The 43,183-nt window shown below is 40.0% G+C and carries 38 protein-coding genes, 13 tRNA genes, 2 rRNA genes and 3 pseudogenes; 21 read left to right on the top strand and 35 right to left on the bottom strand.

All coding sequences use genetic code 11. The features are described from left to right. Positions 1 to 183: 183 nt before the first annotated feature. Entirely contained in the window at positions 184 to 1,296 is a 1,113-nt protein-coding gene (locus L3V42_RS16265; RefSeq protein WP_235763795.1) for a GntR family transcriptional regulator, read from the bottom strand. A 155-nt stretch (positions 1,297 to 1,451) separates the two neighbouring features. Further along, positions 1,452 to 2,147, bottom strand: coding sequence for an L-ribulose-5-phosphate 4-epimerase (locus L3V42_RS16260; protein ID WP_305082627.1), 696 nt, complete (start codon positions 2,145 to 2,147; stop codon positions 1,452 to 1,454). A gap of 141 nt (positions 2,148 to 2,288) precedes the next feature. On the opposite strand from L3V42_RS16260, the gene L3V42_RS16255 reads away from it, so the two are divergent. Then, positions 2,289 to 3,329, top strand: a complete 1,041-nt coding sequence (locus L3V42_RS16255) for an aldose epimerase family protein (protein WP_238472472.1) — start codon at positions 2,289 to 2,291, stop codon at positions 3,327 to 3,329. 61 nt (positions 3,330 to 3,390) lie between these two features. On the opposite strand, the gene rnhA is transcribed toward L3V42_RS16255, so the two are convergent. The 3 genes from rnhA to L3V42_RS16240 all read right to left on the bottom strand — a co-directional run bounded on the left by rnhA (position 3,391) and on the right by L3V42_RS16240 (position 6,810). Then, positions 3,391 to 4,044 (bottom strand): ribonuclease H, encoded by a 654-nt coding sequence (gene rnhA / locus L3V42_RS16250; RefSeq protein WP_238472471.1) that lies wholly within the window; start codon positions 4,042 to 4,044, stop codon positions 3,391 to 3,393. Between the two features lie 39 nt (positions 4,045 to 4,083). Next, positions 4,084 to 5,241, bottom strand: coding sequence for an MFS transporter (locus L3V42_RS16245; RefSeq protein WP_238472470.1), 1,158 nt, complete (start codon positions 5,239 to 5,241; stop codon positions 4,084 to 4,086). 423 nt (positions 5,242 to 5,664) lie between these two features. After that, the gene (locus tag L3V42_RS16240) at positions 5,665 to 6,810 is read right to left on the bottom strand and encodes an MFS transporter (protein ID WP_238472469.1); all 1,146 of its coding nucleotides are present in this window, start codon (positions 6,808 to 6,810) and stop codon (positions 5,665 to 5,667) included. A gap of 162 nt (positions 6,811 to 6,972) precedes the next feature. On the opposite strand from L3V42_RS16240, the gene L3V42_RS16235 reads away from it, so the two are divergent. After that, positions 6,973 to 7,545: a Maf family protein gene (locus L3V42_RS16235; protein WP_238472468.1), complete on the top strand. Its 573-nt coding sequence runs from the start codon at positions 6,973 to 6,975 to the stop codon at positions 7,543 to 7,545. Between the two features lie 14 nt (positions 7,546 to 7,559). On the opposite strand, the pseudogene L3V42_RS16230 reads toward L3V42_RS16235, so the two are convergent. After that, a pseudogene (locus L3V42_RS16230) lies at positions 7,560 to 7,832 on the bottom strand (sugar phosphate isomerase/epimerase); the annotation flags it as partial. A 185-nt stretch (positions 7,833 to 8,017) separates the two neighbouring features. Here L3V42_RS16230 and L3V42_RS16225 point away from each other — a divergent pair. The 6 genes from L3V42_RS16225 (at position 8,018) to L3V42_RS16200 (ending at position 14,814) form a co-directional block, all read left to right on the top strand. Beyond that, a complete protein-coding gene (locus L3V42_RS16225; RefSeq protein ID WP_235763801.1) occupies positions 8,018 to 9,001 on the top strand; it encodes a LacI family DNA-binding transcriptional regulator in 984 nt (327 codons plus the stop codon). Positions 9,002 to 9,164: 163 nt separating this feature from the next. Continuing rightward, positions 9,165 to 9,968: a sugar phosphate isomerase/epimerase family protein gene (locus L3V42_RS16220; RefSeq protein WP_238472467.1), complete on the top strand. Its 804-nt coding sequence runs from the start codon at positions 9,165 to 9,167 to the stop codon at positions 9,966 to 9,968. A gap of 10 nt (positions 9,969 to 9,978) precedes the next feature. After that, entirely contained in the window at positions 9,979 to 10,965 is a 987-nt protein-coding gene (locus tag L3V42_RS16215; RefSeq protein ID WP_238472466.1) for a Gfo/Idh/MocA family protein, read from the top strand. Between the two features lie 191 nt (positions 10,966 to 11,156). Beyond that, on the top strand, positions 11,157 to 12,149 hold the full coding sequence (locus L3V42_RS16210) for an ABC transporter substrate-binding protein (protein ID WP_235763804.1): 993 nt from the start codon (positions 11,157 to 11,159) through the stop codon (positions 12,147 to 12,149). Positions 12,150 to 12,229: 80 nt separating this feature from the next. Then, positions 12,230 to 13,750: a sugar ABC transporter ATP-binding protein gene (locus L3V42_RS16205; protein ID WP_235763805.1), complete on the top strand. Its 1,521-nt coding sequence runs from the start codon at positions 12,230 to 12,232 to the stop codon at positions 13,748 to 13,750. Beyond that, the gene (locus L3V42_RS16200; RefSeq protein WP_235763806.1) at positions 13,747 to 14,814 is read left to right on the top strand and encodes an ABC transporter permease; all 1,068 of its coding nucleotides are present in this window, start codon (positions 13,747 to 13,749) and stop codon (positions 14,812 to 14,814) included. The genes L3V42_RS16205 and L3V42_RS16200 overlap by 4 nt, the downstream gene beginning before the upstream one ends. A gap of 57 nt (positions 14,815 to 14,871) precedes the next feature. Here L3V42_RS16200 and L3V42_RS16195 read toward each other — a convergent pair whose 3' ends face one another. The 6 genes from L3V42_RS16195 to L3V42_RS16165 form a co-directional block, all read right to left on the bottom strand. Next, complete coding sequence (locus tag L3V42_RS16195; protein WP_235763807.1) at positions 14,872 to 15,264, bottom strand: hypothetical protein; 393 nt, start codon at positions 15,262 to 15,264, stop codon at positions 14,872 to 14,874. Between the two features lie 96 nt (positions 15,265 to 15,360). Then, entirely contained in the window at positions 15,361 to 16,743 is a 1,383-nt protein-coding gene (locus tag L3V42_RS16190; protein WP_238472465.1) for a sensor histidine kinase, read from the bottom strand. After that, entirely contained in the window at positions 16,740 to 17,420 is a 681-nt protein-coding gene (locus L3V42_RS16185) for a response regulator transcription factor (protein WP_235763809.1), read from the bottom strand. The genes L3V42_RS16190 and L3V42_RS16185 overlap by 4 nt, the downstream gene beginning before the upstream one ends. 105 nt (positions 17,421 to 17,525) lie before the next feature. Further along, positions 17,526 to 18,197 carry an ABC transporter ATP-binding protein gene (locus tag L3V42_RS16180; RefSeq protein WP_235763810.1) on the bottom strand — a complete coding sequence of 224 codons (672 nt, stop codon included), beginning with the start codon at positions 18,195 to 18,197 and terminating at the stop codon, positions 17,526 to 17,528. Position 18,198: 1 nt separating this feature from the next. After that, entirely contained in the window at positions 18,199 to 19,233 is a 1,035-nt protein-coding gene (locus L3V42_RS16175) for an ABC transporter permease (protein WP_238472464.1), read from the bottom strand. A 604-nt stretch (positions 19,234 to 19,837) separates the two neighbouring features. Then, positions 19,838 to 20,173, bottom strand: coding sequence for a DUF4363 family protein (locus L3V42_RS16165; protein ID WP_235763812.1), 336 nt, complete (start codon positions 20,171 to 20,173; stop codon positions 19,838 to 19,840). A gap of 49 nt (positions 20,174 to 20,222) precedes the next feature. On the opposite strand from L3V42_RS16165, the gene L3V42_RS16160 reads away from it, so the two are divergent. The 6 genes from L3V42_RS16160 (at position 20,223) to L3V42_RS16135 (ending at position 25,626) form a co-directional block, all read left to right on the top strand. Beyond that, positions 20,223 to 20,891, top strand: a complete 669-nt coding sequence (locus L3V42_RS16160) for a YetF domain-containing protein (protein ID WP_238472463.1) — start codon at positions 20,223 to 20,225, stop codon at positions 20,889 to 20,891. A gap of 173 nt (positions 20,892 to 21,064) precedes the next feature. Further along, positions 21,065 to 21,622 carry a DoxX family protein gene (locus tag L3V42_RS16155; RefSeq protein WP_235763814.1) on the top strand — a complete coding sequence of 186 codons (558 nt, stop codon included), beginning with the start codon at positions 21,065 to 21,067 and terminating at the stop codon, positions 21,620 to 21,622. A gap of 197 nt (positions 21,623 to 21,819) precedes the next feature. Further along, the gene (locus L3V42_RS16150; protein WP_235763815.1) at positions 21,820 to 22,881 is read left to right on the top strand and encodes a FecCD family ABC transporter permease; all 1,062 of its coding nucleotides are present in this window, start codon (positions 21,820 to 21,822) and stop codon (positions 22,879 to 22,881) included. Continuing rightward, entirely contained in the window at positions 22,878 to 23,639 is a 762-nt protein-coding gene (locus tag L3V42_RS16145) for an ABC transporter ATP-binding protein (protein WP_238472462.1), read from the top strand. The genes L3V42_RS16150 and L3V42_RS16145 overlap by 4 nt, the downstream gene beginning before the upstream one ends. Before the next feature lie 27 nt (positions 23,640 to 23,666). Continuing rightward, positions 23,667 to 24,674, top strand: coding sequence for an ABC transporter substrate-binding protein (locus tag L3V42_RS16140; protein ID WP_235763817.1), 1,008 nt, complete (start codon positions 23,667 to 23,669; stop codon positions 24,672 to 24,674). Between the two features lie 4 nt (positions 24,675 to 24,678). Next, the gene (locus tag L3V42_RS16135) at positions 24,679 to 25,626 is read left to right on the top strand and encodes a ferrochelatase (protein WP_238472461.1); all 948 of its coding nucleotides are present in this window, start codon (positions 24,679 to 24,681) and stop codon (positions 25,624 to 25,626) included. Between the two features lie 425 nt (positions 25,627 to 26,051). Here the strand turns inward: L3V42_RS16135 and L3V42_RS16130 are convergent, their stop codons facing one another. Both L3V42_RS16130 and nhaC read right to left on the bottom strand, forming a co-directional pair. Continuing rightward, a complete protein-coding gene (locus L3V42_RS16130; protein ID WP_238472460.1) occupies positions 26,052 to 26,918 on the bottom strand; it encodes an MBL fold metallo-hydrolase in 867 nt (288 codons plus the stop codon). Continuing rightward, positions 26,915 to 28,330, bottom strand: a complete 1,416-nt coding sequence (gene nhaC / locus L3V42_RS16125; protein WP_235763820.1) for a Na+/H+ antiporter NhaC — start codon at positions 28,328 to 28,330, stop codon at positions 26,915 to 26,917. Before nhaC ends, L3V42_RS16130 begins: the two co-directional genes overlap by 4 nt. 283 nt (positions 28,331 to 28,613) lie before the next feature. Here nhaC and L3V42_RS16120 point away from each other — a divergent pair, with 283 nt between their 5' ends. After that, a complete protein-coding gene (locus tag L3V42_RS16120) occupies positions 28,614 to 28,790 on the top strand; it encodes a hypothetical protein (RefSeq protein ID WP_235763821.1) in 177 nt (58 codons plus the stop codon). Positions 28,791 to 29,023: 233 nt separating this feature from the next. Here the strand turns inward: L3V42_RS16120 and L3V42_RS16115 are convergent, their stop codons facing one another. From L3V42_RS16115 to L3V42_RS16105, 3 genes and pseudogenes are all read right to left on the bottom strand, one after another. Continuing rightward, positions 29,024 to 29,635, bottom strand: a complete 612-nt coding sequence (locus L3V42_RS16115) for an L-lactate permease (protein WP_255783486.1) — start codon at positions 29,633 to 29,635, stop codon at positions 29,024 to 29,026. Between the two features lie 517 nt (positions 29,636 to 30,152). Then, a pseudogene (locus L3V42_RS16110) lies at positions 30,153 to 31,563 on the bottom strand (FAD-linked oxidase C-terminal domain-containing protein). 250 nt (positions 31,564 to 31,813) lie between these two features. Beyond that, positions 31,814 to 32,263: a hypothetical protein gene (locus L3V42_RS16105; protein ID WP_238472458.1), complete on the bottom strand. Its 450-nt coding sequence runs from the start codon at positions 32,261 to 32,263 to the stop codon at positions 31,814 to 31,816. Positions 32,264 to 32,485: 222 nt separating this feature from the next. On the opposite strand from L3V42_RS16105, the gene L3V42_RS16100 reads away from it, so the two are divergent. From L3V42_RS16100 to L3V42_RS16080, 5 genes are all read left to right on the top strand, one after another. Next, entirely contained in the window at positions 32,486 to 32,857 is a 372-nt protein-coding gene (locus L3V42_RS16100; RefSeq protein ID WP_235763824.1) for a GntR family transcriptional regulator, read from the top strand. Between the two features lie 4 nt (positions 32,858 to 32,861). Beyond that, complete coding sequence (locus L3V42_RS16095; protein ID WP_235763825.1) at positions 32,862 to 33,728, top strand: ABC transporter ATP-binding protein; 867 nt, start codon at positions 32,862 to 32,864, stop codon at positions 33,726 to 33,728. Positions 33,729 to 33,874: 146 nt separating this feature from the next. Further along, positions 33,875 to 34,744 (top strand): ABC transporter ATP-binding protein, encoded by an 870-nt coding sequence (locus L3V42_RS16090; RefSeq protein WP_238472473.1) that lies wholly within the window; start codon positions 33,875 to 33,877, stop codon positions 34,742 to 34,744. After that, the gene (locus L3V42_RS16085) at positions 34,737 to 35,348 is read left to right on the top strand and encodes an ABC-2 transporter permease (RefSeq protein ID WP_235763826.1); all 612 of its coding nucleotides are present in this window, start codon (positions 34,737 to 34,739) and stop codon (positions 35,346 to 35,348) included. Before L3V42_RS16090 ends, L3V42_RS16085 begins: the two co-directional genes overlap by 8 nt. Positions 35,349 to 35,823: 475 nt before the next feature. Then, positions 35,824 to 36,408 carry a hypothetical protein gene (locus tag L3V42_RS16080; RefSeq protein WP_238472457.1) on the top strand — a complete coding sequence of 195 codons (585 nt, stop codon included), beginning with the start codon at positions 35,824 to 35,826 and terminating at the stop codon, positions 36,406 to 36,408. A gap of 184 nt (positions 36,409 to 36,592) precedes the next feature. Here the strand turns inward: L3V42_RS16080 and L3V42_RS16075 are convergent. The 3 genes and pseudogenes from L3V42_RS16075 to ku all read right to left on the bottom strand — a co-directional run. Continuing rightward, positions 36,593 to 37,045: pseudogene (locus L3V42_RS16075) on the bottom strand (MFS transporter); the annotation flags it as partial. Between the two features lie 55 nt (positions 37,046 to 37,100). Then, positions 37,101 to 38,144: an ArsR/SmtB family transcription factor gene (locus L3V42_RS16070; RefSeq protein WP_238472456.1), complete on the bottom strand. Its 1,044-nt coding sequence runs from the start codon at positions 38,142 to 38,144 to the stop codon at positions 37,101 to 37,103. 341 nt (positions 38,145 to 38,485) lie between these two features. Beyond that, complete coding sequence (ku, locus tag L3V42_RS16065) at positions 38,486 to 39,349, bottom strand: non-homologous end joining protein Ku (RefSeq protein WP_238472455.1); 864 nt, start codon at positions 39,347 to 39,349, stop codon at positions 38,486 to 38,488. 89 nt (positions 39,350 to 39,438) lie between these two features. Between ku and L3V42_RS16060 the strand changes: the two genes are divergently transcribed. After that, on the top strand, positions 39,439 to 41,223 hold the full coding sequence (locus tag L3V42_RS16060; protein ID WP_238472454.1) for a DNA ligase D: 1,785 nt from the start codon (positions 39,439 to 39,441) through the stop codon (positions 41,221 to 41,223). Between the two features lie 82 nt (positions 41,224 to 41,305). Here L3V42_RS16060 and L3V42_RS16055 read toward each other — a convergent pair. From L3V42_RS16055 to L3V42_RS15985, 15 genes are all read right to left on the bottom strand, one after another. Further along, positions 41,306 to 41,389: transfer RNA gene (locus tag L3V42_RS16055), tRNA-Leu, on the bottom strand. A gap of 6 nt (positions 41,390 to 41,395) precedes the next feature. Continuing rightward, positions 41,396 to 41,469, bottom strand: a tRNA-Cys gene (locus tag L3V42_RS16050). Positions 41,470 to 41,480: 11 nt separating this feature from the next. Next, positions 41,481 to 41,555, bottom strand: a tRNA-Gly gene (locus tag L3V42_RS16045). A gap of 7 nt (positions 41,556 to 41,562) precedes the next feature. Continuing rightward, positions 41,563 to 41,634: transfer RNA gene (locus L3V42_RS16040), tRNA-Gln, on the bottom strand. Positions 41,635 to 41,650: 16 nt separating this feature from the next. After that, positions 41,651 to 41,726: transfer RNA gene (locus L3V42_RS16035), tRNA-His, on the bottom strand. A 22-nt stretch (positions 41,727 to 41,748) separates the two neighbouring features. Continuing rightward, a tRNA-Trp gene (locus L3V42_RS16030) sits at positions 41,749 to 41,822 on the bottom strand. A gap of 8 nt (positions 41,823 to 41,830) precedes the next feature. Next, a tRNA-Tyr gene (locus L3V42_RS16025) sits at positions 41,831 to 41,915 on the bottom strand. 13 nt (positions 41,916 to 41,928) lie between these two features. Beyond that, positions 41,929 to 42,004, bottom strand: a tRNA-Phe gene (locus tag L3V42_RS16020). A 22-nt stretch (positions 42,005 to 42,026) separates the two neighbouring features. Next, positions 42,027 to 42,103: transfer RNA gene (locus L3V42_RS16015), tRNA-Asp, on the bottom strand. Position 42,104: 1 nt separating this feature from the next. After that, positions 42,105 to 42,181 (bottom strand) — tRNA-Met (locus tag L3V42_RS16010). 171 nt (positions 42,182 to 42,352) lie between these two features. After that, positions 42,353 to 42,428, bottom strand: a tRNA-Val gene (locus L3V42_RS16005). A gap of 70 nt (positions 42,429 to 42,498) precedes the next feature. Beyond that, positions 42,499 to 42,573: transfer RNA gene (locus tag L3V42_RS16000), tRNA-Glu, on the bottom strand. Positions 42,574 to 42,592: 19 nt separating this feature from the next. Continuing rightward, positions 42,593 to 42,685 (bottom strand) — tRNA-Ser (locus L3V42_RS15995). A 97-nt stretch (positions 42,686 to 42,782) separates the two neighbouring features. Then, positions 42,783 to 42,898 (bottom strand): 5S ribosomal RNA (gene rrf, locus L3V42_RS15990). 169 nt (positions 42,899 to 43,067) lie between these two features. Beyond that, positions 43,068 to 43,183: ribosomal RNA gene (locus L3V42_RS15985) — 23S ribosomal RNA — on the bottom strand; the annotation flags it as partial.

Below are 43,183 nucleotides of genomic sequence, written 5' to 3'. Positions count from 1 at the left end.
TTATAATGTTTAAACATAAGGACACCTCTTTTGTGATGAATTATTGTTGTGGTAACTTTAATTTTATCAAAAGGTGTCCTTTTTGTTGAGTAAAATAAGAGTAAATAGAAAATCGCTTCACGCTTTTGGCGCGAAGCGATTTTCTATTTACTGGGGTTTTGTCCCAGCATCATTCGGATTTAATTATCCCTTCTTTTCCTGAAGAGAATCATGAAGTCTCTTTAAGTCTAGAACCGAATCCCGTTCAATCAACTCCGGCTCATAAACTTTCGAACGGACTTCCTGTTTATTAATCATTTCAATCATCATTTTCCCTGCATCGAATCCCATCTTTTCCTGGGGATGACGAATCGTTGTCAGCCTTGGGTTCGTATAATTGGAAAACGGGTAATCATCCACGCCAATAATTGAAATATCTTCCGGGATTTTCAACCCAATCTCTTTTGCAAAATTCATAATTTGAATCGCCAGCTGGTCATTATAACAAACGATTGCCGTTGGAGCATATTTAGAACGTGTCAGCATCGTATGCAGCTTTTTAAATATGTTATTTATTTTTTCCTCTGTCTGATACATCATCATGTCACCCATATTCGAGATTTCCGGGTGATCCTGATAAGCCTTAATAAAGCCGTTCATCCGGTCAATCCCTTGCTTATCATCTACCTTAAAGATTCCGACAATCTGCTGATGCCCTTTGGAAATCAAATAATTGGTCGCCATCTCCCCTGTCCTAACATCATCCATCACTAAATAGGGGATATCGAGATTATCATACGTCGCATTGATCGACAACATCGGGATACCCATCGCTTTCATATTATCGTACATATTTTTATTCAGATTATTTCTCGCACTCTTTGTTGGCTCGATAATAAATCCTGATAATTGATTGGCTGTCAGATTCGTTAAACTTTTCCGCTCTTTCTCTGGATTGTTCTGCGTATCTGCAATGAGTATCGAGTAACCGTATGTCGAGATATAATTATCGATGCCGCTGATGATATTCGGGAAAATATAATCCGCTATATGGGTTGATATGAGTCCGATCGTCTTATTTTGAATCTGCTGCTTCGGTTTACTTTTCCAATCATTAACAAATATACCAGCACCTTGAATCCGGTAAACGAAATTATCCTTCTCCAGCTCATCAATGGCCCGGCGCACCGTGAAGCGACTTACCTCATATATTTCCATCAACTCTGATTCCGTCGGTAATTTATCACTTATCTGGTACGTACCAGATAAAATCTTCTCACTTATATCTATTTTTATTCGTTCATATTTTTTAACCATGGTGAGGTCCCCTTCTAGCCTATATCACTTTTATGTAAAAGTTTTAAAAATTTCATTTATATCATGACAAACTCATTATAACATAAAGAAAAAACGCTGCCTTGAAGGAGCAATTGATACACGCTTCAAAACAGCAGCATTTTATTCAATCTCATTTACTTTTGCCCATAATAAGCATTTTTTCCATGTTTTCTTAAATAGTGTTTATCTAATAAATAGGAATCCATGTCAATCTGATGGGGGTTCAATTGTAATGTATGATACGTCATTTTGGATACTTCCTCCAGTACGACGGCATTATGAACCGCATCCTCTGCTGATTTCCCCCATGTAAATGGACCATGATCATTGACAAGAACTGCCGGTACTTCAGACGGATTAATTTGTCTTTCTTCAAAAGTCTCCACGATAACATCGCCTGTCTGCTTCTCGTAATCCTGAACTACTTCTGATTCCTTCATTTTTCTCGTAACCGGAACCGAGCCATAAAATGTATCTGCGTGGGTCGTGCCTGCAGCTGGTACATCTAGGCCGGCTTGCGCAAATGTCACCGCCCATGGTGAATGAGTATGAACGACACCTTGGATTTCCGGGAATTGTTTATATAATACAAGATGAGTTGCTGTGTCACTCGATGGATTCAAATCACCTTCAACAACATTCCCGTCCAAATCAAGAACAACCATTTGTTCCGGCATTAATTCCTCATAAGCTACACCACTCGGCTTAATGACGACAAGATGCTTTTCCCGATCAATTCCGCTGACATTTCCCCATGTGAACGTGACAAGATTATATTTCGGCAGTAACATATTCGCTTCATAGACCTCTTGTTTTAACTTTTCCAACATCGGCATTCATCCCCTTACAGAATTATTAACTCTCTTTAGTTTATACCACTTGTCCGTATAAGTCAAAGCGAATTGACTTTCATACGTATAACTGATACAATTATTTTGTAACCGTTTACTCAAACTAGAAAGTTGGTGCCCATGATGGTGACAATTACAAATGAAAGATTAAGCGCTCAAACAGACATCCCCTTAAAGAAATACACCGTAGACAATGGAAATGGTTACGCCTTTTCCTGTCTGAACATCGGTGCTACGTTGACGTCCTTAACGATGCCAGATAAAGACGGCAACATTCATAATGTTTTACTTGGTTTTAATGAACCGCAAGATTTTATAACAGACCAAACGTACTTCTTCGGAAAAGCCATCGGCAGAGTTGGCGGAAGAATTAAAGATGGAGCTTTCCAGTATAATAATGAACATATTCAACTGCCACAAAATGAAGGGAATAACACATTACATGGTGGCAACAATGGATTCCATAGCTTATGGTGGGACGTTTCCGCACTTGGGAATGGTATTATTTTTACAAAAACGATTCAACCCGAGACGGACGGCTTCCCAGCTGAACTCGCCGTGTCCATTTCGTATACTTGGGTTTCCGGAAATCAGTTACAAATTGAATTTACCGGTGAGAATCAATCCGAAGTTGCGACTTTATTCAATCCAACCACCCATAATTACTTTAATTTAAACGATGATAAAACAGCAGGGCTGGGAGGTCATCAATTAAGCATTCGAGCGCGCAAGACGGTAGAGCTTGATGAAAACCAAATCCCGACTGGTAAACTACTAACTATTTCAGACACAGCTTACGACTTTAACAAGGAAAGTAATCTTTTAGAAAAACTGGAATCTGTCAAACAAACTGGTGCTTCTGGCTTTGATGACCCTTATAAGGTGACGGATTCAGAAGTTGCCGTATTAAGGAATTTAGATAACGGACGATGTATCCGCATTCATTCTGATCGAAATGGACTGGTTTTTTATTCTTTAAATGCGACGGAATCAAAAATAACTGTAAATGATGGACATGCCCTTTCCCCTCATATGGCTGTTGCGCTCGAGCCACAAACATTACCTGGTGCGGTACATCATCCGGATTTTGGAAATATTGTGCTTGATGCCGGTGACAAAAAGACATACCGGATTATTTATGAATTATCTGTGGACGAATGATTTGAATAGATAAACTAGAGTGGCTGGGAGCAAAAAGAAATTGCCCTTCCAGTCACTCATTTTATTTCCTCCCGTAATCCGCCTTAATCTCGCCCCACTTTTTCGTATCCCATTTCTTAATTTTATTTTCGTACGTATGGGTATGAAGCCATTCAAGCGCCCGGTCAATCAAATTCCAAATTTCTTCTGTTGATGCATCCCTTTTTAACGTTGTCGAAACCTTTTTTTCCCGCACCCATTTCATCGCATTGACCGAATCGGTATAAATTGTCTTCTCGCTGCCCTGTTTCTGCAAGAATGCGAGGGCATGCACAATTGCCAGGAATTCTCCTAAGTTATTCGTTCCCTTTTTAATCGGACCATAAGAAAAAACGACTTCTCCTGTACGCGTGTCTACCGCTTGATATTCAATCGGACCTGGATTTCCACGGGTACCGACGTCAACAGAAATACTGTCATAATCAATTTTTTCTTCAGGGGAATTTGCGGAAATATTTCCCGCCGGCTTCTTGCGCTGCATGGCACTTGCATTTCCACCACTCCCCCAATTATTCTTCCAGCCCGCTTTATATGCCTTCTCTGCTTCAGCAAGACTAGGATATGATTTGAATTTTGCTTGTTTATAACCGCTCGTCTGTTTCTGGCAGTCTGCCCAGCTCGTATAAATACCAGGATTTCTGCCCTCCCAGACGACATAATATTTTTGCTTTGCCATTATTGTACGACTCCTTTTTTAGGTGCTTACACCAAATAACTAAGCACTTAATCTATCACGAGCTGCCCCTTTAAACAAGGCGAAAGCTGCAACAGATAAAATAATTCCTGAAATATATGGCAGTTCCATTGCAACCGAGTACAGAACTCCCCCAAGCACTGGGCCGATGATTCTTCCAAGAGAATCAACCGAAGATAAATAACCGGTCGTCTTCCCATAACCCGCACGTGATTTTTTCGTTAAGAGAGACGAAATACTCGGCCTAATCACACCATTCCCCACTCCGAATATCGCAAGGAAAATAGCTGCGGTGATGAAGTTCTGTGTAAATAGGATGAGCGCAAATCCAATCGCTGAAATGATAATCCCCGATTGAATAATCCGCACTTCGCCAAACTTTTTCGTCAATTTCCCCATATTCCCTTGAACCGCTGCACTCGCAAGGCCCATGATCATAAAAATATATCCTAGCTTCACTGCGTCAAGCCCGGCTTTAGCTGCTGCGAAATAAGCAAATGTCGCTTCCAGCCCTGCAAGGGATAGTGTAATGAAAAATTGCAAGAAGTAAAGAGTCGCAAACGGTCCCGCAATTGCTTTACGGAAGGGCTGTTTCTTGTCTGCACCCGCTTTTCCAGCTTCTGAATATTGCAAGGACTCTTTTAAGAAAAACATGACGAAAAGGAGTGTCAGAAACGATAAGGTTCCCGCTATGTAAAATGGTGCATGCAGATTAATATTTGTGAATACCCCGCCGATTGCAGGACCGAAAATAAATCCTAGTCCTGTCGCAGCACCGATTATCCCCATTCCTTTACTGCGGTCTTCTTCCGTTGTGATGTCTGCAACGTACGCCATCACGGTCGGCATGTTTGCTGCTGACAATGCCCCGCCGATAACCCTGGCGACAAACAGCATCCATACTTGTGTAGATAGAGACATAAGGAAAAAGGATAGCGATAAGCCAAATATACCTACCATAATAACTGGTTTTCTGCCATACCTGTCCGATATCCTCCCCCACACCGGCGCAAAAAGAAATTGCATGAATGAATATACTGCCATTAATAATCCAAGTTCCGTAGGCGAGGCACCGAGGTCCTCCGCATAGAACGGGAGCACTGGAATGATGATTCCAAAGCCGACCATCACAAGGAACATGATCATAAAGAGAATTGGCAGCACTTTTTTTAGTTTCAAGTTTATACCACCTTTATTCATTAACCTTACTTTTCCACTGTATATGTTGATTTTAAGTTCTTCACTTCTGTAACAGTATAATTTATGCTAGTTTATTCTTCTCCTTAAAGGATGGAATTCACCTTATTTAGCTTCTTTTTTATGCTAGGCCCCTTCTATGAGACAGTTTCACGGAGCTAGAGCAAATTTTGTCTAATAGGCCCCACTTATGAGACAATTTCACAGATTTAGACCTGATTTTGTCTAATAAAACTCTTATACGAGACAGTTTCACGGTTCTAAAGCTGATCTTGTCTAAGAGAACTCTTATATAAATCTATCGCTTTCATTATACGCTAATATAGAAAATATGGCAGGTGTGATGTCTTTTTTCGCAGTGAAAAAAGCAGGCTGTACCAAGGCAGCCTGCTTAGCTTTTCACTATTATTTTCCCTTGACCGGATATTTCCTCGCAATGAATAGCAAGATCACTCCAACCGCCATCATCGTAATCGCACTTGAAAAGAACGGCAGTCCCAACGTCTCTGCAGTCGCTCCAGAAACAAACGAACCGGCAACTGCACCAAAGGAAAAGAATGCATAAAAGATTCCATACGCTTTCCCGCGGTCCACTTTAGATGAAGCCTCTGCAACAATCTTGTTCATCGAAGGGAATACAAAAGCAAAACCGATGCCATAAACGACCATGAGTAGCATATTCAACCAATAAATGGACACGATATTCAGCATAATATGCACAGAACCAATAATCATGATTCCTGTAATGACAAGCGATAAGGAAGAAAGCCGGTCAAATATCCGGTTGATAGGCGTCAAGAAAACAATGAGTGCCACAATGCCATAGGTGCTTAACATCATTCCCGTTGTTTCCGAGGTAAGTCCCATATCGCTCACCTTTAAAGGCAAGGCAAATGCCAATGTTCCGTTACTGATCATCAAAGCAAACGCGGCAAGTGATGCTTGGAGAACTAACGGATGCTTCAGAAGCGGCATGAATTCACTTAAAGAAAATTTCCCTTTCTCCGTAGACACATAGGACTCCTCAATAAACTGATAAATTAAAAACGAACTGATGAAAAATAAAACCGCTACAAAAATGAATACATATTCGATTTGCGATCTTGCTGCCATCGCACCGCCAATTGCTGGACCTGCAATCGCCGCAATCCCGATAGCTGCACCTGTAAATGCCATTGATCTACCGCGAGTTTTTGACTTCGAGATGTCACCAACATACGCAAAAGCTGCCGGGATCAGCACCCCACCAGCAAGTCCGTGGAAGAAGCGAATAAAGAATAGCTGCCAACCGGACTGGGCAAGCGGATAAAAGATAAGGATGACTGCCGCAAAAAACATCCCTGTTAAGAGCATTCTTTTTCTTCCATACCGGTCAATCCAATGCCCGCCGAAAATATTACCGATCATATTGGTCAGCGAATAAATAGCAACAATTGACCCGGCCAAAAGATGAGATGCTCCTAATTCCATCGCATAAGGCGTAATAATCGGCAACTGGATAAATGTATCCAAGAATGATACAACGATAATAATAAATAAAATTCTACTCATACTATAACCTCTTCACAGATTTTTCTATCCATCATTATACCTGAATAGGGTGAAATATACAGTTGGTAGGGGCTAACAGAAAACTTATTTCAGATAAATTGTTACAACCTTGTCAACTCCTATATAATGAAACGATACCCAATACATGCAGGAGGAAATGTGATGGCAAATAAACTAATCTTAGCCTCATCATCACCAAGAAGACAAGAACTGTTGCTTCAAGTAAAGATACCTTTTACGGTTCAAACTGCAAACATTGATGAATCACAGATCACTACAACAGACCCAATCGAGAAGGTAAAGCAACTAGCAATTTGGAAAGGTGAAAATATCCCGGTTCACCATCCCAACACAGTCGTCTTATCAGCTGACACGATCGTTTCTTATGAGCACACGATTTTTGAAAAGCCCCGTAATCAAACTGAAGCAAAGCAAATGATTTCTACTTTAAGCGATCAAGTCCATGATGTGTATACAGGTGTGATGATTCGTTCATTACAAAAGAAAACTGTTTTTGTGGAACGCACGAGTGTGGAGTTTTGGCCACTTAGTGAAGAAGAAATTGACGCGTATGTAGCAACAGAAGATCCTTATGATAAAGCTGGTGCATACGGCATTCAGAGTCTAGGTGCGATGTTTGTAAAACAGATTATCGGCGATTATTATACGGTAGTCGGCTTGCCGCTATCCCGGGTTGTGAGGGAATTACGAGATTTTGGGATCGTTATAGAGTAGAACCCACACAAAAAATCATCTGCCGCTTCCGCTATTTTCTTTTGCGGATGCAAAACATTTTTATGGCAACTTAAGGCGCTTACAATTAGTCCTCTGCTTTCAATCTTATTCCTAAATTCCTGTTGTTTTTGTTTATTGCCAAGCAGCTCATCAACCCTACAATGTGCATCACCGGGATGCCCGCCTGTCCCAAGTTCCACCGCTTCAACACCTTTAGCCGTAACATAATCAAGCATCTCTTCCAAGCCTTTAGCGGAAAACAATACAGTAAAAACACCTAGCTTCATCGAAACGCCTCCCTTTGTAATCCGTTACATTCATTATACATAAAAAGAACAAAGCCAAGCTAAAAGATTATATATTTCGAAAATAAACGTAATTTAGTATTGACAAACAACTCATTCGCCACTAAAATTAATTGTAATCGATTTCAATTCAGGATATTATACCCAAGAATAGAGGTAGAACGAACGTGGCAAACATACAACAAATTGCAAAAAAAGCAGGAGTTTCTGTTGCGACGGTATCAAGGGTTTTAAATAACGCTACCTCAGTCACTCCAAAAACAAGAAGTAAGGTGGAGCACGCAATCAATGAATTGAATTATGAGCCAAGTATGCTCGGGCGAAATTTAAGAAACTCAGAGAGCCGGCAAATACTCGTTTTACTGCCAGGTATCTCCAACCCGTTCTATTCGGAAATTATTAACGGGATTCAAACAACAGCCATTGCCAATAACTACAACATCCTTCTATGTGAAACAGATTCAAAGCCTGAGCGGGAAAATATTTACTTCAATATGGTCAAAAACAAACTGGCTGATGGCGTTATATCCATGGATCCCACCGTCAATATGAAGAAACTCAAAAAATTAGCTGAAAAACATCCCGTCATTCTCTGCAGTGAATATGAAAAAGGCGGCAGCATCCCCTACGTGACAATAGATAGTGAACTGGCAGCCTACCAAGTCGTCAAACACCTTATCCGTCTTGGCAATGAAAAAGTTGCCCTTATCAATTCCGATGAAAAATTTCTGTATGCAAGGTTACGCCGTTCAGGTTATGAACGTGCCTTAAAAGAATTTAATCTGCCTTTAAAAAGTGAATGGATTTATCATACGAAAAACCTCGATTTCCAACAAGGTGTCCAGGCAATGAGAATGCTGCTCCAGCTCGAGGAGAAACCGTCAGCTGTGTTCGCTGTTTCGGATACATTAGCAATCGGGGCGTTAAAAGCAATCAACTTAGAGCCAGGACATCCGAGTATTGCAGTTGTCGGTTTTGATAATATTAGTTTTTCGAATATGACTAATCCAACCTTAACGACCGTTTCCCAACCGATGCATCAAATGGGTTGTCTTGCCGTTGAGATGCTATTGAGCAAAATGAAAAATGAAAAAGTAGACAGCATTGTGTTGGAGCATGAATTGATCATTCGTGAATCAACCATGGGGTAGCAGTGATTCTTTTCATTTTAAGTAAAGGAGGTTTTGCTAATGAAATTCAATGTGGGTATCATTGGCTGCGGTTCCATTGCGCTTGAAACTTCTTTCTCATAACCCAAATTTTCCGAATAAACGCATAATTGGAGCGAAAAATGTATCATTTCAGGAGGATGACATGTTCCATAATCTTGCTATCAATTCAAATACGTATCATGGTTTTTCACTGGAACAAGCAATAAAAGGTGCAAGTAAAGCCGGCTTCAAACAAATCGAGCTAGCGGCAGTTGATCACACTCCCCACCTTTTAGCCGATATGACAGATACAGAACTCCAAGCAAAGAAAACATTGCTGGAAAGCTACGGAATGACCTGTATTGGAATAGGCGCGCACAGCAATCTATTGACCGATGCAGGTATCGAAAATTTACTCAACAGCATGAAGCTTGCAACGTATTTCAATTGCACCTATCTTATCACTTCCACCGGTGAAGCCCACGGAGATACAGACATTACGCATGATGAAAAATTGCTTATAAAAAACCTTGAACCGGTTTTGGATAAGTGCGAGGAACTAGGTCTCACACTGGCAATTGAGACACATGGCACTCATTTTGCAACTGGGAATTCTTTAAAAAAGTTAGCCCAACGGTTAAACAACCGCTTCACGATTAACTATGACACTGCAAATGTGATTTTTTACGGAGATGTGCTGCCGTATGATGATTTGACAACTTGTATAGACAGGGTGGCGTTTATCCATTTAAAAGATAAGCTTGGAAAGAATAAAGAGTGGAACTTCCCCGCAATCGGTGATGGTCATTTGGACTTCAAGCGCATTTTTCACGTTTTAGAATCAGGAAATTTCAACGGGCCAATCAGTGTCGAAATTGAGTTTACACCAGACGATCCAAAAACATTAGAAGAAGTAAATCATGCAGTGGAAAGATCCTTTTATTATCTCAAGCGATTACTAGAGTAGGAGAATCAGTATGTTAAAAATAGGACTTGCAGGTTTCGGTTTTATTGGAAAAACCCACCTGGAAGCTTACAAGAAGATTCCAAATGCTGAAGTGACAGCAATTTGTACGAGTGGCAACAAGGAAGGTCTAAACGATTTTACAGGAGCCATTTTTTCAAATTATGATGCACTTCTTAGACGAGAGGATATCGATGTTATTGATATTTGTGTACCGACGTATTTGCATGAGAGATATATTTTAAAAGCAGCAAAAGCAAAGAAACATATTATTTGTGAAAAGCCTCTCACCCTAAATGTAGAATCTGCCAACAGAATAATACATGCAGTGGAGAAAGCTGGAGTACGATTATTTGTTGGCCATCTCCTCCGCTTTTGGCCCGAATATCAGTGGATAAAAGCATTCAGTGGGACGATTGAACAGCATACAATCGATACGGTTTATGCCAAAAGACTAGGAACGCTGCCGAAATGGAGTGAATGGTTTAAGCACCCTGAAAAAAGTGGTGGGGCTCTTTTCGATCTTCATATTCACGACATTGATTTTATTTATCATTTACTTGGTGAAGCAAAGTCGGTATATGCGGTCGGTAAACAAAATTGTAATGAGGCATGGGATCATATCATGACAACACTAACCTTCAAAAATGGAACGAAGGCGTTTGCAGAAGCCTCCCACCGAATGCCTGCACACTTTCCATTTACGATGTCTCTACGCATGCAAGCGGACCAAAAGATGGTGGATTTTCAGTTGGAGGCTGGAGCAAATATTGAGCATATCAATAATAGCAGACTTATTCTCTACGACGATGAAAAAGCGACAAACGCAGAAGTTGCTGCAGGAGATGCTTTTCAAAATGAATTAGCCTATTTTATCGATTGCCTGGAGAATGACAATGCCAACGAAATCATACCGCTTCAGGATGTACGGTACGTTATCCACCTACTACAAGCAATTGAAACTTCACTGCGAACAGGTCGAGTCATCACTCTCGGATAAGATTAAACTGTCACACGAATCAACCATGGTTTTACGATTCATGAACATATTAATGAATTTCATAATACGTATTTAATGCTTCACCATCACCATATGTAGTTGAGTTGGTTCGTTCCCAACTACATATGGTGATGGGAAAGCCGACTTTGGTAATTATGAAATTCATTCATATATTAAAGGGGGTAATTTCATTGAAAAAGATATTAGGATCCATTGCTCTACTTTTACTCGCTGCCATTCTTGTCGCATGCGGGGTTGATGACACCGATTCAGGTACTACAGGAGAAAGTGATAATGAAAGTAATGAGAATGGAGATTCCGGCGACAAGTATAAAGTCGGAATTCTTGCACCCGCAGTAACCCACGGCTGGGTCGCAGCAGTTGCTTATCATGCCGAAGCGCGGGCAGAGGAATTGTCGGATGAGATTGACTATCAGATTCACACAAGTAATGATGCATCAGAAATGACTTCGCAATTGGATGACTTGAAAACATGGGGAGCAGAAGTAATTGTCGCTTTCCCGCAATGGGAAGGGATGGAAGTCCCGATTCAGCAGGCAATGGATGAGGGGATTGAAATTGTAAACTTCGATATCGTCATTGATGTGGATGGTGTCTACCGGGTTGCTGGTGACAACTATGATATGGGTGTTCAAGGTGCCAATTATATTGCAGATAAAATTGGCACAGAAGGTGAAGTTGTCGTTTTGGAAGTACCTTCTGCCGGGTCTGTTTCGGATTTAAGGACAGCCGGATTCATGGAAACAATTGAAGAAATTGCACCTGATTTAACAATCCACACCTATGCAACGCAGTTTACAAGAGAAGACGGCCTAGCTGACTTTGCCGATATTTTAACAAGTTTAAATAAGATTGATGCTGTGTATTCACTCGATGATGAAACTTCAATCGGTGTCCTCCAAGCAATCGGTGAAGCCGGAAGAGATGATATCCAGGTCGTTACGGGCGGTGGCGGCATGCAAGAATACTTTAATATGATGCCGGATAATGAAGACATTTGGATTCAATCTGCGCTTTACAGTCCAGCAATGGTGAAAGATGCTGTCGACGTCGCCCTTGATCTATTAAAAGGAAATGATGTAGAAGCAGAAACGATTATCCCAACAACTGTTGTAGACAGAGATAACTACGAAGAATTCCTTGATGACGAATCACCTTATTAAACAAGCAATGGACATAAAAAACTGAAGGGTTATAGATTGTTTGTAACCCTTCCTCCCCAACCTGCCCGGAGGTGATGATAATGAAAGTCGAGATGCAAAACATACGAAAATCTTTTGGCAGCAATGATGTGTTAAAAGATGTGAGCTTTTCCATTCAAGGTGGTGAAATATGTGCCCTCCTCGGTGAAAATGGAGCTGGGAAATCAACTTTAATGAATATTCTCGGCGGTGTCATACAGAAAGATTCCGGTTCTATATTAATCGACGGAAAAAGAATAGGTTTTGAAAAACCCGCGGATTCGATTGATGCAGGAATTGCTTTCATCCATCAAGAGCTGAACTTAGTCAATGATTTGCCGATCTATGAAAACATGTTTCTCGGACGCGAACTGAAAACCAAACGCGGAAGTTTGGATTTACAAGAGATGTATCGTAAAACGGCGGAGATCTTTGAGCGGATGAACGTGGATTTAGATCCCCGGAAAATGGTCAGAGATTTGGATGCTTCCTATAAGCAAATCGTTGAAATTTGCCGGGCAATGATGACTAATTCCTCCATCATTATTATGGATGAACCGACCACTTCCTTAACAGACGCAGAGGTTAGTCGAGTTTTTACCATGATGAAAACGATGCAGGATCATCAAGTCGGGATTATTTTCATCTCCCATAAACTGAATGAAGTTATGCAAATTTGTGACCGCTATCTTGTCCTTCGTGATGGTTTATTAGTTTCAGAAGGGAATGTTAGCGGGGTAACAACGAAAGATCTCGCTAGTTATATGGTTGGATTTGATGTACGGACCGAATCCCTGAGAAGAGAAAAGGATCCGGATGATATTGGTGAAGAAGTTTTACGCGTAGAAGGATTAACAGATGAAGAACATTTTCGCGATATAAACTTCACTGTACATGCTGGGGAAATTATTGGCGTTACTGGACTTCTTGGTGACGGACGCAGCGAGCTTTTCCAAGCAATTTTCGGGGCTGATACGTATCGAACCGGAAAACTATATTTATATGGCAATGAAATCAAGATAGCGAATACATATCAAGCTATCAAAGCAGGAATTGCCTACCTCCCCCGCAATCGAAAGGAAAATGCGATTCTCAAGGATATGACTATCTTTGAAAATGCATCCATTTCTACATGGTCGATGTTTTCGAGACGCGGGATTATTAATACGCGCAAGCACCGTGATGTCTTTGAGCAGCAACGCAATACATTACGCTTGAAGATGGGAGAGTTAACGGATAGTATTATGAGCCTTTCCGGCGGGAATCAGCAAAAGGTCGTTTTATCAAAATGGCTCGCTACGAATCCGCGGGTATTGATCTTAGATAATCCTACCCAAGGAGTTGACGTCGGTGCAAAAGAAGATATATACGATATCATTATCAAACTAGCTGAGGAGAATATTGCAATCATTGTACTTTCCAGTGAAGCTCAAGAGATCATCCGAGTCTGTGACCGAGCACTTGTCATGTATCACGGAGTTATTCAAGGGGAAGTAAGTGGCAACGACATGGATGAACAGACAATTATGCGTCTTGCAACTGGTGGCGAGCCCGAGCTAAAAAGGAGTGAACAGCAAATATGATGCCGAATCCAGAAATGACACCTCCTGTTAACAATAACAAGAAACGAAACGTTAAAGAATGGTTCCAGCATAAATGGGCGAATGATCCATTGTTTAGTATCTTAATCGCTCTTATTATCATGGTTATTCTACAGACTTTAACGCTAGGTTTTGATTATGACTCTATTGGCCAGTGGTTCCAGGCCTGGACAAATAACTGGATCAATATTTTAAGAAATAATGCTGGTGTCGGGATTGTTGCATTAGGGATGACGTTTGTCATTATGACTGGAGGAATCGACTTATCTGTAGGCTCCACCCTTGTCATTACAGGTGCATTTGCCATGTATTTACTTGATACGGGCGCAAGTGGAATCTTAGGCGAGATTGGGATTACCGGAACACCTGCAATTTTTCTTACGATTCTGCTCGTACTCGCTTTCGGTTATTTGTTGGGAGCACTTATTGGTGTGTCCATTACGAAAGGGCTCGTCCCTCCTTTTATCGCAACATTAGGAGCAATGATGATTTTCCGGAGTGTAACCCAGCATTTTACACAAGGGTATAATACAACGGTTCCAACGGAGTTTTTACAAATAGCCAGTTTTAAACTTGGCAACCTTATGATTATGCCTATCATTTATTGGGCAGTTATTGCAGCTATCCTCTATTACGTCTCGAAAAGGACTACATTCGGCAGACAAATCATCGCCGTCGGATCGAACGAAAGAGCCGCTCGATTATCCGGGGTGAATGTCAATAAAGTAAAATTACGTGTATATGCGCTAATGGGGCTGCTAGTTTCCATCGCTGCAATTATCCAAGTATCCCGAATTGGTTCCATGGATTTTTCCAATGCGGGGCGTGGAATGGAAATGGACGCGATTGCAGCTGCTGTCGTCGGAGGAACGCATATGCTTGGTGGACGCGGCTTTGTGCTTGGAACAGTATATGGCATGTTGATTATCGCTGTCATGAATAATTTGTTGAACCTGTTTGGTGTCCCTCCCTTCTTACGGGAAGCATTTAAAGGCTTCATTGTTATTGTCGCTGTCCTGCTACAGAGAAAGAGTGAGAGTTCATGAAAAAACAGGAAGATGACCTTTGCCTTGCAGTCAAAGAATCCTCTTCCTGTTTATCGATTAACCTTCTATTCTATTAAAAATCGTCATAAAGAAAAACACAATATAACTGATCAGTAATGTTACTCCGCCGCCAATATAAATAATAAGCAGGACAGCTTCTGGTAATTCAAACGGCTTCACCATGTATAACCACATGCCGATTGAGAGGCCAACTGATCCAATAATTGCACACCAGACATGGACTTTCGCCAATACAGGAGTAGAGGGCTTGAATACCTTATAATATACTGCCCAAGCAAAAAGACTTAACCAGCCAGCGACTAGAATATGAGCGTGGACCGGGCGGAATGCATACGAACCTGCCCCAGCCATATGTGCTCCGAGAATCGCTCCAACTACACCGAAAGCAGCTGCTAATCGCAACAATAATAAACTATACTTATTATACATAGAAAATCCTCTCCAATTCATTCATCATACGTGCTTTTTTCATCTACCTCTTTAATTTACAGCAATAATATGAATAGAAAATGAATTGGATTAAACTTATTTACCATTAGGTAACTTCACCGTGAAAACAGTGCCTTCTCCTTCTCTGCTGTCCACCTGAATCGAGCCATCATGTAATTTAATAATTGTCCACACAATCGATAAGCCGAGTCCCGTTCCTTCGACTGTTCTTGTCCTCGATGTATCAGCCCGGTAAAATCGATCAAAAATCCTCTCTATCTCTGTATGTTCAAGCCCGATTCCCGTATCTTCAAACGTAACGATAACCGCTTCATCTTTTTCTTCAATGGATAGGTTAATGCTCCCATCCGGCTTATTATATTTAATCGCATTTGATAACAGGTTATCCCAAACCGTATTCAATAAAGCTGGGTCCCCGTTCCATTCAATATCCGGTAATGTGTACGCCAGCATGAGTCCTTTTTCATTAATCTGCCACTGATAATTACGGACTAACTCTTTCAACTGCTCCCCGAGGTTGAATGTTTTCCGCTTCACCAGATCATCGCTGCGATCCAATGATGCAAGAAGCAATAATTGATCCGTCATACTGGATAGCCGTTTTATCTCTCCATTAATGATTGAAATATACTCACCCTTCTCTTCGTCACGAATCGATTCGTTTTCCAGCAAGTTCGTATAGCCTTTAATATTAGATAAGGGTGACTGGATATCGTGAGAGATATTGGAAATGAATTCCTTCCGTACATCATCCATTTGTTCTAACTTTTTTGCCATTTGAACAAAGCTTTGTGAAAGCACTCCGAGTTCATCACTCCGTTTTGTCTCGATTTCCACATTAAAGTTCGCCTCCGCGAGCGATTTCGTTGCCGCTGTCAACTCAGATATCGGCTTCACTAAATATTTCGTACTGATTGCAACTAAAATAATACTTAACAGTATCGTCAGCACAAGCAGCCAGGCAAAAAGAAAATGCATTTCATTGAAAAGCAGTTTAATATCCGGTCTTAGGAACAGTGCATAATTTTCCCCGTCATGCGTGATTGGAACACCAATTGTATTCTTTAATTCATTTGCAAAAAAGCCAGTCACAAATGTTTCTTGGGGAAATTCAAGGATACCATGATATACTTCCCCGTTTAAAACTTGTTCCACCGTTTGTTCCGCAAGGCTCTCATCCCTGAATTCCGCTCCGTAAAAATCTCCTTCACGAAAATCATCAACTAAGTACATCTGATAACCGACAGATGCAATACTTTCTAAGTACTCGGTCAGATTGATATTTGGATACTCATCAATATAAGATTTAATCGATTCAGCGATTGTTGTAATTTTTTCATCGTTTTCTGGCTTTAATTTTTGCTGATAATACATATTGGATAGGATAAAAGCTAAAATACTGCTGAAAATCATAATCCCAATGGTAGCAACAACCAGCTTGACATAAAGCGTCCTCATGTGTGTTTCGCCTCGAGTAAATAGCCAACTCCTCTGACTGTTTTTATTTGGAAGTCATCGGTCCATGTTGAAAACCGTTTCCTAAGCCGCTTAATATGCACATCTACTGTGCGATCATCTCCCTCATAATCAAAACCCCAAATCTGCTCAATGAGGTGCTCGCGGGTAAATGCCTGCATTGGATGTGACATAAGGAAATAGAGCAGTTCAAACTCTTTTAAAGGTAAAAGCATGGTTCGGTCTCCCGCCTTTACTTCATATGTCCTTTTATTTATCGTCGTTTCACCGAACCGGATGATAAATTCATCCTGTTCATTATAATAAAGGCGCAACAACGCTTTAATCCGGAATTCCAATTCCTTTGGCTCAAACGGCTTCACGAGATAATCATCTGTTCCCGCCTGGAATCCTTGCTCCTTATCATCGATTTGGCTTTTAGCTGTCAGCAAGATGACAGGAATATTGTACCGTCTCCTAATTTCTTTCGTGAGTTCATATCCATCCATAAACGGCATCATCACGTCAACAACCGCTAAATGACAGTTCTCTTCATGGAGAATTTCTAATGCTTCGATTCCATCCTTTGCTTCCAAGACGTTATATCCTTGTTCTGATAAGTGAATGGAAACAAGATTCAAGATATGTTTATCATCATCTACAATTAAAATAGTTGTCATTGTATTAACTCCCATATAAATAGTTTCTTTAACCAAACTGTACAGAAAAAAACAGCCCTGTGCAATACCAAGGGCTGGATGGAAAATATGAATGAACGGGGATCATTAGATGATCCCATCACTCATTTTAACCACATGATCTACAAATTCAAGCATCTCTTCATCATGCGTCACCATCAAGGTCGTGATCTGCTCACTTTTCGTCAGTTCGCGAATCAGTCCCATAATATCCTTCGACCGCTTGGAATCCAAGCTTGCTGTCGGTTCATCGGCAAACAGGATTTTAGGTTTATGAATCATCGCCCTGGCAATGGCAATCCGCTGCTTCTCTCCGCCTGACATGGAAGCTGGATATGCATTTTTCCGGTGGCTCATTCCTACTAAGTCTACCATTCGATCCACTTCTTTTTTCTGCTGCTGTTTCGTTAATTTCGACTCGGATACCTCGAGCATAAGCAGAAGTTGTTCTTCCGCTGTAAGAAATGGAACAAGATGGGCAAATTGAAACACAAACCCGAATTGACTCGCCCGGATTTTACGGATTTGTTCCTGATTCATTCCGGTTAAATATTCACCGCCCACGATTATTTGACCGTCTGATGCTTCCTGCAGTCCTGCCGCTATCGTGAGCAAGGTGCTTTTGCCAGATCCGGATGCCCCGACCAGTGCTGTCACTTCTCCTTCCTGAAGCGAGAGATTAATCCCTTTTAATATCTCTTCTTCCACTTCACCATTCGTAAACGTTTTTCTTACTTCATCCATTGTCAGTATCGCCATGTTAAATTCCTCCTTGCTGGATTGCCTGTAATGGATTGACCTTTTTTATTTGGATCCCTGATAACGTGGAACCAATAAATCCAATAATAAGGAAAATAATCGATAATTGAATTGTTGTTCCAACCGGTAAGCTAAAAGGCATCCCTTCCGGCGCAATTTGATTAAATAACTGACTCAGTGCAATCGATAATCCAAGGGCCATCAGTGTAATGAAGATCATTTGTGTCCACATCATTTTAAATAGACTACTTGTTTTGTAACCTATTGCTTTCAAGATTCCGTACAGACCAATTTTTTGCACGTTCATCATATAAAAGAAAATGCCAAACAACATCCCGCTAATCACGGCTAGAAACCAGACAATCATATTTAATGACAGCTGCTCCGCACTGAAGCTTGGAATCGTATTTAAAAATTCATCCTTTGTAAAAGCTTGCAGTCCGCTGACTGATTCAGCAGTTTCCCCGTCCGGTACGAAGACTAGCTGCATTTCCTCTATCCGGTACATTTCCTGATAATTTTCCATATGGATAAAAGCAACAGGCGCATGGCTGAATTTCTCTTGATCCACGAAACCTTTTACAGTAAACTCACCACTAAATTGATTATTCGTCAGTGTATCCCCAATCCGAATACCTTTCTCCTCCAGCGAACGGTCCAAGATAACTTCCCCATTCCCTACTTCAGGGAAATTTTCCGTTGGGCTTGAGGTGACAAAGGCTACACTTTGCTGTTTGTCGTCCGCATCATGTAGAAAACCCATCTGAATCGACAATGCAGTAGCATTTTCCTCTTTTTCCAGTAACTCTTCTTGTGTACTCGCGTCAATTCTTGATAAATTATATGTCTCTTCTGCATCTTCACTCATATAAAACTGCCCATCCGGCAAATCTTTAATCAGAGCCGCATTATCCTGCGACAACCCATTTGCTAGCCCCGATATAATAAATGTCAGTAAACTAACGAGAAAAACAATCAAACCCAATATTAGAAACCTTACCTTATTCTTCTTCATCTCTTTCCAAGCAAGATTCATCCTCATTCCTCCAAACTCAAAATCTCATTAACATGAATGAATTTCATAATTACCAAAGTCAGCTTCACCATATGTAGTTGGGAACGAACCAACTCAACTACATATGGTGATGGCGAAGCATTAAATACGTATTATGAAATTCATTAACCTAAGAATACAACCAAAAGATGAATAGAAAATGAACAGACCAGGACACTGGGACATGGGGTCAAAGTTGTAGTCCCGATTGCCAGACATCTGAAAATAATAATTTTTTACGGAATAAGGCATATTATTAAAAAAGGAGGGGCCATGTTGGATTTCCCGAGGATTCATACTAATTTCCAGGGATGGTGTCATTGCTGTTCCAATTGTTGTTATATTAACCCAAAGCTTTAAACTTTTTCCGATTCCCAGGACCTATTTCCCCACGATAACAAGCATTATCGGGTTTATTATTTCCATATTCATCAGTCACCGAGGCAATTTGTGGGCTGGGCTTTTTAAAGGCAGCTTTTACGGAGCTGCAGCTGTTGGAACCTATTCTTCTTTAAAAACAGCTTGGATCGCTCTTAGACAAAAAAGACCAAACGAGGTTTAGGAAAAACCTAAGCCTCGTTCGTCATCATAAGGAATAAATATCCTCGATGTATGTGTGAATAATCGACAATTCCATTCGAATGTTCGCCTCATCTTCCCCTTTTCCTGCAGCAATTAGCTTATTGATCGCTTCATATAAGCTTTCATATTCATCTTCATCTCCCAAAAATTGTAATTTCCATTTATCTTTTTTAAATAATCGCTTCAGTTCCTCCGACTTTATGACAACTTCCTCCCAATCCTGTGCTTCCATCTGCTGCTCTATTTCATTAATCTGGTCATAAAAATTCTGACCACCGATATTAACTTCACAACCGACTAGCAATATAAATAAACAAATAAGGCCGACTATTTTTCCCAAAGGAAAGTCTCTCCTTTTTCTAATGAATTGATATGCATAGCTGGCGGAATTGGTTTTAATATTACTTCGGTCGATTGCAGCATTTTTATTATTATTTCTTATGGCAAGATTAATGGGGAAAAAACAAATTTCTCAGCTGACCTTTTTCGATTACTGTGTCGGAATAACAATCGGTTCGATCGCTGCAACGATGTCTGTCGACCAGAATCTAAAAGCATTAAACTGCCTCATGTCTTTATTTGTTTGGGGACTCTTCCCTATTCTCCTCTCTTATCTCGGAATGAAATCCAATGCATTCTCCAACCTGACCGACGGAAAGCCAACCATTCTAATAGAAAACGGTGAGATTTTGGATAAAAATATGCGGAAAAGCCTCATGAACCTTAATGAATTAATGCTTTTATTAAGGGAGAAAAATGTGTTTAAAATATCCGAGGTGGAAATGGCTGTTTTGGAAACGAATAGGAAGTTAAGCATCCTGTTGAAAACGGATAAACAACCAGTAACTGCATCGATGTTAAATATCCCAGTCATCCGGGAGCACGGGCCGAACATTTTAATTATGGACGGGAAAGTCATGAAAAGAAGCATGGAAAAACTAGGTTTCACCGTGGAATGGTTACAGGAAGAAATAAAAAAGCAAGGTGCTCAACACGTCAGCGATGTATTTTTAGCGCAACTGGACTCAACGGGACAATTGTATATTGACTTGTATTAACCTTCTAACTCCACTCATGTTTAATTCAAACGATAGACAGGGTATGCAGTAATAGGAAAACATTTATTTCGCTTCTTTTTTCATTTTAATTTTCAAATAAATGTTGCTAATCTAGCGAAATCAATGTAGAATGAACTTGTTCATACATTCACAAGACATGAGGAGGAATTCAAATGGTTCAATTAAAAGACCATGGTCGCGGTACAGAAGTCATCATTGAAGAAAATCCGTTATCAAGATGGTTATTCACCAATACGAAATCGGCTTGGATTTGGCTTATATTACGGCTTTATCTTGGTTATTCATGGCTTACTGCAGGATTCGGCAAGGTCACAAACGAAGCTTGGACTGGCGCTGAAGCTGGGACAGCCCTCAGAGGTTATATGGCGGGTGTTATGGCACTGGCAGAAGAAGGTGGAGTAGCTGGCTGGTACGTCTGGTTTCTGGATAACTTTGTCATTCCGAACGCTACGATATTCTCCTACATGGTCGCTTGGGGAGAAGTATTGGTCGGACTCGGATTAATTGTCGGGTTACTAACCGGTATCGCTGCATTTTTCGGAGCACTAATGAATATGTCATTTTTACTTGCAGGAACCGTCAGCGCAAACCCAATCATGCTTTTGATCGCAATCCTCTTAATCCTTGCCTGGAAAGTAGCCGGGTGGTATGGGCTTGACCGCTGGGCATTACCGGCTTTAGGGACACCTTGGAAAGTAAGGAATAAATAAACTTAAAAAATCAAACGGACAGCTTTTTTCTACTAAAGTGGATGAAACGCTGTCCTTTTTGCATCTGTTTCAATTATGAATGATTCCGCACACTCGTAGTAAAAACAAGAAGGATATGCTCCTATTTGCTATAATGGTAATTCAAACAAAATAAAAGGCAACTACCATTCGAGAGGAGTACATATTGAAGGTGTTTTATGAATAAATTAACTGTTAAATGGAAGCGTAGTCGTGTATTTAAAACAACGATCACATTAATAATGATGACCATTATTCTTGCTGTTGCTTTTATCGTTGGTGTGTCGCTCGGACCAATCTCCATTCCGTTTAAAGAAACGATTATGATCTTTTTACATAAGCTGCAGCTCACTAATTATGCCGGATTCACGGAGCAACAATGGGTCGTCATTACGGAAGTACGCCTCCCCCGCGTGCTTGTCGCGAGCTTCGTCGGTGCTGCATTAGCAGTTGCTGGTGTTGCCATGCAAGGGTTATTTCGCAATCCACTCGTCGAACCTGGTTATATCGGGGTCTCCAGTGGTGCTGCACTTGGTGCGGTTTCTGCGATATTCTTTGGCTGGTCTGCAATCAATGAGTGGTTCCTGCCACTGTCCGCATTTATTGGTGCCCTTTTTGCGATGTTCGTCATTTTACTCGTCTGGAGAGCAACGAACCAGCGGAGTATTGCGGTATTACTTTTACTCGGTATCGGCGTCAATTCCTTTTTCTCAGCCGTTATGAACGTACTAGTCGCTACATCAAAAAATGAACAGGAGTTACGGGGCATCGTTTTTTGGCTGCAAGGAGGTCTTGAAGCAAGGACATGGGAACACGTCCTCATCATCTCCATTCCAATTACACTCGGTATCTTTATTTTATTTTTATTTGGCAGCCAGTTAAATATGATGCTGCTTGGTGAAGATCATGCAAAAACTTCTGGGATCAATACACGGGTTACTCGTAATCTTGTACTTACCGTTGCAGCCTTGATTACAGGCGCAGCTGTTGCTGTTAGTGGTATTATCGGTTTTATCGGGCTTGTTGTTCCCCATATTCTAAGACTTGCAGTCGGACCGGATCACCGGCTCCTCTTACCGGCAAGTGCACTTGGCGGGGCAGCATTTCTCATTTTCGCTGACTTGATCTCACGAATGGTCATCCAGCCGATTACATTACAAGTCGGTGTCGTGAGCGCTCTAATCGGAGCACCATTATTTGTCTTTCTCATTATTAGAGCATACAAAGGAGTGTCACTATGATTGATGTTACGAATTTACAAGTTACGCTCGGAGACAAAACAATTTTAAAAAACATCCATTTTCATGTCACAGCCGGGGAATTTATCGGTCTAATCGGTCCAAATGGCAGTGGAAAAACGACATTACTAAAAACAATCGCTCACTTAATCGCTTCTAAAAATGGAAATATAAAAATTGCCGGTAAAGATCAGAAAGCTTTTTCCCACAAGGAGATGGCCCGGCATTTAAGTTATGTTCCCCAAGATACACATATCGATTTCAATTTTAATGTAAAAGAGATTGTTTCAATGGGAAGACATGCTCATCGTGAATTCTTACAACCGAGCCCAGCAGATGATGAGATTATTAAAGAAGTGATGGTTGCAACGAATACATGGCGCTTTCGGAATAATTCCATTTTAAATTTATCCGGCGGCCAGCGCCAGCTCGTCTTCATCGCTAAGGCACTCGCACAAGATGCACCGATTATCTTGCTGGATGAACCTGTATCTGCTCTCGACATCTATTATCAAATGCATATTTTAAAATTGCTCAAAACGCTCACATCTCGTGGTAAAACGGTCGTCACCGTACTACATGACTTAAATCTCGCTGCCCGATTTTGCGAGAAGCTCCTTCTACTGCGGAATGGTCAAGTCGAAGCATATGGGCATTCCAATGAAGTATTAACCGAAGAAAGATTAAAAGAGACATACCATATCGATGCAAAAGTACGACAGGATAAATTAATCCAAGCATTAAATGTAACCCCACTTTAAATAGCAGAACTTACGAGGAGGAAAACAATGAAAAGAAGTCTTTATATGTTAAGTAGTATTTTATTTCTCGCTTTATTTCTGTTCGCTTGCGGGTCGACGGACCGTTCGAATACAGAGGAAGCAGATGACAATACTGGTGAAACAGAAGAAACGAATGAAACGGAAACCGAAGACTTTCCAGTTACGGTGGAGCATGATGGTGAAGATATAACGATTAATGAAAAACCGGAAAGCATTTTACCGCTATCCCTTGATGTTACGGAAATCTTACTTGAGCTTGTCGATCCAAGTAGAGTTGTCGCCATCTCTAGTTCTGCCGAGGACAAGCACTTATCTACACATACGGACAAGGCAGAAGAAATTCCGAATCGCGTTTCTACCGCTGCATATATCGACCCTGAAGAAGTCTTAGCCTATGAAACAGATTTACTTTTACTGACGAAGATGCATGGGCAAGAAGAAGATGCAAGCAGTATTTTAAGTGAAATTGACCTCCCTATTATTACGTTTGATACAATGGGGACGCTCGCCGAGTTCATGGAAAACATCGAAGTAATCGGCCAAGCTGTTGGAGAAACAGACAAAGCAACTGCGCTGGTTGAACAGATGGAAAATGATCTTGACGCAATTCAAAGCAACATACCGGAAGATCAGGAAGCACCATCCGTCTTAGTTCTTTCAGAAGTCGGAGCAGGAACCGGACCATTTATGATGGGACCAGGAAATATTTCGTATGACTTGATCCAATTAGCCGGTGCAACTCCTGCAGTGGATGAAATCGGCTTAGAAGGCTCCAGCCCTGCCTCCATCGAACAAGTGATGAAGATGGATCCTGATTATATTTTCCTGTTAGACTTTTTCGGTAGAGGGGAGGAAGATTTCACTGAATTGAGTGAGAATCCAGGCTGGAGCAGCCTTCAAGCAATTAAAAACGACCAAGTTAAGATGCTTGATGTCAAATACTTGATGAATCCGAACGTGGAAGTATTGGAAGGCCTTGAGATTATGGTCGATTGGATATATGGATTGGAGTGATTCAATGAATATTCTCGTTTTATTTAGTTATGGAAGTCTCACGTCAATTGATGATGTCGCCGGCTTTTACAATGATATTTATCATGGAACGGCTACAGAAGAAAATATCGCTGCAGGAATCCGCACATATGATGCACACGGCATGGCCGATCCGCTAGGCGCTAATACTGCACGCATTGGCCAGGCATTAGTAAAGAAATTAAGGGAAGAATCCGATGAAACGTGGAAGGTCTATGTAGCCAACCATCACACAGAACCATCGATTCAAACCGTTGCGGAGGAGTGTATTAAGCTAAACCCGAAACGAATCGCAACATTCAGTCTGACACCGTTTGATTCCCTTACCGGAAGTAATGCATATGCAAAGCGATTCACTAAATTATTCCGGGAAAAAAATAAACAAACGGACATCATCCATGTGGCACCCTACTGTGACCATGACCAATTTGTCGAAGTCTTATCCGACCGTGCGAAAACGGCTTACGAATGGCTGCCAGAATCGGAACGGAATCAGGCTGAGATTGTGTTCACGGTCCATAGCAAGCCCGGTGTCCCAAAAGCACATCAAACAATGATTTCTCAATATGAAACCTTGGCTAAAAAGGTTGCCGACTCTCTTCCTCTTAAAAATTATCACCTGGCATACAGAAGCGGTAAACCACTCCCCCAGCGCTGGTTAGGACCAGATGTACTTGATGTAATCGATGAGCTACATGCAAAAGAAGTTCCAGCTATTATCTTTATTGAAGCACTGTCCGTTATTGAAAACCTGGAAGCGATCCAGGAGATTACAACGGATGCGATCAATAAAGCGAAGGGGCTGGGAATGAGTGCCGTGCAAAGTGAATATTTGAACGACAGTGCGGATTTTGTTGATGCGTTATTTGAACATCTATCAGCAGAGTTGAAGATTGAGACTGGGGAAAAGTCAGTTTCCATTTCATTTAAATAGTCGATACAAATTTAAAAATCCTTTCCTCCTTGTTGGGGAAAGGATTTTTTACTTTAATGGCTCTGTTAAAGTTTAATTTTCTAACAGTACAACCGTTTAAAAATGAATGATAAATACTTTAATGAATTTCATAATATGTATTTAATGCTTCACCATCACCATATGTAGTTGAGTTGGTTCGTTCCCAACTACATATGGTGATGGAAAAGTAGACTTTGGTAATGATGAAATTCATTCCTATAATATGTATTTAAATGCGAAAATAAAGGTAATTTCAGGAAGAGCCAATTTATAAAAGGGGGAGGGATTTACGGACTGTTTATCCCCCCACCTTCACATTTTGAGTTTCCTTCATGTTTAAAGGTGGGGTATTACAGACCGTTAATGCGTGATAAACGTTTAAATTGGCTAATGAACACTTCCCGTTACAGCCTAAATTCCATCCCCTCATCAGCAATATAAAAACCCTTTGCTTCCATTTCTCTTCTCAAGAGTCCATCCTCATTCAATACCGGATTGGAATGGTTCAAATGGATAAAATATATTTCCGTTTCTTCTGTTAAATCTCGAAGTCTCTCCATTGTTTCTGTCATTAATGGATGTGGGATTTGCCTGAAATCACGATTGATATGTGCCAAATCCTCTGGAGAATGAAACGTTCCATCCAGAAAACAGATATCCGCTTCCTTCGCTAGCTCGTAAATATCAATATCCCATTCGTCCCAACGATCAATATCAGGTATAAATAAAACCTTTTTATTCAGGCCTTCTATCCAAAAAGCAACAGTCTCCGAGAATTCATTACGATGTGGAACAAGGATTGGTGTTATTGTTGTCTCATTTGATAAGTAAACAGCTTCTTTTTCCTTTAATTCCTGGATAGAAACATTTTCATTCGCGACCAATTGGCTCCATGGTGCATCCGATTCAAGCAACTTTTTCATCTTTGGTCCTGCCATTACGGTTAAGCGATGGGAATTGATCGTTTCTTTGCCTAAAAACATGAGACCAGGATAATGTCCAATATGGGCATGAGTTAGGAAAACACTGCTCATCAGCTGTGACTCCATTCCATATCTCAATTGAAACCGAGCTATTTGTTCTCTCATATCAGGTGTTGCATCAATTAAATGCCACTTATGTTCCGCTGGTAAAAATATTGCTAGTGATGTTGCTGTTCTCTTAAAATTTGAATCTGCTAAAGCTCGTCTACAATTTTCACAAAAACAATTCGGATGCGGCAACCCTCCATCTTGAGCAGTACCTAGCACACTTAAAATGACTTCACTCATAAACTAATTTTCCTTTCATGCTGCAACTTTTCGTGATTGTAATCTTTTCTTGTAATCGTCCACCCTGTAAAACCAAACAACAAGTTCATCAATGGAACAAGGTATATAAAGAATGCATACGGTATGTACTCCCACGGACTTACTCCAAGAATCCCCGTTGCAAACACAGCCGGCACACTCCAAGGGATAAGATTGATTCCAACTGTTCCCATCGACTCTACCGTTCTTGATAAATTTTTTGTATCAATATTCATTTCTTTATATTTATCGACAAAAGTTCTTGCCGGCAAAATAACTGCTAAGAATTGTGCACCACTTGCTAGTGCAACAATAAATGTTGTTAATAGAGTAGAAGCAATTAATGTTCCAGTTGTTCTTACTTTCTCTAACATCCTGTTGGTCAACACTTTAAATGACCCGGTTCCTTCCAGAATACCACCAAAAGCTGTGGCGATAATTAGTATGCCAACCGTCTCAAGCATGGATGTAAGCCCACCGCGGTTTAATAGAGAATCAACTGCTTCGACGCCCGTTTCGCTTACGAAGCCGCTCGTCATAAATTGCACAATAGATGACACCGAGCTACCTTGGACAAGCCCTGCGATAATAGCGCCGAGGAAACCTACTCCCATTAATGTCGGTAGAGCTGGTACACGTTTTATCATTAAGAAGACCGTAATAACTGGTAGTAAGAGTAATAACGGATGAATCACAAAAGCATCATTTAATCCCGAGAGAAAGACGTCAATCAAGCTGGTTTCCAGGCCAATAGCCGTTACTTCAAAGCTTCCAAACAACCAAAATAATACGAAAGATAGCAAGAATGCTGGAATTGTATCCCATAGCATATGCTTCACATGGCTAAATAAATCTGTTTCAACCATAGCCGCAGCAACGTTTGTCGTGTCTGATAAGGGAGAGAGCTTATCACCGAAATATGCTCCTGAAACGATTGCACCAGCGATTAATGCTGGTGAAAAACCTAATACCTCGCCAATCCCCATAAAAGCTAATCCAACAGTCGCTATTGCCGTAAAGGACGTCCCTAAAGTGATCGAAACAATGCCTGTTATAAGGGCCGTGATCGGAACAAACCATGCCGGGTTGATCAGCATCATTCCATAATAAATCATCGTCGGTATCGTACCGCTCGCTATCCAGGAACCTATGATCATCCCAATTGTTAATAAAATAAACACTGCGGGTAAAGCTCTGCTCACACCATCGACCATCATTTTCTGAACCTCATTCCATTCCCATCCAGCAGTGATGGCAATGGCCGCAGCTAAAATTACCCCAATAATTAGTGGAATACTCATCCCAGCATCCCATATGAAGATAGAACCTGCCGCAGCAGCAATCAAACCAATTAATGGAACGAGTGATTTCGTAAAGGTTATATTTTTCTTCATGTTGCCCTCCGTTCGTTTCATCATAAGCTAGTTTACTTCTGTTCATTACATATGTAGAATATAAAAGTCCAAAAAATCACTCATGAAATACTTTAGTGAATTAACGCGTTTATCCAATGATGTATTAATATTACTAAATGATAAGCAATTTACCGTTATTAGTCAACCAATCTATCATTGCAAACCATTATAACCACGGACAGAATAGAGGATTATCTTTTGATTTGCAATGGGAATTAATTTAAAATTCTGTTAAAATAGAAGTAAGAAAGGAGGGTTGAAAATGCCTCATCATAAAGAGCAGAAGATTATCGTGGATAAGACAATGGAAACACGCTCACAAGAAATCGCCGACATGATTAATGAAGGCGGCCTCGGATCAGATGAATATTATGTCATTTTTAAACAACAATACGATTTGAATCAACAAGAAACTGGAAATACAAATCATCCAGCATAATGTTAACCAGCCAGAACCTCGCACTAAAAACTGAAATAACAATGGGACAGCAACTATTATTCCTCAACTAGCACTTAGAAAATTTCCATGGTTTATAATAAAAAGTCATCCATCAGCTTTATGTAAAATATTAAAAGCTGCTTATTCCAAAGCCGGTCATGCACATTGGAATAAGCAGCGTTATAAAAGTCTATCTAATCTAACTAACGTGCGCATGAACAATCAGCTCTTGTTTATGCGCTCTTCTTTTTCCCTCCAATCGCATCCAAGCGCTTGTTGTTTGTCGCAATAATATAGATAGCAATGGTCCAAATAACGAGAGCAATGATTGTTTTACCGGACGCTTTCCATGCCCTGCCAAAATCTCTTGGTTTCATCCCGTGCATAACGTAAGTGATGACGGCAACTAGGATAAAGATAAAACCTGGAGAAAATAGAATTTCCCAACTGGAACTAATATCCGTTCCAAAAATATTAGGGACTACGATTGTAGCAGATTTAAGCCAATCTCCAACTACTGTCAGTCTTGAAATGAGTAAAAATGCAGCAATTAATACATATGGAGCCCATGCACGCCACATGCTGATTTTACCTGCGTAAATTTCACTGTTTTTCAGTTCAACCCGTCCGGTCCAGGTCGGATCCCAGCGGTCTTTTTCTTCAAAGTCCCAGACATCTTCTTCTTTTGGCATGAGGAAACCTTTTTGGGCAGCCGGAATTACAATTGCGAGTCCAATTAACCCACCAAGCAGTGCAGGAAATTCAGGCCCTAATAAATATGCAACGATTATATACGGTATCGTCATCGCAAATGCCGCAAATAAAGCAAACTTCCATACCTTCAGACCTTCACTAAATGATTTATTTTTCCCGAAGAATTTCGTTTAAGATTCCAACTAAAAATAATGGGATCAACAATCCTGCAATAAAATGAAGCGTGGCGACTTTTGTAGCAACATCAAAGATGAAACCGGAGAGATTCGTTATTTGGGTAAGCGGCTCAACACCTGTACCGACCCCAACAATGGTGTTCCAACAGCTCCGAATGATACTGGTGTACTTTGAATAACCATACCTGCTACAACCGCAGCCATTGAACCTTCTCTTTCAAAGTTGTACACGGCGCGGCATACTTGTTTATATGAGCATAAGAGGTAATAATAATCCATCCTTTGTAAGCGTTATCAAATCATCTTTTTCCTTTTAGACGAGATGCTCTAAATCGGAATATACCAACGAACCTTCGTGAAAAGTATCCTGAAAGTCATGCTATTTTTTAATCTGACAAACTTTATCGCTCTATCCGCCTCGTCCAACAGTCCTCACTGCTTCCCAGTTGCTTTAAAGTTGGTTTCTATTAACTTATGGAACAAGATGCATTTCTTCGTGGTCTCGCCTCGTTACTTCAACACAGCGGCCTGGCTGTGGAAACAGTTTACCTGGATTCAACAAGTCCCCCGGGTTAAATACGTTGCGGATATTTGTTTGTGCTGCGATTTCCTCGTCCGTGAAAATAAAACGCATCTCGGCTGATTTTTCAATCCCGACCCCGTGCTCACCCGTAATCGAGCCGCCAACATCTGCACAAACCTTCAAACATTCTGAACCAGCTTTCGATGCACGCTCACTTTCTCCCGGCACGCTTGCATCAAACAAAATAAGCGGATGAAGATTTCCGTCCCCTGCATGGAAGATATTTGCAATCCGGAGATCATATTTTCTGCTAATTTCTGTGATTTTCGCTAAAACTTCTGGTAAGCGGGTTCTCGGAATGACACCATCCTGCACGAGGTAACCTGGGTATTGCACCCATTGCACCAAAGCCCATTTTGCGGTTTGCCCACCATAAGCTACGCTCTGCTTCATCTTTAGCGACTTTTACTTCACGGACATTATTCTGCTTACAAACCGCAAGTATTTCTTCAATCTGGTCATCAATTCCCGCAGCAATCCCGTCCACTTCAATCAGAAGAAATCCAGCAATATCCCTTGGGTGTCCGACCGGGTAAGCTGCTGATTCCACTCCTTCAATCGCAATCTCATCCATCATCTCCAAATCCGCTGGGATAATACCCGCAGCAATGATATCCGAGACAGCTTGGCTTGCATCATCTATATCATCAAAGTAGGCAAGCGCTGTTTTCTTTCCCTCCGGATTTTTTAAAACTTTCACCGTAACCTTCGTCACAATCCCGAGTGTTCCCTCCGATCCAGTGAGTAAGCCTAACAGGTCATATCCTGGCTGGTCAGGAACTCCTCCTTCGCCGATCTCTACAATTTCCCCGCTCGGATGAACAATCTCCAGCCCTAATATATGGTTTGTCGTCACCCCGTATTTCAAACAATGCGCACCACCAGAATTTTCCGCGACATTTCCGCCAATCGTGCATGCATACTGACTTGATGGATCCGGAGCATAATAGTAGCCTTTATCGGAAATCGACTGGGTCAACTTCAAATTGATATAACCTGGTTCCACCACTGCTTTTCTATTTTCTAGATCCAGATGGAGCATTCGCTTCATTTTCACCAAACTGATGAGCACTTCCCCGCCCAGCAGTGTCGCACCTCCGCTCAAGCCTGTTCCTGCTCCCCTTGCAATATACGGAATCTCTTCTTTAGTTAAACACCTCACCACGTCAGAAACTTCTTCTGTATCCTTCACAAACACAACGGCTCGCGGCATCCCCTTGTACATCGTATAACCGTCACATTCATAGGAGATGAGGTCTTCCTTTTTATAAAGCACTTCATTTTCTCCAACAATAGCCATTAATTTTTGAATGATAGGATCCAATCTTTGTATTAAAAAGGGAGAGATATTTCCATTGACTATTATACTTCTTATTTTTCCTTTCCAAAAATATCAAGCACCCTATCTCCTCACTCATTGATATAAACTTTCGGTTCCACCACAAAATCCCCCTCTCTCCTTGAGATAGGGGGATAGAGCTTCATCTAAATAATTATGGAAATAGAAATCTCAATGAAGCAAGAGTCTTTTCAAAGACACCTGCTATCGCTTAGCTATTGATCTCTGCTTTAAACTTTACGTCGTCTTTAGCAGATAATAATTCATCCTTTGCCTCTACTGCGCTATCTTTTACATCGACTAATTCACCTTTTGCGTCTTTTACGGAAGACATCACATCTTTGGACTCCTCAACTACATTTTTAGTTGTATCTTTAATATCCTTAACTTGAGTATCCAAAATTGCCTGTATTTTCTGGATGGCCTCTTTGGAAATATCTGTTGCATTCTGAATACGGCTGATTATAGCATCCTTCGTACCATTGGGATCTTCTTTAATTGTAGTTGCATACTTGGTTACGGTATTCTTCACGCTCTTAGAAGTATCTTTTACTTTTTCACGCGCATTGCTATTCAACAGAACTAATGAGGAAGCTCCTGCAATTATTCCAGCAACAAGCAATCCTTTTTTCGCTTTTTGTTTTTCAATTGCCATACTCAATGAAAATCTTCCTTCCATATTTTATTATTGGTTATGTTTTAGATTCCCGTGAGGCAGCTTTTTAAACATCTATCCAGGAAAAATGACGTCTACTGAGATATTACACAATATAATAGTAACCCAAATAACTATTTAAGAACGCTTGAATTATGCATACAGTCATGATTAACTAGTGTATATAGTGATTATGTGTTATATATATGGTGAAAAGGAGGTTCCTACATGCAAATTATAATATCAAACAGTTCTAAGGAACCCATCTATGAGCAGATTTCCAAACAAATTCAATCCAAAATATTGTCAGGTGAACTGACAGAAGGTACTGCTTTACCCTCGATCAGGCAATTAGCCAAAGACTTAAGAATCAGTGTAATTACAACTAAACGGGCATATGAAGAATTAGAGAAAGGGGGATTCATCTACTTGATTGTAGGTAAGGGCTCATATGTAGCTGAGCAAAATTTAGAAATGATTCGAGAGAAAAAACTAAGAGTAATTGAAGAACAATTAAGTGCCGTTATCTCCAACAGTAAAGAAATTGGATTACCATATGAAGAATTACAAGATTTATTAAAGTTGCTGTATGAGGAGTGATCATTTGGATAATGTAATAGACATTCGTGGTATTTCTAAAGAGTTTAAGGAATTCTCCTTTGACAGTATAGATTTACAGATAAAACAAGGCTACACAACAGGTCTTATTGGAGCAAACGGATCTGGTAAGACAACATTAATAAAGCTGATGATGAATCTTCTGCAGCCTGACGAAGGAGAAATAAGCGTATTCGGACTGGATTATGCGACACATGAAAAAGCGATAAAAGACCGAATCGGCTTTGTTTACGACAGCAACATTTTTTACGAATCCCTGAACTTAAAGGAAATCAGTAAAATTATAGCACCTTCTTATAAGCAATGGGATCGGAAAAAATATAAAGCTTATATTGACCAATTTGAACTGCCATTAAAAAAACCAATTAAACATTTTTCTAAAGGAATGCAAATGAAAGCTTCCATCGCCATGGCCCTTTCCCATCATGCTGAATTAATTATAATGGACGAGCCAACAGCAGGATTGGATCCGACATTCCGGAGAGAATTATTAGATATCTTCCAGGAAGTAATGGTCAATGAAAATAGAAGTATACTTTTTTCAACCCATACGACTAGTGATTTGGAACGTTTCGCTGATTATATTATATTAATAGATCAGGGGGAAATTCTCATTTCGAAACGTATGGATGAATTGCAGGAAGATTATGCACTTGTGAAGGGAAATAGCGATTTACTTGATCGGGATACCGAAGCTTATTTTCTAAACATTGAACAATCCCAAGGCGTATTCCAAGCATTAACAAATGATAAAGCGCAAGTACAAAAAGTCTTTGGCGATTATATTGTAATGGAAAAGGCTTCGTTAGATGATATTATGTTTCATATGAAAGCTGCCCACAGACGCGGGTAAAACGACACGAGATCTTAATGCGTTATTAAGGTCTTTTTTTATTTTGCAACAAAAGTTTAAATTCACTATTGTGCACACAGTACATATAGTATATACTGTTTATGAATCGTATGCACACTTAAAATGCAACATAAGGAGTGAGAACAATAGAAAATATAGTAGAATTTAAAAATGTGAGTAAATATTTTAAAGATTTTTCCTTAAAGGATATCAATTTGCAAATAATGAAAGGTCTGGTTACAGGTTTTGTCGGGGCAAATGGTGCGGGAAAATCCACTACCATGAAGTTAATAATGAACCTTTTACAAGCGGATAAAGGAGAAATCAAGGTATTTGGGAAGCAATATGTAAATAATGAAAGAGATATTAAGGAACGAATCGGCTTTGTCTATGACAGCAATGTCTTTTATGAAAATTTAAATCTTAAAGACATTCGTAAAATCATTGCCCCTGCTTATAAGAATTGGAGTGACAAACAATTTTATGATTATATCAAGCTGTTTGAACTACCACTAAATAAAGCGATTAAAACCTTTTCTAAAGGGATGCAGATGAAAACATCTCTAGCACTGGCCCTATCTCATGATGCTGAATTCATTATAATGGATGAGCCGACAGCTGGTTTAGATCCTGTATTTCGCAGAGAGCTGCTGGACATTTTAAAAGAGCTGACGAATGATGCGACACGCACACTTTTCTTCTCTACCCATATTACCAGTGATTTAGAGCGGATTGCTGACCGTATTATTTTCATCCAGGATGGTAATATTCTTTTTCATGAATCAATAAAAGACGTGCAAGAGCGTTATAAGTTAGTCAAAGGAAATACCAATTTACTCCATCAGAAAATAGAAAAAAGTTTTATAAATATCGACCGTTCGTCAAATGAATTTCAGGCACTAACAAATAACGCAGAAGAAGTAAGGAAATCCTTAGGAGATCAAGTCGTTATCGAGGAAGCGACTTTGGAGGATATTATGTTTTATACGAAAGGAGCTCGTCAGCAGTATGTTTAATTTGATAAGAAAAGATTTGATTATCCAAAAATCACAAATTATGCTTTTTATTCCATTTGTTATGTTCTTTGCCATTTTTGCTGATCATATGAGTCCTTTTTTTATTTTCCTGATCGCCAGTTTATATATCCCATTGAATGGATATATTTATGATGAACAGGTAGAATCCAATATTCTTCTTAATTCCTTGCCATATACGAGAAAAGAGATTGTTGCCGCAAAATATGTTGGTTCCGCTGTCTATATGATTTTATCAATCGCTGTAGCTGGGATTATTCTGTATCTATTTAATTTCGACTTTCTATTTCGGGATATAGTGATTGCCGCAGGGTTATTTTTCTTCTTTGCTGCTTTGACTTTTCCGTTATTTTACATATTAAAACCAGGTAATATAGGCGCATTCATAATGATTGGGTTAATCGTGTCTGCAGCCTTGCTGCCACCGGCTCTCCGATTTCTAGCAGGACATCTCACGGCTATTACAGATTTCATTACAAGTTTGTCGACAACAGTCCTTTACATTAGCGGCACCGCAATCTCCATAAGCCTCTTTTTAATTTCCTGGTTAGCCAGTCAAATAATTTATCAGCGTAAAGTATTTTAATCAGGATAGGAAGATAAGTATATTGTTGTGCTTATTTTAGATCTCGGATGAAGTGTCCACTAATGATTATACTAAAAAGTGCGATAGTCCAAGAAGGACTATCGCACTTTTTATGAAAGAGAATTTGAAACTTTTAATGTAAATATGCATCATTCGTCTTCATCACCACGAAACAACTCATGCAGAAACCTTTCCCGACCTGTCAAAAAATTCAATGTCAAATTATAATGTTCCGTGTCTTCATATGAAACTTCCTGAATGGAAGATTCATCAAAATTTAGGATTTGTGCCTCTGGATAACCAAACAGGATTGGTGAATGTGTCGCTATAATAGCATTCTATCTTAATACGATTGACTTCAACAAAGTGTTTCAAACTCTATTCCGGTAAACTACCCAATTCCACCTATATGACCTCCGTCAAAAAAGTTTGTTTTCCCTCCATCGTGGAATAGTATCTGAAGGAGGCGATGTAGATGTTTGGTTTATCCGATTTAGTGAGTCTGGTGATATCTGCATTCATTATCTTTCCTGCTGTCATCTTTTTAAGAGAGTTAGGATATATGATTTTCGGTCTCCTGTTTGGTGCAAAAAATAGTAGAATCACGTTAGGATCCGGTCCACGGATATTTAAGTTTGGAAAGTTGGACGTACGAAAATATTATCATCTCTACAGTTGGTTTTCCTATGATGAATTAAAAGTTAAAAGTAAGTTTGCCTATGTCATTTTATATGCAAGCCCTATCATGGTTAATGTTATTGTCGGTTTAGTCATTAATGCCCTTATTGCAAACGGATATATCACGATGTATGCGACATTTTGGGATCGATTTGTATTTTATGCATTTTTCTATGTATTATTTGATGCAATCCCTATGAAGACGGTTCATGGTAAACCAAATAACGGCATGATTATCTATCAAATGATACGTTATGGGAAACGCACCGATTATAACCCAGAACCATTTCTACCATCAACCTCTGAAGCGGAAAAAGCTTATCAAAAAGAAATGGAAAAAATAAAAAAATTAATAACTGATAATAAATCTGCTAAAAAGTAAAGGATAAGAAATCTTTTAATAAAGTGAATGAATTTCATCATTACCAAAGTCGGCTTTTCCATCACCATATGTAGTTGGGAACGAACCAACTCAACTACATATGGTGATGGTGAAGCATTAAATACGTATTATGAAATTCATTAAAGTATATAATATGATGCGTATGACGTATGCATAGAGTGTTTCAAGAAACCATTTTTTCCTGATTGCTTTTTTCATCAATAAATTTAAAATATGGTAAACATATTCCTGCGAATGAAAATGTACTAATCAATAAACCAATCAAAAGATACAATGGTCTGACACCGAACATTTCACTTAATACGCCACCAGCAAGCACTCCCAACGGCATCACGCCCCTAATAATAAGCAACCGAACGGAAAACACCTTACCCATCAGGCCATTGGGGACTCTTTTTTGGAGGATCGTTGTATGATGGATACTAAAAACAGCCACTCCTATTCCTGCAATCGTTTCGGTTGTTATTGCTAATGGAATACTATGATTAAAGCATAATGCAATATAGGTTAGTCCACCTATGAAAAGGGAACCGAGCATAAGAACTCTGCGGCTATTATATGGAATTCGAGTTACTAAGATAGCTCCTATTATATAGCCAATCGGAAACCCAGCCATGCAGATACAAACGAACGATTTTTTAATAATGACGGATTCATAAGTTTTTTCCCTTTTATTGTTCTAGATATTGTTCTAATTCCTTAAAGAGTAATTCTGACCAATTTGCTTTCAAAGCATATTTTCCTTCGATTATTTCAACCAATTTAGCAGCACGTAATATTTTCAAATGATGATGAATCGTAGTCTTCCCCATCTTTAACTGTTCCGTAAGTTCCTGTAACGAATGATTTTTTTCCGACAACAATTTTACGATTCGTAGTCTAACCTCTTCTCCTAATGCTTTGTGCTTTAGTATTAAAAAATGGTTTGGCATATATTTATCATTTGGTGAAAGACTCTCATTGGCCACTGGATAATAGAATACTTTCGTACCTTCAATGTCTGCTTCAATATTCCAAGGACGATATACATACTGTGGGATGAGTAACACCTGATGAATACTAGGCTCGGGAAGGTAGTTTACCCCTCCTGTCGCCCACTGAACAAGCTCTTCGGGGGACATCTTTTCTTTCATCCGCTTTTTAGATTCATAATCGGCTTTCAAAATTTGGCTTGTCCGTTCTAATTCTGGATTTATCACTGCTTCATACCATAATGTCATAACTTCAGTTAAATGGGCTTTAAGCTTTTGTGCATCGGTTTTACCGATAAATTCAATGTACTGCGGGAAAAAAGGATTATCACTCGTTATCTGTTTCAATTCTACGATAGCTTGCTCCTCTCCGGTTGCAGCCTTTTCCCTTAGCTGCTGGAATTTCTCTCCGATATACGGTAAACAAGTGAATTTAAACGTTGTATCTTGCAGCAAATGAATACTCGTGCAGAATTCATCGAGCGTATTACTTTCATGATAGTGAAGCAATTGTAATAATGCCTTCCACGTATTATTTTTTTCTACGTAATCTAAATGAAGGTGAAGTCTTTCCGATAATGATGTTCTAAGCTCTTTCCAATAACTTGCAGGTTTTTCTAAAGTACTAATAATTCGTGAATTCGTTATAGCGGCTATCCCTAAAGCACATTCCCATAAAGTAGAATAAGCAAAATGGACTTCATAGGTTTCTCTTTTTCTGCTTGTTGCCTGTAAAATTTCCATCCGATCACCCTTAATAAATATTCATATTAAGTAGAATTATACAGAAATGAATTTTATAGTTCAACATTTTTAAAATAAATTATTTAATTATTGTTGAACGACTTATTTTATAACGTAGTAAAGCAATAAAGAAGTATTTGATTTATAAAAGAAATCAAGTACTTTCTTCTTTGAATCATAGTCTTTTTTCGTTTTAAAATGATTAATAGTCAATAGTCTCTTTCAAATTAAAATGGATGCCTCCTTAAAAGCAGCATCCACTTTAACTTGAATTCATATTTATTTTTGTTTGTTTTATTATCAGCTGCTGGTCGCTCTTATACCCGACAGCCCTTCGTGAGTCAAGAAGTAACTTTCTTCTTCTTAGCTGTTGTCTTGATCGTCTTTTTAGAAGTTGTTTTCTTTTTCGGTTTTGTTTTTGGCTTTTCATCTTTAGCGCGATTCAAGGACTCCTGGAGCGCGTCCATTAAATTGATCACATTATCCGGCTTTGTCTTAGTCTCTCCGCCAACTTCAACTTCCTCATTATTTTTCTTCGTTTCTATCAGCTCCATAAGTGCTGTTCGATAATCATCTTTATATTTTTCCGGCTCAAACTCCGTTGTTAATTGATCAACCAGGAGTTTCGCAGTGTCTAACTCTTTTTTACCAACTGCCTCCTTGCTCGGCACATTAGGAACCTCATCAACAGCTCGCACTTCGTCAGGATAATGAATTGTTTCCACTACAATCGCATCTTTATATACTCTGATGACCGCAAGTTGCTCCTTCGAACGAATCATCATCTTTGCAATCCCAATCTTACCAGTATCCATTAGAGCCGCCCTCAATAGTGCATATGCCTTTGCACCACCTTCATTTGGCGATAAATAATAGCTTTTTTCAAAATAAATCGGGTCGATTTCTTCCAGCTTTACAAAATCGATAATTTCTACAGCTTTGCCTTCCTGTTCTTTCTTTAACGCCTCCAATTCTTCATCATCTAAAATTACAAATTTATTTTGAGCATATTCGTAGGCTTTAACAATATCTTCGTTTTTGACAGCTTCATCACAGTTTGGACAAGTTTTTTCATACTTTATAGGTGTTTTGCACTTTTTATGCAATTGACGTAGCTTTATGTCTTTATTTTCAGTTGCCGCATGCATCTTTACAGGTATATTGACTAAACCAAAGCTGATTGTTCCCTTCCACATGGTGTGCATCGCGTTCACTCCTTTTTAAACTTATTTTGCTGACTTGTATGTTTTTTATACAAAGATATGAGGCATCCTAATTAAATGAGGTGACACATATGGACTGGATGAAACCGGTAGAAAGAACAGATATCCCTAAAGGTGATGAATGGCTGTATGAGGTTAAGTATGATGGCTTTCGCTGTATGTTGAATTGGACGGTTGAAAACATCACTTTGATAAGTAAGAACAAACACGATCTTACAAAGAATTTTCCTGAAGTTATTAATTGGTGTAAAGAAAACGATGCTCATTTTAAAAGTATGTTACCGATAAGGTTGGACGGAGAACTTGTCATCTTAAACCACCGCTATCAAGCAAATTTTTCACAAATACAAATGCGCGGCCGAATGAATTCGAAAGAGCGGATAGCGGCACATGCACGTGCAAGACCAGCAACATTCATGGTATTTGATATTACAGAAATTAGAGGGAATAAGCTGCACCAGCATAAGTTATCATTGCGGAAAGAAATTCTTCACCAAACATTGCAGCCGGTTTCCGGTAATACGACGGTAAGATGTGTAGAGACATTTTCATCTATTGCAGAGATAGAAAGGATTGTTTTCTCATTTAAAAGTGAGGGCATTATTGCAAAGCTAAGAAAAAGCACATATCAAAAAAGGAAAAGGCATCACGACTGGTTAAAAATTAAAAATTGGAGAGTGATTCAAGGCATCTTAACAAAATACAACCCAAGTAACGAATATTTTACAGTCAACGCCCTGGATAACGATAAGTTACTAGGCATTGGTACATGTAAGCATGGATTACCGAAAGATTCAACGGAAACCGTACAAAAACTCTTTAAGGAGCAAGGGAAACTCGTTAAGGGAAGTTATCATTTACCACCAGCCATAACATGTACAATCAACACATTAGATTTATATGAAGGAAAGTTGAGGGAGCCTAATTTTAAAAGCATTAATCCTAACACATCATACACAGAATGCACATTGGATAAATTACAGCTGGACATAGCCCAGCTTCCAATTGATGTGTCAAATACAGATAAGTACTTATGGCCAAATCTATTTAAAAAGAAAGACCTTTTAGTTTATATCAGAGAAATATCCCCATGGATGCTGCCATTTTTAAAACAGCGTGCGTTAACTATTATCCGGTCCCCGGATGGGATTGATAAAGCATCGTTTTTTCAAAAGAGTCTTCCAGATTATGCACCTGATTTTTTAGTATCTGATTCTATAGAGGACTTTATTATATGCAATCATATAGAAGGCTTAGTTTGGTTAGCGAATCATGGCTCTATTGAATATCACGTCCCCTTTCAACATATTGGACATGTTACACCACTAGAGATTGTATTTGATTTGGATCCACCGAACCGAGCGCATTTTTCCCTTGCAGTAAAGGCAGCGCAATTATTAAAACAGATATTAGATGATTTAAGCCTTGTTTCTTTTGTGAAAACATCCGGAAACAAAGGAATGCAAGTATATATTCCAATCAAAGCAGGGAGCATGACCTACGACGAGACCTCCATTTTTACTGAAGCTGTTGCGAAAACTTTGGAACGCACATATCCGAATGATTTTACGACCGAACGATTAAAGAAAAATAGAAAAGGACGTTTATACATCGACTATGTACAGCACGGTAAAGATAAAACTTTGGTCGCTCCCTATTCGCCGCGCATGACAAAAGAAGGAACGGTTTCCACACCATTATTTTGGCATGAAGTGAACGAAGACTTGGACCCTACTGCATTTACGATCAGAAACACAGTAGAACGTGTAAAAGAATTTGGTTGTCCGTTTGAAGGATATTTTGATGGTGGTAATAAGCAAAATTTGAGCAAGCTATTAAAAATGGTGAAAGATTAAACTAAAACAAAAAACTCGTAAGTCTTATCATTCAAGACTTACGAGTGCATTTACTTTATAAAAAACCAAATTATAATGTAGATACCGGTGGTCGGGATCGAACCGACACTCCCGTGAAGGAACGGGATTTTGAATCCCGCGCGTCTGCCTGTTCCGCCACACCGGCAAATTTTGGAGGCGGTAACCGGATTCGAACCGGTGGTAAAGGTTTTGCAGACCTCTGCCTTACCACTTGGCTATACCGCCAGATAAAAAAATGGAGCGGAAGACGGGATTCGAACCCGCGACCCCCACCTTGGCAAGGTGGTGTTCTACCACTGAACTACTTCCGCATTATAACTGGGCTACTAGGATTCGAACCTAGGAATGACGGGACCAAAACCCGTTGCCTTACCGCTTGGCTATAGCCCAATAACGAACTATTAAATGGGGCGACCGGTGGGGGTCGAACCCACGAGTGCCGGAGCCACAATCCGGTGCGTTAACCACTTCGCCACGACCGCCATTTAAATTAAAAAAGTTTAATGGCAGGGGTAGTAGGAATCGAACCCACATCAAAGGTTTTGGAGACCTTCGTTTTACCATTAAACTATACCCCTGTATCAAATGGTGGAGGGGGGCAGATTCGAACTGCCGAACCCTGAGGGAGCGGATTTACAGTCCGCCGCGTTTAGCCACTTCGCTACCCCTCCAACAAAGATATAATGGTGGCTCGGGACGGAATCGAACCGCCGACACACGGATTTTCAGTCCGTTGCTCTACCGACTGAGCTACCGAGCCATAATGACTATTAAATAAATAGTGGCGGTCCGGACGGGACTCGAACCCGCGACCTCCTGCGTGACAGGCAGGCATTCTAACCAACTGAACTACCGGACCTTGGTTGCGGGGGCAGGATTTGAACCTGCGACCTTTGGGTTATGAGCCCAACGAGCTACCGGACTGCTCCACCCCGCGGTAATAAGAGATATGCAAATGCTATTCATGCATAATAATAGAATAAAGACTGTTCGTCGTATTTCGGGATAATTCGGAGAAGCTTACACTCCTCACAAAGCCTAATTCAAAGATGTTTCTCAATGGTGTTTTGGCTTTGCTCCACCCCGCGATAATGTAAATTATAAATAATGGTGGAGGATGCAGGGCTCGAACCTGCGACCCCCTGCTTGTAAGGCAGGTGCTCTCCCAGCTGAGCTAATCCTCCAACGCATAGGATATGATAATACATGTGTTGCAACAAAACGTTGCGTGTATTTAACATGCCTTCCTAAAAATGGTGACCCGTACGGGATTCGAACCCGTGTTACCGCCGTGAAAGGGCGGTGTCTTAACCGCTTGACCAACGGGCCATTAAATTAAAAAGTATAATGGCGGAGAGCGAGGGATTTGAACCCTCGAGACCGCGATAGCGGCCTACACGATTTCCAATCGTGCTCCTTCGACCAACTCGGACAGCTCTCCATTGAGCTCTAAGTAATACAGTCGAATTGAATTTCTCTGAATTACTTTCAGTTGCTTATATTATTACAATTAAATTAACTTAACTTAAAGGTTAATTGCCTGGCAGCATCCTACTCTCGCAGAGACAAGGTCTCAACTACCATCGGCGCTGGAAAGCTTAACTGCTGTGTTCGGTATGGAAACAGGTGTGACCTTTCCGCCATCGCCACCAGACCTAGTGAAAAGTTATTTCTTGTTAACTGTTTGTAAAAATCAGGTTATTTTTTTGTCACAATAATTATTATAGCTGATTCACAGAAAAAATCAAGTATAAACTATCTTTTATGTAAATTTCATACCCTGAAAACTAAATAAGAGTAATTCACGACATCAAATATAGAAGTTAGTTAAGTCCTCGATCGATTAGTATTCGTCAGCTCCACATGTCACCATGCTTCTACCTCGAACCTATCAACCTCATCGTCTCTGAGGGATCTTACTCACTCGAAGTGATGGGAA

Origin of the sequence: Oceanobacillus alkalisoli, assembly GCF_022213125.1 — a bacterium.
Lineage (GTDB): Bacteria > Bacillota > Bacilli > Bacillales > Amphibacillaceae > Oceanobacillus > Oceanobacillus alkalisoli.
Note: the sequence above shows the minus strand (reverse complement) of the source record. Positions and strands in the feature narration are given on the sequence as shown.

What these genes read in the sequence shown, in the direction of transcription:
- L3V42_RS16265 (WP_235763795.1), bottom strand. Translation starts at nt 1,296, where the DNA reads ATGGTTAAAAAATATGAACGAATAAAAATAGATATAAGTGAGAAGATT.
- L3V42_RS16260 (WP_305082627.1), bottom strand. Translation starts at nt 2,147, where the DNA reads ATGTTGGAAAAGTTAAAACAAGAGGTCTATGAAGCGAATATGTTACTG.
- L3V42_RS16255 (WP_238472472.1), top strand. Translation starts at nt 2,289, where the DNA reads ATGATGGTGACAATTACAAATGAAAGATTAAGCGCTCAAACAGACATC.
- rnhA (WP_238472471.1), bottom strand. Translation starts at nt 4,044, where the DNA reads ATGGCAAAGCAAAAATATTATGTCGTCTGGGAGGGCAGAAATCCTGGT.
- L3V42_RS16240 (WP_238472469.1), bottom strand. Translation starts at nt 6,810, where the DNA reads ATGAGTAGAATTTTATTTATTATTATCGTTGTATCATTCTTGGATACA.
- L3V42_RS16235 (WP_238472468.1), top strand. Translation starts at nt 6,973, where the DNA reads ATGGCAAATAAACTAATCTTAGCCTCATCATCACCAAGAAGACAAGAA.
- L3V42_RS16220 (WP_238472467.1), top strand. Translation starts at nt 9,165, where the DNA reads ATGTTCCATAATCTTGCTATCAATTCAAATACGTATCATGGTTTTTCA.
- L3V42_RS16215 (WP_238472466.1), top strand. Translation starts at nt 9,979, where the DNA reads ATGTTAAAAATAGGACTTGCAGGTTTCGGTTTTATTGGAAAAACCCAC.
- L3V42_RS16205 (WP_235763805.1), top strand. Translation starts at nt 12,230, where the DNA reads ATGAAAGTCGAGATGCAAAACATACGAAAATCTTTTGGCAGCAATGAT.
- L3V42_RS16200 (WP_235763806.1), top strand. Translation starts at nt 13,747, where the DNA reads ATGATGCCGAATCCAGAAATGACACCTCCTGTTAACAATAACAAGAAA.
- L3V42_RS16195 (WP_235763807.1), bottom strand. Translation starts at nt 15,264, where the DNA reads ATGTATAATAAGTATAGTTTATTATTGTTGCGATTAGCAGCTGCTTTC.
- L3V42_RS16190 (WP_238472465.1), bottom strand. Translation starts at nt 16,743, where the DNA reads ATGAGGACGCTTTATGTCAAGCTGGTTGTTGCTACCATTGGGATTATG.
- L3V42_RS16185 (WP_235763809.1), bottom strand. Translation starts at nt 17,420, where the DNA reads ATGACAACTATTTTAATTGTAGATGATGATAAACATATCTTGAATCTT.
- L3V42_RS16180 (WP_235763810.1), bottom strand. Translation starts at nt 18,197, where the DNA reads ATGGCGATACTGACAATGGATGAAGTAAGAAAAACGTTTACGAATGGT.
- L3V42_RS16175 (WP_238472464.1), bottom strand. Translation starts at nt 19,233, where the DNA reads ATGAATCTTGCTTGGAAAGAGATGAAGAAGAATAAGGTAAGGTTTCTA.
- L3V42_RS16155 (WP_235763814.1), top strand. Translation starts at nt 21,065, where the DNA reads ATGGTTCAATTAAAAGACCATGGTCGCGGTACAGAAGTCATCATTGAA.
- L3V42_RS16150 (WP_235763815.1), top strand. Translation starts at nt 21,820, where the DNA reads ATGAATAAATTAACTGTTAAATGGAAGCGTAGTCGTGTATTTAAAACA.
- L3V42_RS16145 (WP_238472462.1), top strand. Translation starts at nt 22,878, where the DNA reads ATGATTGATGTTACGAATTTACAAGTTACGCTCGGAGACAAAACAATT.
- L3V42_RS16140 (WP_235763817.1), top strand. Translation starts at nt 23,667, where the DNA reads ATGAAAAGAAGTCTTTATATGTTAAGTAGTATTTTATTTCTCGCTTTA.
- L3V42_RS16135 (WP_238472461.1), top strand. Translation starts at nt 24,679, where the DNA reads ATGAATATTCTCGTTTTATTTAGTTATGGAAGTCTCACGTCAATTGAT.
- L3V42_RS16130 (WP_238472460.1), bottom strand. Translation starts at nt 26,918, where the DNA reads ATGAGTGAAGTCATTTTAAGTGTGCTAGGTACTGCTCAAGATGGAGGG.
- nhaC (WP_235763820.1), bottom strand. Translation starts at nt 28,330, where the DNA reads ATGAAGAAAAATATAACCTTTACGAAATCACTCGTTCCATTAATTGGT.
- L3V42_RS16120 (WP_235763821.1), top strand. Translation starts at nt 28,614, where the DNA reads ATGCCTCATCATAAAGAGCAGAAGATTATCGTGGATAAGACAATGGAA.
- L3V42_RS16100 (WP_235763824.1), top strand. Translation starts at nt 32,486, where the DNA reads ATGCAAATTATAATATCAAACAGTTCTAAGGAACCCATCTATGAGCAG.
- L3V42_RS16085 (WP_235763826.1), top strand. Translation starts at nt 34,737, where the DNA reads ATGTTTAATTTGATAAGAAAAGATTTGATTATCCAAAAATCACAAATT.
- L3V42_RS16080 (WP_238472457.1), top strand. Translation starts at nt 35,824, where the DNA reads ATGTTTGGTTTATCCGATTTAGTGAGTCTGGTGATATCTGCATTCATT.
- L3V42_RS16070 (WP_238472456.1), bottom strand. Translation starts at nt 38,144, where the DNA reads ATGGAAATTTTACAGGCAACAAGCAGAAAAAGAGAAACCTATGAAGTC.
- ku (WP_238472455.1), bottom strand. Translation starts at nt 39,349, where the DNA reads ATGCACACCATGTGGAAGGGAACAATCAGCTTTGGTTTAGTCAATATA.
- L3V42_RS16060 (WP_238472454.1), top strand. Translation starts at nt 39,439, where the DNA reads ATGGACTGGATGAAACCGGTAGAAAGAACAGATATCCCTAAAGGTGAT.